Source organism: Sphingobium sp. YR768 (genome assembly GCF_900111125.1).
Classification (GTDB): Bacteria; Pseudomonadota; Alphaproteobacteria; order Sphingomonadales; family Sphingomonadaceae; genus Sphingobium.
Genome location: NZ_FOGE01000035.1, coordinates 1 through 44,498 on the forward strand (window position 1 = coordinate 1; position 44,498 = coordinate 44,498).

At 60.7% G+C, this 44,498-nt stretch carries 39 protein-coding genes; 26 read left to right on the top strand and 13 right to left on the bottom strand.

All coding sequences use genetic code 11. The annotated features are described in order from the left end of the window. The first annotated feature begins 105 nt into the window (after nt 1-105). The 3 genes from tnpB (BMX92_RS23095) (at nt 106) to BMX92_RS23105 (ending at nt 2,446) form a co-directional block, all read left to right on the top strand. Nucleotides 106-447 (top strand): IS66 family insertion sequence element accessory protein TnpB, encoded by a 342-nt coding sequence (gene tnpB, locus BMX92_RS23095; RefSeq protein WP_093020946.1) that lies wholly within the window; start codon nt 106-108, stop codon nt 445-447. Between the two features lie 71 nt (nt 448-518). Continuing rightward, nucleotides 519-2,183, top strand: coding sequence for an IS66 family transposase (locus BMX92_RS23100; protein ID WP_093020948.1), 1,665 nt, complete (start codon nt 519-521; stop codon nt 2,181-2,183). A gap of 17 nt (nt 2,184-2,200) precedes the next feature. Then, a complete protein-coding gene (locus tag BMX92_RS23105) occupies nt 2,201-2,446 on the top strand; it encodes a hypothetical protein (protein ID WP_019052496.1) in 246 nt (81 codons plus the stop codon). Nucleotides 2,447-2,910: 464 nt separating this feature from the next. Here the strand turns inward: BMX92_RS23105 and BMX92_RS23115 are convergent, their stop codons facing one another. After that, nucleotides 2,911-4,308 (bottom strand): AlbA family DNA-binding domain-containing protein, encoded by a 1,398-nt coding sequence (locus BMX92_RS23115; RefSeq protein ID WP_177185217.1) that lies wholly within the window; start codon nt 4,306-4,308, stop codon nt 2,911-2,913. Between the two features lie 301 nt (nt 4,309-4,609). Between BMX92_RS23115 and BMX92_RS23120 the strand changes: the two genes are divergently transcribed. Beyond that, entirely contained in the window at nt 4,610-6,949 is a 2,340-nt protein-coding gene (locus BMX92_RS23120; RefSeq protein ID WP_093020954.1) for an AAA family ATPase, read from the top strand. After that, entirely contained in the window at nt 6,946-8,847 is a 1,902-nt protein-coding gene (locus tag BMX92_RS23125) for a UvrD-helicase domain-containing protein (protein WP_093020956.1), read from the top strand. Before BMX92_RS23120 ends, BMX92_RS23125 begins: the two co-directional genes overlap by 4 nt. Before the next feature lie 49 nt (nt 8,848-8,896). Here BMX92_RS23125 and BMX92_RS23130 read toward each other — a convergent pair whose 3' ends face one another. The 6 genes from BMX92_RS23130 to BMX92_RS23155 all read right to left on the bottom strand — a co-directional run bounded on the left by BMX92_RS23130 (nt 8,897) and on the right by BMX92_RS23155 (nt 15,750). Further along, nucleotides 8,897-10,012: a hypothetical protein gene (locus BMX92_RS23130; protein WP_093020958.1), complete on the bottom strand. Its 1,116-nt coding sequence runs from the start codon at nt 10,010-10,012 to the stop codon at nt 8,897-8,899. After that, nucleotides 10,009-10,908 (bottom strand): hypothetical protein, encoded by a 900-nt coding sequence (locus tag BMX92_RS23135; RefSeq protein ID WP_093020960.1) that lies wholly within the window; start codon nt 10,906-10,908, stop codon nt 10,009-10,011. The genes BMX92_RS23130 and BMX92_RS23135 overlap by 4 nt, the downstream gene beginning before the upstream one ends. Next, nucleotides 10,905-11,870: an MvdC/MvdD family ATP grasp protein gene (locus BMX92_RS23140; protein ID WP_093020962.1), complete on the bottom strand. Its 966-nt coding sequence runs from the start codon at nt 11,868-11,870 to the stop codon at nt 10,905-10,907. The genes BMX92_RS23135 and BMX92_RS23140 overlap by 4 nt, the downstream gene beginning before the upstream one ends. Further along, complete coding sequence (locus BMX92_RS28165) at nt 11,867-12,124, bottom strand: hypothetical protein (RefSeq protein WP_256213571.1); 258 nt, start codon at nt 12,122-12,124, stop codon at nt 11,867-11,869. Before BMX92_RS28165 ends, BMX92_RS23140 begins: the two co-directional genes overlap by 4 nt. 405 nt (nt 12,125-12,529) lie before the next feature. Then, nucleotides 12,530-13,699, bottom strand: a complete 1,170-nt coding sequence (locus BMX92_RS23150) for a PepSY-associated TM helix domain-containing protein (protein ID WP_256213572.1) — start codon at nt 13,697-13,699, stop codon at nt 12,530-12,532. A 17-nt stretch (nt 13,700-13,716) separates the two neighbouring features. Continuing rightward, nucleotides 13,717-15,750, bottom strand: a complete 2,034-nt coding sequence (locus tag BMX92_RS23155) for a TonB-dependent siderophore receptor (RefSeq protein WP_256213573.1) — start codon at nt 15,748-15,750, stop codon at nt 13,717-13,719. A gap of 410 nt (nt 15,751-16,160) precedes the next feature. Between BMX92_RS23155 and BMX92_RS23160 the strand changes: the two genes are divergently transcribed. Genes BMX92_RS23160 through speD form a run of 8 tightly spaced genes read left to right on the top strand, consistent with a single transcriptional unit; the run spans nt 16,161 to nt 23,061 of the window. Beyond that, nucleotides 16,161-17,150, top strand: a complete 990-nt coding sequence (locus BMX92_RS23160) for an SPFH domain-containing protein (RefSeq protein WP_093020970.1) — start codon at nt 16,161-16,163, stop codon at nt 17,148-17,150. Between the two features lie 6 nt (nt 17,151-17,156). Further along, nucleotides 17,157-17,840 (top strand): DUF4178 domain-containing protein, encoded by a 684-nt coding sequence (locus BMX92_RS23165; protein ID WP_093020972.1) that lies wholly within the window; start codon nt 17,157-17,159, stop codon nt 17,838-17,840. Beyond that, a complete protein-coding gene (locus tag BMX92_RS23170; protein WP_093020974.1) occupies nt 17,833-19,173 on the top strand; it encodes a DUF4178 domain-containing protein in 1,341 nt (446 codons plus the stop codon). The genes BMX92_RS23165 and BMX92_RS23170 overlap by 8 nt, the downstream gene beginning before the upstream one ends. After that, entirely contained in the window at nt 19,170-19,316 is a 147-nt protein-coding gene (locus BMX92_RS27530; protein WP_177185218.1) for a hypothetical protein, read from the top strand. The genes BMX92_RS23170 and BMX92_RS27530 overlap by 4 nt, the downstream gene beginning before the upstream one ends. A 9-nt stretch (nt 19,317-19,325) precedes the next feature. Further along, nucleotides 19,326-19,538: a DUF350 domain-containing protein gene (locus BMX92_RS23175; RefSeq protein WP_093020976.1), complete on the top strand. Its 213-nt coding sequence runs from the start codon at nt 19,326-19,328 to the stop codon at nt 19,536-19,538. Then, complete coding sequence (locus tag BMX92_RS23180) at nt 19,531-21,066, top strand: polyamine aminopropyltransferase (RefSeq protein WP_093020978.1); 1,536 nt, start codon at nt 19,531-19,533, stop codon at nt 21,064-21,066. Before BMX92_RS23175 ends, BMX92_RS23180 begins: the two co-directional genes overlap by 8 nt. Further along, a complete protein-coding gene (locus BMX92_RS23185; RefSeq protein ID WP_093020980.1) occupies nt 21,056-22,666 on the top strand; it encodes an NAD(P)-binding protein in 1,611 nt (536 codons plus the stop codon). Before BMX92_RS23180 ends, BMX92_RS23185 begins: the two co-directional genes overlap by 11 nt. Beyond that, nucleotides 22,663-23,061 carry an adenosylmethionine decarboxylase gene (gene speD, locus BMX92_RS23190; RefSeq protein ID WP_093020982.1) on the top strand — a complete coding sequence of 133 codons (399 nt, stop codon included), beginning with the start codon at nt 22,663-22,665 and terminating at the stop codon, nt 23,059-23,061. The genes BMX92_RS23185 and speD overlap by 4 nt, the downstream gene beginning before the upstream one ends. 74 nt (nt 23,062-23,135) lie before the next feature. Here the strand turns inward: speD and BMX92_RS23195 are convergent, their stop codons facing one another. Further along, nucleotides 23,136-24,029, bottom strand: a complete 894-nt coding sequence (locus tag BMX92_RS23195) for a LysR family transcriptional regulator (protein ID WP_371262514.1) — start codon at nt 24,027-24,029, stop codon at nt 23,136-23,138. 100 nt (nt 24,030-24,129) lie between these two features. On the opposite strand from BMX92_RS23195, the gene BMX92_RS23200 reads away from it, so the two are divergent. The 3 genes from BMX92_RS23200 (at nt 24,130) to BMX92_RS23210 (ending at nt 28,643) form a co-directional block, all read left to right on the top strand. Next, nucleotides 24,130-25,164 (top strand): aldo/keto reductase, encoded by a 1,035-nt coding sequence (locus BMX92_RS23200; protein ID WP_093021015.1) that lies wholly within the window; start codon nt 24,130-24,132, stop codon nt 25,162-25,164. A gap of 13 nt (nt 25,165-25,177) precedes the next feature. Next, complete coding sequence (locus BMX92_RS23205) at nt 25,178-26,368, top strand: MFS transporter (protein ID WP_093020986.1); 1,191 nt, start codon at nt 25,178-25,180, stop codon at nt 26,366-26,368. Nucleotides 26,369-26,798: 430 nt separating this feature from the next. Beyond that, the gene (locus BMX92_RS23210; RefSeq protein ID WP_093020988.1) at nt 26,799-28,643 is read left to right on the top strand and encodes a sensor domain-containing phosphodiesterase; all 1,845 of its coding nucleotides are present in this window, start codon (nt 26,799-26,801) and stop codon (nt 28,641-28,643) included. A 186-nt stretch (nt 28,644-28,829) separates the two neighbouring features. Here the strand turns inward: BMX92_RS23210 and BMX92_RS23215 are convergent, their stop codons facing one another. Continuing rightward, nucleotides 28,830-29,237: a hypothetical protein gene (locus BMX92_RS23215; protein ID WP_143066857.1), complete on the bottom strand. Its 408-nt coding sequence runs from the start codon at nt 29,235-29,237 to the stop codon at nt 28,830-28,832. A 297-nt stretch (nt 29,238-29,534) separates the two neighbouring features. Between BMX92_RS23215 and BMX92_RS23220 the strand changes: the two genes are divergently transcribed. The 8 genes from BMX92_RS23220 (at nt 29,535) to BMX92_RS23255 (ending at nt 37,871) form a co-directional block, all read left to right on the top strand. Then, nucleotides 29,535-30,263, top strand: a complete 729-nt coding sequence (locus tag BMX92_RS23220) for an EAL domain-containing protein (RefSeq protein WP_093020992.1) — start codon at nt 29,535-29,537, stop codon at nt 30,261-30,263. A gap of 447 nt (nt 30,264-30,710) precedes the next feature. After that, on the top strand, nt 30,711-31,223 hold the full coding sequence (locus BMX92_RS23225) for a sigma-70 family RNA polymerase sigma factor (RefSeq protein ID WP_093020994.1): 513 nt from the start codon (nt 30,711-30,713) through the stop codon (nt 31,221-31,223). Between the two features lie 82 nt (nt 31,224-31,305). Next, on the top strand, nt 31,306-32,289 hold the full coding sequence (locus BMX92_RS23230; RefSeq protein WP_093020996.1) for a FecR family protein: 984 nt from the start codon (nt 31,306-31,308) through the stop codon (nt 32,287-32,289). Between the two features lie 212 nt (nt 32,290-32,501). After that, entirely contained in the window at nt 32,502-34,922 is a 2,421-nt protein-coding gene (locus BMX92_RS23235) for a TonB-dependent siderophore receptor (protein WP_218145833.1), read from the top strand. Beyond that, nucleotides 34,922-35,209 carry a hypothetical protein gene (locus BMX92_RS23240; protein WP_093021000.1) on the top strand — a complete coding sequence of 96 codons (288 nt, stop codon included), beginning with the start codon at nt 34,922-34,924 and terminating at the stop codon, nt 35,207-35,209. The genes BMX92_RS23235 and BMX92_RS23240 overlap by 1 nt, the downstream gene beginning before the upstream one ends. Then, entirely contained in the window at nt 35,206-36,816 is a 1,611-nt protein-coding gene (locus BMX92_RS23245; RefSeq protein ID WP_093021002.1) for a PepSY-associated TM helix domain-containing protein, read from the top strand. Before BMX92_RS23240 ends, BMX92_RS23245 begins: the two co-directional genes overlap by 4 nt. A gap of 3 nt (nt 36,817-36,819) precedes the next feature. Then, complete coding sequence (locus BMX92_RS23250; RefSeq protein WP_093021004.1) at nt 36,820-37,155, top strand: DUF3325 domain-containing protein; 336 nt, start codon at nt 36,820-36,822, stop codon at nt 37,153-37,155. Next, nucleotides 37,152-37,871: an energy transducer TonB family protein gene (locus tag BMX92_RS23255; RefSeq protein WP_256213574.1), complete on the top strand. Its 720-nt coding sequence runs from the start codon at nt 37,152-37,154 to the stop codon at nt 37,869-37,871. Before BMX92_RS23250 ends, BMX92_RS23255 begins: the two co-directional genes overlap by 4 nt. Before the next feature lie 413 nt (nt 37,872-38,284). Here BMX92_RS23255 and BMX92_RS23265 read toward each other — a convergent pair whose 3' ends face one another. Further along, the gene (locus BMX92_RS23265; protein WP_093021008.1) at nt 38,285-40,582 is read right to left on the bottom strand and encodes an FdhF/YdeP family oxidoreductase; all 2,298 of its coding nucleotides are present in this window, start codon (nt 40,580-40,582) and stop codon (nt 38,285-38,287) included. Nucleotides 40,583-40,700: 118 nt separating this feature from the next. On the opposite strand from BMX92_RS23265, the gene BMX92_RS23270 reads away from it, so the two are divergent. Continuing rightward, a complete protein-coding gene (locus BMX92_RS23270) occupies nt 40,701-41,786 on the top strand; it encodes a catalase family protein (protein ID WP_093021009.1) in 1,086 nt (361 codons plus the stop codon). 64 nt (nt 41,787-41,850) lie between these two features. Next, on the top strand, nt 41,851-42,033 hold the full coding sequence (locus tag BMX92_RS27070) for a hypothetical protein (RefSeq protein ID WP_371262516.1): 183 nt from the start codon (nt 41,851-41,853) through the stop codon (nt 42,031-42,033). A 10-nt stretch (nt 42,034-42,043) separates the two neighbouring features. On the opposite strand, the gene BMX92_RS23275 is transcribed toward BMX92_RS27070, so the two are convergent. The 3 genes from BMX92_RS23275 to BMX92_RS23285 form a co-directional block, all read right to left on the bottom strand. Then, a complete protein-coding gene (locus BMX92_RS23275) occupies nt 42,044-43,555 on the bottom strand; it encodes an IS66 family transposase (protein ID WP_093021019.1) in 1,512 nt (503 codons plus the stop codon). Between the two features lie 102 nt (nt 43,556-43,657). Beyond that, nucleotides 43,658-44,005, bottom strand: a complete 348-nt coding sequence (tnpB, locus tag BMX92_RS23280) for an IS66 family insertion sequence element accessory protein TnpB (RefSeq protein ID WP_093021011.1) — start codon at nt 44,003-44,005, stop codon at nt 43,658-43,660. Beyond that, nucleotides 44,002-44,385, bottom strand: coding sequence for a transposase (locus BMX92_RS23285; protein ID WP_093021013.1), 384 nt, complete (start codon nt 44,383-44,385; stop codon nt 44,002-44,004). The genes tnpB (BMX92_RS23280) and BMX92_RS23285 overlap by 4 nt, the downstream gene beginning before the upstream one ends. Nucleotides 44,386-44,498: the final 113 nt, after the last annotated feature.

Genomic DNA, 44,498 nt, shown 5'->3' on the forward strand with positions numbered 1-44,498 from the left:
GGCCGCAATGCCGGTGATCATCGTGGATCTGGGTGGCAAAGGGCGCGTGAGCATATCTGCGTCGGCACCAGCTGCCTTGGTGTCGGCAGCGCTCAAGGCCCTGCGATGATCCCAGCTGGCGCGCGGGTGTGGATTGCGATGGGCCACACAGATATGCGGCGCGGCATGCAGAGCTTGGCAGCAATGGTGCAGCAGAGCTTCTCGCGAGACCCATTTGCCGGCGATCTTTGGGTCTTTCGCGGGCGCAGCGGGGCGCTTGTGAAGATAATCTGGCACGACGGCCTGGGGATGTCGTTATATTCGAAGCGATTGGAACGAGGGAAGTTCATTTGGCCCGCCGCGAACGACGGCGTGGTGTCGCTGACGAGCTCACAGCTGGCCTGTCTGCTCGACGGAGTGGACTGGCGGAACCCGCAATATAGCTGGCGCCCACAGAGCGCAGGATAGGCGCAGATTTTCTCGGCGGAGGCTGCATTTTCCGCTTCATCCGTGAGGTTTTCTATGATTCCATCCAAGTTGTGGACGCCGCCGTTTCGCCCCTGCCTGACGATATCGAAGCGCTCAAGGCGTTGGTACGGCTCAGTGCGCAGCGCGCCGATGAAGCCGAACAGCGGGCCACGAGCGCTGAAGCCGAACTGGCCAATGCCCGTGCCCGGGAGAGCGCCACCGAGGCGTTGATCTCGCACTACAAGTTGCAGATCGCCAAGCTCAGGCGCGAGCAGTACGGCCCCAGCGCCGAACGCACCCGCCGGCTTCTTGCGCAGATGGAGTTTGAGCTCGAAGATTTGGAGGCCGACGCCGCCGAAGATGATCTGGCCGCCGAGACCGCCGCGACAAAGGCGACGAACGTCACCGCCTTTGAGCGCAAGAGGCCAGTTAAAAAACCGTTCCCCGACCATTTGCCCCGCGACCGCGTCGTCGTTCCGGCGCCCTGTTCCTGTCCGGCCTGTGGCGGCATGCGCCTGTCGAAGCTGGGCGAGGATGTAACCGAGACGCTGGAGGTAATCCCGCGTGCCTGGAAGGTCATCCAGACCGTACGCGAGAAGTTCTCCTGCCGTGACTGCGAGAAGATCACGCAGCCGCCCGCGCCATTCCATGTCGTGCCGCGCGGCTGGGCAGGGCCAAGCTTCCTCGCCATGCTGCTGTTCGAGAAGTATGGGCAGCACCAGCCGCTCAACCGCCAGGCGGAGCGCTTCGCTCGCGAAGGCGTGCCGCTGAGCGTCTCCACGCTTGCCGATCAGGTTGGTGCGGCGTCCTTCGCCTTGATGCCCATCTTTCGGCTGATCGAGGCCCATGTCTTTGCCGCCGAGCGCGTGCATGGCGACGATACCACCGTGCCGGTCATGGCCAAGGGCAAGACCGATACCGGTAGATTATGGGATTATGTCCGGGATGACCGCCCGTTCGGCGGCGCCGATCCGCCGGCGGTGGTTTTCTATTATTCGCGCGACCGGCGCGGGGAACATCCCCAGGCGCACCTCGCGTCCTGGTCCGGGATTCTGCAGGCTGATGCCTATGCGGGCTATTTTGAGCTGTACGCTCCCAACCGCCAGCCTGGTCTCATCCTGGAGGCAGGATGCTTTGCTCACGCGCGCAGGAAGTTCTTCGAACTTGCTGACGTCGAGGGTGCTGCGCGCAAGAAGAGCCGCGGCGAGCGGACTGGCCCGATCTATCCGATTGCGCTGGAGGCGGTGCAGAAGCTGGACGCCCTGTTCGACGTTGAGCGCGGTATCAACGGCAAGACACCAGCGGAGCGGCTTGCCGCCCGTCAGGAGTTGAGCGCGCCACTGATCGCCGAACTGCACGACTGGTTGAACGCCCAACTCGCCAAGCTGTCGCGTAACCATGATCTCGCCAAGGCTATCAACTATATGCTCCGGCGCTGGGACTCCTTCACCCGCTTCCTCGTCGATGGCAGGGTATGCCTCACGAACAACGCAGCGGAACGGGCGCTACGCTGTGTGCCACTCGGGCGGAAAGCATGGCTATTTTGCGGCTCCGATCGCGGCGGTCAGCGCGCCGCCATCATGTTTTCACTCATTCAAAGCTGTCGCCTCAACGACCTCGATCCCCAGGCTTGGCTCGCCGACGTCCTTGCCCGCATCGCCGGTCATCCGGCTAATCGGCTTGGCGATCTGCTCCCATGGAATTGGAAACCAACAGCGTTGAAGCTGGAGCCGTGATCTCATAGCATCACGGCATGGAATTTGACCCGCAACCCGAACTGATTGAATCCTCACTCTGCCGGTCCATCGAACAGGCGGGCGTACGGCTGACCATCAACATCGTGCGGCTCGCCACCGAACGTGGCTGGTCCCTCGAGGTCGTCAACGAGCACGGCACCTCGACGGTCTGGGACAATCTATTCCCCACCGACCGCGATGCCGATGCTGCATTCCGCGATGTGCTCGCTCAAGAAGGCGTGGAGGCCTTCCTCGGCAAGTAAGATGCCAAATCCCCCAGCAAACCGTCAGTAGCCGCGGTCCTCACCGGATGCGTACCTCGCAGCGCGCTTCGGCGACGAAATACTGTGCGCTGGCGACAGTCGATATCCGATGGAGTCGGCCCGCGCCTTCTTGGGCTGTGCGCCTGACGGACAGGCGCTGATCCGGGCGCGGCACTTGGTGGGAGCTTGATCGGCCGACTTTGGGACTTAGCCGAATGTCGGCTTCGGAGAGACTGACCTAAGAAAGCAGCCATTCACGGCCTTTAGAGAAGCCATTGAGCTCCCGGGTCGCAAAGCGTGCCGCAAGCACGGCCTCCTCTGCGCTGAGGCGGCTTGCCCGTTGGGAGACCGAGCCGGCTTCCAGAGTGACGCCTGCGATGCCCATCAAGTGATAGGCATTGCTGGTCCGGCGTCCCATCGGACAAACTGGCGATCGAGCGCGATAGAGGGGGCGCGCCATGGTGTCAGGTCTCGGCATGGAGGAACAGCTGTTCCTTGCTCTTTTCGTCCACAAGAGCGCCTTCTTTCAAGAGGGCGGGACTGAACTTGAAATGCTGCAGGACCTCACGAGCCACAGCGTCGTCGCTATGTACCACGGCGAAGGCTGGTACGCCTTTCCTCGCCCCCAGCAGTTTCTGAACAAGCTTGCTCAATTGCCCCTTATTGTGATGATTGGGATGCAGGCTAAGCCAGTTCAGTTGGGCCTTGTATATCCTTGGGTCTGCTATGGTCTGGAATGTCTCGAAAATGCTGACGCGCTCTTTCAAAGGCGTCTTCCTGATGCCAGCCGTTGCCACGACAGCATCCTTATAGGTGGAAAAGCTGATGCGGAACGCTTGTGCGACATCTTCGGCAACGCATGCGCTTGATCCGTACAACGTAGCGGCAGCGGCAATGTCTTCAATGACTTTCTGGCTGCATTTCTCCGGTAGCAGGCACTTCGCTCGATAATTTTTTAGGTCGGCGCGGTCGCGAATGATCTGGCTGGCTTCATCCAGAGCCTTTTGCCCTTCCTCGGGAGAAAGCTCCCGGGCCGACTTGCCTTTCAAATTGTAACTGAGCGGGTGGTTGGCGAGAACGGCCTCGCTAAGGTCCTCGTCGTCAGTGATCTGCGCGACCAATTCATCAATGACTTTCTTCAGTTCACGGTCATGGACAGGATCATCCCGCTTGTCCTGACGGAACATGGTGCGGAGCCGGTCAGACATGTCGATCGTCTCGTCGCTAATGATCTTCGTATAAGCGAGCACCGTGTGGATCGTATGGGAAGTGTCATCCATGTTGGATTCTGCCCAGCCGAACTGATCGCTCATATTCCCGATAGTTCGTTCAAGAGATTCTTCAAGATCGGCGATTTCCCTTGAGATGGTCGCAGCGGCAGCTTCAAATCTTTGCGCGAATTGCTGCGCTTCGGTATCAAGGAAGATGCGCAGAAGTTCAGTAGGATGAAGGGCCCGGTTGCGAGCGCCGTCCCGCCGGCAATAGACGCCCTTGGGTGAGCAATGTGGCTTTGTAGGGCTGGAAGGCACCGATATCCGCAGAATGGGCTTATCGCTCAGATTTTCGATGACAATATCGATCAGGACAGGCGGCAGGCAGCTGATCGCCTTGTTAAGAAGCTTAAGGACGGCGTTATCGCTCACGTCGCAACCAAGAATGACACCGGTCTGCGCGCCATCCACAGTGGCTTCCCCTACGCCGACCAATATCGTGCCGCCATCTGGAGCATTGGCAAACGCCGCGAGATCGTCGGCGCCAATTCCCTCCGGCACGCGCTTGAAATCAATGAGCTGGCCTTCGCCTGAAGCGAGAAATGTGCGCGTCGCGGCGCTTAATGTTTTGAGACGCTTCTGTTCACTCATCTTTGCCCCGAGCATGCACTGTGGCGGATGATATAGGCGAACTCCACCATGAACGTAGCTTATGCGTCGAGAGATGGGGTACTGTCCATGTGGCCAATCTTTGGCGTCCAGCTTGGAAATCCGCCGGTTGGCATCTGGGAACGAAAAAACGATGCAAAACGGCTGGGATGGATCGGATCGGCGGAATCTGGGGCCTTCCTTCATCGTCGATCTGTCCAGCGTGCCAATCTTCGCCCCAAACTATCCACACCGTTGCGCGGAGGCGTCGTTTGGCTATGTTCCCTTGAGAGAGGGGGGGGGTATGCGCATAGATTTTGTTGAGGTTGCCAATTTCCGGAAGCTGATTTCAACACGGATCGGACTGTCGCCTGAAAAGACAGTATTTGTTGGTGCCAACAACAGTGGAAAAACCTCCGCTATCACCGCGCTGCGCTACTTCCTTGTGGATTGGGAGCGCTCGAGCTTCTGCTTCAACGACTTCACCCTTTCGCACTGGCCGGCCATCAACGCGATGGGCGAGAGCTGGGAGGATGCGCATGTCGCGGAAGCGGCACTGCCACCACCGGTATGGGACGGGGTTCTGCCATCCCTGGATGTCTGGCTCCATGTCGAAGAGTATGAAGTCCATTACGTTCAGAAGATCCTGCCTACCTTGGATTGGGCAGGCGGACGCCTAGGCGTCAGATTGCGATATGAGCCGAAGGACGGTGAACAGCTTCAGAAAGATTACCTGAGTGCCCGCAGCGACGCGCGTAAGCTGCAAGCCGCCGGAGCGGCCCTCGCGCAGGAAAAGGGCGAAGCACCAGAAAACTTCCAGGTCGCGATCTGGCCGCAGACATTGGTCGAGTTCCTGCAGCGTCGCGTCTCAAGCTATTTCGGGGTCAGAACCTATGTTCTCGACCCAGCGGCCTGCGTCGAACCCGAGCATGGGCTAGCACGACCTCAGCAGCTTCAGGGTTCCGACCCCATCGACGGCGATCCGTTCAAGGGCCTGATCCGTATTCACGAGATCAGCGCCCAACGCGGTTTCGGTCATGCCGGCGAGCAGGTGAGCGCCGAGGGCGAGACGAGCGCGAGCGCGAGCAGCGCGACCTCGCGGCGGCTGTCTGCGCAGCTACGGCAATATTACTCACGTCATCTCGACCCGTATGAGAATCCAGATGCTCAAGACCTTCTGGCGTTGAGAGCGATCGAAGAGGCACAAAAGGCGTTCAACCTGCGGCTGACAGATGGTTTTAAGAATCCGCTCACCGAGATGGACACGCTCGGTTACCCGGGGGTCACCGATCCGAAGCTCAGCATTTCGACGCGTATCCGACCCGTCGAGGGCTTGAACCATGATGCAGCGGTGCAGTTCGTCGTTCCGATGCAGGACGGCGACAATTCGGTCGATCTGTTTTTGCCCGAGGATTCGAATGGCCTCGGCTACCAGAACCTGATCTCGATGGTCTTCAGGTTGATGGCGTTCCGCGACAGCTGGATGCGGGTCGGCAAGGCTCAGCACAAAGCCGCCGAAGACGACATCATTGCCCCGTTGCACCTTGTCCTGATCGAAGAGCCCGAGGTGCATCTGCACACGCAGGTCCAGCAGGTCTTCATCCGGCAGGCGTATAAAATCCTACGCAACCACGAGCTGCTGCGCGCGAATCCGAACTTTGTGACCCAGATGGTCGTAAGCACGCACTCGAGCCATATCGCGCATGAATGCAACTTTGAATCGCTCCGGTATTTTCGTCGGTTGCCTGGCGGGCAAAAGACGATCCCGACCTCCTGCGTCATCAATCTAGAAAATGCGTTCGGCGGCGACCAAGATACCAAGCGGTTCGTCACACGCTATCTGAAGGTAACCCACTGCGACCTATTCTTCGCGGACGCCGCGGTATTGATCGAGGGACCCGCAGAGCGCATCCTCGTACCGAGTTTCGTGAATTCCCATGCGGAGTTTGCGAAGCTGTCGGAGAGCTATATCACCTGGCTGGAAATCGGCGGTAGCCATGCGCACAAGCTGCGCAGCCTGATCGAGAAGATCGGACTCACCACGCTGGTGATCACCGACATCGATTCCAAGGATGCCGATGGTAACACGGCAGCGCCTTTGCGCGACGCTGCGCACACGTCGGGAAACTACACCCTGCGAAACTGGTGGCCGGCCATCAGCGAACTGGACGCTCTTCTCGACAAGTCCGAGGCCGAGAAGGAAAAAGCTTATGATGCCGAGCGCTTCAAGCTCCGGATCGCCTACCAGTGCCCGGTCGAGGTCGAATTCAAGGGCGCGACGACCGAGGCACTTGCATACACCCTCGAGGATGCGATCGTGGTCGGCAATCTCGATCTGTTCGCCGAGCTTCCCGGGGCCGGGCTGATTGCGAAGTTTCGTGGAGCGATCGCCGACAGCGCCGATTTTGCTGCGCTCAGCGCGGCTATGAAGAAGGCGCTGAAAAACGGGAACAAGGCCGAATTTGCGCTGGATTTGCTGGAGATCGAAAACCCAAGTGATCTGAAGCCGCCGCATTATATTCGCGAAGGCCTGCTTTGGCTCGGTACGCAGCTCGAACGAAAGAAGGCCGAACTGGGCCTCGCCCAAATCCTCGCGCTGGATCTCCCGCCGAATGAAGCGCCGGCGCCCGAGAACCCACAATGACCGATCGTCCCGCCTCGAACGTCACGCTCGATGACGATGTCGAGAGCCAGCTCGCGACCTATCTCAACCTGGATCACCCACAGAGCTTTTTTATGTTCGCTGGCGCTGGCTCAGGGAAGACGCGGTCACTGGTGAACGCGCTTCGTCATGTGGCGGACAAATATCGCGACGTCCTGCGGTTACGGGCCCGCCATGTCGCGGTGATCACCTACACCAATGCGGCTTGCGATGAGATCACCCGCCGGCTTGAGTATGATCCGCTGTTTGTGGTGCGCACGATCCATAGCTTCGCATGGATGCAGATTCAGAACTTCAATGCCGACATCCGCGTGTGGCTTCGGACCAATTTGCAGGCTGAGGTCGAAGCCCTGACAATCGAGGAGGAGAAGGGTCGCGCCGGCACGAAAGCGTCGGCCGCGCGCTTGATCCAGATTGAGTCGAAACAAAGGAGGCTCGGCCGTTTGGATGAGATCAAGGTCTTCACCTACAATCCGAGCGGCGACAATCGCGAACGGAATGCCCTGAATCATGCCGAGGTCATCAAGATTTTCTCGGCATTTTTGCTCGAGAAATCACTCATGCAACGTATGTTCGTGGAAAAATACCCGTTCCTGCTGATCGATGAGAGTCAGGATACGAACAAGGCGCTGATCGAAGCGCTGTTCGCGGTCCAGCAGGCGCATGCCGATCGCTTTTGTCTCGGGCTCATCGGCGACACCATGCAGCGCATCTACCTCGACGGGAAGGAGCAGATAGAGCGAGATATCCCGGAAGGCTGGGCGTTTCCGGAAAAGCGCCTCAATCACCGAAGCCCGCATCGTATCGTTCGCCTTATAAACGACATTCGCGATGGCGCCGATACGCACAAGCAGGAGCCGCGCGATGATGCCGATGAAGGCTGGGCTCGCTTGTTCGCCTTCACCAGCGACCTTGACGACAAGCCTGCCGCAGAGGATCAAGTCCGCGCCTATATGGCGTCGCTGACCAATGATGATGCCTGGAATGACTCTGCAAAATGCAAGGTTCTGACGCTTGAACATCACATGGCCGCCAAACGGATGGGGTTCGAGCCTCTATTCGAGGCACTCGCCTCGGTTGACGAGTTTCGTACCAGCTTTCTGGACGGCAGCTTTCCGGCCACGCGGTTTTTCACGCACTATGTGCTTCCCCTGGTTTCCGCCCACCAGCGCAACGACAAGTTCGCCATTGCGAAACTTGTACGGGAGGCCTCGCCACTGCTGAGCAAGGACAATCTCAAGGGATCGACTAAGCCACTGGATCAGCTTCGACTGGCGCAATCCGCGATCGACAGTCTTTTGGCGCTTTGGACACCCCAAGAGCCCAGCTGTGCGGCCGTGCTCAGCAATGTTGCGGGCACCGGTTTGTTCCAGGTTCCGGAAAGCCTGAAAGCCGCGCTGGCCGCGCAGCGCACAGATGAGATCGTGGACGCCGAGGATGAGGCGGCCGATCCGGTCGGCCGGAACCTCGAAGCGATACTGAACTTCCTTGACTGCCCCTTTTCGGTCATTCCGCCCTATGCTGCCTATGTCGCGAAGGAAGCGGCGTTCGACACGCATCAAGGGGTGAAAGGTCTAGAGTTCGATCGGGTCATGGTCCTGATGGACGATGGCGATGCCCGGGGGTTTCTGTTCGGGTATGAGAAGCTGCTGGGCGCGAAGGCACCCAGCGCGACCGATCTCAAAAATGCAGAAGAGGGCCGAGATTCGGCGATCGATCGAACGCGGCGGCTATTTTACGTGACCTGTAGTCGCGCAAAATCTAGTCTTGCGCTGGTCACCTATTCGGCTGATCCCGCGGCCGTAAAGGCGCATGTCGTCGCGGCCGGCTGGTTTCATGACGATGAGGTCGTTCTTGCGTTGCCTGAGAATCCGCAGTGATCGAGACCAGACGTTCACCGACGTCGGAGTCAATGACAGGCTCTGGTCGTCAGTCGACGATGGCCTCGAACACGCTGGCTCTTTTCACGGTCCCGAACAACCCACTCAGCTCGGGCTCCTTGGACTTGATCCGACGGAAGTCCTCAAGGGTGCGCCTGTCGACGAATAGGATGTCGGTGTAGGCCGCCAACACGGCTAGATGCTGGTCGTGAACGTCGCTGCCGGGCCGAGTGGGGCGTTCCTGCCCGTGGCGCTTCAGCGCATCGGCGATCCGCCAGCTCGGGAGGCTCCGCATGCTTACCCGCTTCAAGCGCTCGAAGTGGATGCCCGCCTTCTCCGAGACGAGACGCAGATGCGACCTGAATGTGCCCAGTTCTGATAGTTCCGCGATGGTGCACTCGTCCCGGATCTCGTACTCGTCGATCCCCTGCTTGGCGTAAGTGTCAACGAGGAGTTGGCGCACCGTCACGTCCTCCGCGGGCATCTCCTGCATGACGCGCAGGACAAAATCGTTCGCCATCTGGAACGCCTCGGCGTCGCTCCGGCGCGGGTCGGCCGCCTTGGCACGGAAGAAAGCGTTACGGTGGATCGCTTCCATTACCTTCTTCCGATCGCCAGGCCCGCGGATCTCTTGCTTGCACAGCTGCTCGACCGTTTGCCCCTCGTCCATCGTCCGCATGCCCGAGAGAGCCGAGACCATCCCAATGTGTTGGCGCCTCTCCCTCATGATCGGACGCGCAACGTCCCAGACCCAGCCGTCTTCCCCAACGGCGGCGGCGCCGCTTCCGGTCGTCAGCAGGCAGGATCGCACGTGATCGCGTACGTCCGCCATCGTCTGGCAACCGGAATCGTAGGCGATCGCCTCGGCCGCAAGGATGTCGACAATCCCGCCCAAACCATGCTCGCCTGGCATTCGCATCCACGCTATCATCGGAAGCGACTGGAGATACGCCACCCGCGCGCTGGCGTTCGCCGGATCGTCCACGACGAGCAATTCCTCCAGATGATGCCAGGATAGGAACGGGATGCGCCCCTGCTCGAGCAGACGCTGGTGCAGACCCCGGGCTACCTGTCCCTTGGGCGATGCGGGCTTAACGGCGGCATCGATCCAATCGGCCCAGTGCGATGTGTCGGGCGCCATGATCGCGGCCGTCAGGAGGCTCATTGGGTTATAGCTCCATTCTGAGGCGCAGGCGCGTTCTGAAGGTCCGGAGCGGTTCCGGCAGTCGTGGGTTTGGGACACGACTGCGTCCGCGACGAATCGGCAGGACTCCGATCCGTCCGTGGTTTGACCGGCCGAGGTGGCCGCGCCTCCGAGACAGTGCGAGCGGTCTGCGCGCCGGACCGCCTCACGAGCTGAGCGATCGCGCATTTCACTTCGCACGGAACGCTAGCCGTCGGCTTTTGGACCGCGACGACCTTCGGAGCGGGCGGCTCCTGCGCAGCGTTGCGAAAGCCCATCGCGTAGAACAGCGGATCGAGCAGCAGGAGCAGGATGAATATCCCGAATGCCCGGAGCAAATGCTCGTGCGTGACTAGGATACGCGTGACCTTCTCGTTGACCACGTCCCGGGAGTTGCGGGTCGCCAGCAGAGTGCCGCGGGTAAGCTTGCGAAGGGGATTTGGCGTCTGCCATGCGGCCACAATCTCGGCCTCTCCAACCTTTTGGAAACCCCGGACCTGCAGTGTTTTGAAGGCGTTGAACCCAGCTCCAGCCACGTATACCGTCGCCAGCGCCAGCACAAACAGCCGCGCCGCGTCCGGTGCCGGACCCGCCTTCTTCTCCCAATTGGCTGCCTGCAGCGTGATGATGACCGGCACTAGCGCAGCGAGCACCGCGAGGTAAGTCGTCGCCTTCCCCTCAGCCGTGCGGACCCTATCCATCTCGGCCGCCGACACTTTCTGCGCCTCGTCGAGCGCCCGTTCCTCGTTCGAGTTCCAGACTACCGCCTGGATTGCAGCCCGATCCTGCTGAAGCCGTCGTGCCTCAGCGGTCTTCTGTGCCGGAGTGAGCGGCTCGATATATGGATAGACCGCACTGGCAATCGAATGCCAGTTCATGTTGGTTCACCGGCGCAAAGGGCATCGACGATTGCGGCCGTCACCGGGGCACCCGTCCGCTGCTCGATCCAGGCCCACTGCCCGTTCGGGTTGGCCTCCAGAAACCAGAAGCGGCCATCCGGATCCTCGACGAGGTCGATCGCGGCAAACCGCAGGCCGAGGTCGCGTGTGACGGAGATGCAGGCCGAAGCCACCTCAGCCGGCAACTCCATAGCCTCGTGGTCGAGATCCCTGCGAACGCCTTTCCGCCAATCGACCTGCGTCTCGTCATAGGCCTGCGACAATATGCGGGTCGCGAACACCCGGTCGTCCACGACGAGTAATCGTATGTCAGACCGCTTCGAAATCTCACGCTGCAGAATCATCGGCGCACGCCGAAAGCCATCGGCGTCGACCGCATCAAGCGCATCCACCCGACTGGTGAAGACGACACTGCCGATCTCGCCGTCGTTGATCAGGGCATGTCGGAGTGGTTTCGCTACCATCGGCCCTTCCGCGAGGAAGGCGCGGGCTTGCACAAAAGCATTCGTGACGAGCGTTCCAGGGATCTGGAGTCCGACGCGGCGGGCGGCGGTAAGCTGCCTCGGCTTGTCCTCGGCGCGCAGGATGGAGAACGGCGAATTCAGCCACCGCCCCTCGAGTGCGTTCCAGAGGCTACGAACTATCGCCGACCATTCCGCCACGATGTACTCGGCGACGGCGGCGCTCCCACTGACCTCAATATTGCCGGGCCGACGATAGTAGGCGCCCGTTACATCCGCGAGAGAAAGTTCGCCGCACGGTCCGATCAGCGTAAGGTTCGAAGGGTCGCCATCGACCATCGCGATTTCGTGCTGCGGCAGGTCCTCAGTATTCAGGCGGATGAAGCCAAGGCCGCGTCGACGCATCTCCAAGACGACGTAGTCGGTCGTCACGTCGCGCTTATTGGTTACGAGGAGTATCAGCCCGGAACGCGCGCTCACCAGTATGGCGCCGCCGCTTCATCGTCCCGCTCCTGTTGGACGTCGGTCTTCGTCTGTAACTCGGGAAGGCACAGGGACGCGTCCTCGTCGTCCACTTCCTGCCGAACGCGCGTCCCGGTGCTCGTCTCCAGCGCCCCGAAGCGCGACGGATCGTCGTCGTCCACCTCAACTTGCGTCATGGTCTTACTCTGCGTCACGACTAGCTCGCCGCCAGCGACCTCGATGATCGGCACGACACCCTGTTCGCCGTCCACAACCCAGACCCCTAATTCGGGCGAATAGCGACCTGGCATCTCGGCTTCGGCGGACCTCGACGTGGCGAAACGGAGCAAGAATGGGTCGGCGGACGCAATGGGAGAGTGAACAGTCATCGGCAGCGATCCAGTGGCAGTGTCGTCGAATAGGAACATATAGGGAAGATTGAGTGCCAGAGGAAGTGTTCCGATGATCGTTCCGCCAAAGTAACCACCGCCTCGCAACCGGCAATATCCGTAAGTGTGGTAGCATGGGGTATCCCTCGGAAGGATCCGTCAGAAGCGGACATCCGCATCGTTTGATCTAACCGACCGAATTTGGTCGACAGCTACCGTAAAAGCGGAACGGCCGCAGCTGGCGATCCAAAATCGAGCGCTGAGTGTCTCACAAGGGTCGAACTTCCTTCAACTCGCTCCCCCAATCGCCCCCGGGGTCAGGATAAGTGTGAGGAGAATGAGGGCAACGCCGACATATCCCCAAGCGCCCATGCCCTGCCAAGCGCGTTTCAAATTGCCAGTTTCGGAGCGAGACGATTTCGCCAGCCGCATTGCATAGATCATCGTGCCGGTAACGGCCATCGCCGTCAGCAGCGCGCCGAACAGAAACCAGATGGCTTTGGTCCACAGGCCGCCGAACGTGCCGAAATGCAGCGGATCAGCCATTTCGGAAATGCGCTGATGCGCGCTCAGTGCGCGTCCATCCAGCCGCGCGACGACTCGCGACGTCGCCGGATCGACGACCACCCCATTGGCGCGATCGCGCACCAGCCAGGCGGAGGACTGACCCAGGAAGATGAGCCCATTGTCGGGCGTGAAGCGAATTTCCCGAATATCGAGCGCAGGATCGGCGCGGCGCGCTATGGCAACCAGTCGGTCCAACTCGACACCGGTCGGCATCGCACCAGCCGCCACCTCCGGCAATTTGGGCACCTTGGCGTTCCCGCCCAATGTCTCCACCAGATACCACATGCCTGTGAGCGCAATCAGCGCTACGAACCACAGGCTCCACACACCCATCAGGCGATGCAGGTCGTCCGTCATCCGCCGCCCATCGCCGCCGCGCGGCGCTCGGAAGAAGCCGCGCCACCATTTCTTGTAGGTGACGATGCCCGACACCAAAGAAGCCGCCAGCAACAGGGCGAGCGAACAGACGATCGGTATACCGATCTTCGTCGGCAGCATCAGGTGGCGATGGGCCTGTCGCAGGAAGCGGTGGACATTGGCCCAGCCATGCCTGCCCGTGACCTCCGCCGTCCACGGATTGACATAGACCCGCTCCGGCGCGCCCTTACCGCGACTGACCCAGGCCTCGACCGCGAACCAGGGGTCGATCGGCGCATAGAGGGTCTGCAGCCGGGCATCGGGTGCGGCGCGGGCCGCCGCCTGCGCCAACGCCCCCCATGACGCGACGAGTTCCGACCGGGGCGATACCCGCATGGCGGGCGTCGCCAGCCAGTCGATTTCATGCGCGAACACGGCAAAAGTGCCGGTCGCCAGGATGAAGGTCAGGAAGATCGACAGTTTGAGACCAATCCAGCTATGTACCACCCACCAGAGCGACCGGCCCTTTTTCACGCGCGCCTGATCCATGGTCAGAATTGAAAGCGCAGTTCGGCCAGGAATGTCCGCGGTTCGCCCGGAAAATGCCCGCTCTGCGCCGAAAAGCCCGATGCGGCATAGACTTTGTCGAAGATATTATCGACCCTCAGCAGCAATTCGGCAAAGCCAAGCCCCTTGGTGATCGATGCGTCGAAGATCGTATAGGGCTTCACGGTCTGCCCCGACAGGCTGATGCGCTTCGACACATGCTCACCCCCGACCGCAAAGGCCGCGTCAATCGTTGGCACCTGATAGCGGGTCCAGAAGCCGATCTTGTGCTTGGGCGCATTGGCAAAGCGGTTACCGACGGCGTTGGTGATCGCCTGACCCGCAATCGTGCCGGTGATCTTTGTGTCGTTATAACCATAATTGACCAGCGCCACCCAATTGGCGGTAATGTCGGTCGATAGATCGATCTCGAACCCCTTGCTCGTCACCTCGCCGATCGGGCGTAGCTGGTCCTGCCCGTTGACAGGCGGCAGGCTGGTATCGGCCTGCAGGATATTCTTGCGGACGATGCGATAGGCAGCCAGATTAGCCTGGAGCCTGCCGTCGAACAGGTCGGTCTTGATGCCGCCTTCGAACTGGTCGCCGGTGACGGGCGCGAAGGGACCGCCCACATCGCCATTCTGGCTGGCGGCGGTCTGCGGCTCGAAACTTTGCGACCAGCTCAGATAGACGGAGACATCCTTGCGCGGCTTGTAGATCGCGCCGGTGCGGAAGGTGATATCGTCATCCTTATAAGAAGCGGTGTTGACTACGCGATCCTCGAATTTGTCGTAGCGCACGCCACCGACGAGCTTGAAAGCATCGCTCAGGCTGATCTGGTCCTGAAGATAGGCGCCCTGGCGCTTCGTGCGCGTATCTGTGACAGTGAACGGCAGCAGCGCGGCGCGCGCCACATCGCGCGCGCTGTTGGTGTAGACGGGGTCGCTGAGGCTGAGCGGCGTCACGCCCGCGCGCAGGATGCGCGAATTAAGCACGCTCGTCTCGTCATACCAGTCCGCCCCGGTCTGGAATTTATGCTCCATGCCCAATATGTCGACGCGCGCCGTCAGGTTGGCGGAGAAGGACAGGCCATCGACATCGCGGATCTGATCGCGAAACTCGCGCGCGACCAAGTCGGTGCTACCTGCGACCAATCCGCGCGGTTCATGATATTGCTGCGTTTCGGTCGCCTTGAAATAGCGGACGCCCGCATCGAACGTGACCCGGTCCCCGATCGCGGTCGCATAGCGCGCCTGATAGGCCTGTGACTTGAGATGCAGAAAGTCGGTAGGTTCGTTGGCATTCCAGCGAATGTCGGTGAGGAAATTGCCGTCATTGTCGGTCAATATGCCGCGCAGGCGGTTCGCCTGAAGATCATTGTCATAGACCGTCGCCTGCAAAGTCAGCTTGCCGCCATCGTTGGTCTTGATGGCTAGGCCGCCATCGCCGATCAGCGACACATTTTTAGTGTTCCGCCGATAGGGATTCATCGCCTCGTAAAAGCCGCCGAGGCGGTAGGTGACGACCCCGTCCTTGTCGATCGGACCAGTTGCTTCGGCGGATATGCCACGCCGGTCATAATTGCCCGCCGTCGCGACCAGGCGCATGGCGCTGGAGTCGCTGGGCACCTTCGACACATAGTTGATGATGCCGCCGGGAGACCCCGGACCAAAGAAAAGCCCCGCCGGTCCCTTCAACACCTCTACCCGTTCGATATTGAATAGCTGAGGCACGGAAAAGCCGATGAACGGATTGCCGCGCATCCCGTCGTAGAAGGATTGGTCCTGGCGAAAGCCGCGGAAGGTGACGCCTGCATAGCTGAAGAAGCTGACACCCGAAATATTGCGATAAATGTCGGTCGCGTCGCGTGCGCCCTGGTCGGCAAAGAGATCCTTGTTGATCACCTGCAACGCCTGCGGAATGTCGAGCGGGTCCTCGGCGCTTTTGCCGACCGTCGTGGTTTCGGTGCGGTACAAGCGCTGGGCGCGGCCCGTTACGATGATCTGATCGCTATCGGCTACGGCCGCATCCGGTGCCAACGCAGGGGGTTCCTGGGCAACGGCTACCGAGGCCCAGAAGGAGGCAGACGCAAACAGCGTCGCGCGTAATATGGACAAAACAACCCCCGTGTTAGTTTCGCTAATGATAGTGAGTCGCGATACGGGGTCTCGATGGGCGGCGCAAGCCACCAATTCCATTCTCGCAGCTTATTACCGGCCGAAGGTGGATCTGACCTCCAATATGGGGCGAAGCTTGCGACTCGCTTACGAGCGGACCTTCCGCACCCGGGATCGTCCATTTAGAAGCCGAATGGCAAAGAAGGGTCGCAAGCCGAAACAAATCGAGAACACGGATAAGATCAGAAAAATGTCGTAAACCTCGGATGCCGTAATTTCGCTTGTCCCGCGAACCTACCATTCTAAACTGGCGGCCAGCGCAGGGGAGCGACATGGGCATATTGGATTTTCTGTCGAAGCAGTTCGTCGATGTCATCGACTGGGTGGAAGAGCCGGGACAATTGGGCTGGCGCGTGCCGCTGGCCGATCGGGAAATCCAGAATGGCGCGCAACTGACGGTGCGGGAGGGGCAGATCGCCGCCTTCTTCAACGAAGGCCGGATCGCTGACATGTTTGGTCCCGGCCTCTACACGCTCGATACATCGACCCTGCCGCTGACGACGGCTATCATGAACTGGGACAAGGGCTTCAAGTCGCCCTTCAAGTCCGACGTCTATTTCTTCTCCGAAAAGGAGCAGATCGGCCTGAAATGGGGAACGGTGCAGCCGGTGACGCTGCGCGATCCCGAACTGGGACCGCTGCGCGTCCGCGCCTTTGGCAGCTACAGCTTCCGCGTCAAGGAGGTCGCGCCCTTCGCGTCGCGCATCATGGGCACGCTGGGCGAGGTGAAGGTCGCGGATATCGAACCGCAGTTGCGCGCCGCGATCCAGACCGCGCTTGCGACCGGGGTGGCTGGCGGCGGCACTGCTTTCCTGGACCTGGCGGCCAGCCAGACCGCTTTGTCCGAGGCGCTGAAGGCAGCGGTCGCGCCGGCCTTCTCGCAATGGGGGCTGTCGGTCGAAAGCTTCTTCGTCGAAAGCCTGTCCTTGCCTGAAGAGGTGCAGAAGCATTTGGACAAGGCCAGTTCGATGCGCGTGCTGGGCGACCTCGACCGCTACGCCAAATTCCAGGCGGCCGAAGCGATCGAGACGGCGGCGGCGCAGTCCGGTGGCGTGGCCGGCATCGGTGCGGGCGCGGCGGCTGGGCTTGCCATTGGGCAGGCGATGGCTGGCGCGTTGGGCGGCGCAGCCAGCGCGCCCCCGGCCCCGGCCGAAGACCCGTTTGCGCTGATCGAAAAGCTGCACAAGCTGCTAGATATGGGGGCGCTGACCCAAGCCGAATTCGATGCGAAGAAGGCAGAATTGCTGGGTCGTATCCGTTAACTTCACATGCAGTCGGTTGCTTGTCCCACTTGCGGCGCGGAGGTCGTCTTCCGCTCGCCGGCGCTGCCCGTCCGGGTGTGCGACTATTGTCGCACGCTCGTCGTCCGTTACAATCAGGATGCGCAGGGCCAAGTCACAGAAAATGGGGGCGAGGCAGCCGTGTTGCCCTTCGACATCAGCCCGATCCAGATCGGTACGGAAGGCAATTGCTTCGACCAGGATTTCCAGATCATCGGCCGGGTGCGCTGGGCCTGGGACGATGGCGCCTGGAACGAATGGCTGATGCTGCTTGCTGACGGCAGCCACGCGTGGCTGGGCGAGGCGATGGGCCAGTTCATGGCGCTGCGCGAGGTGGAACTGACGGGATCTTTGGCGCAAGTCATCCGCCGCCTCATGAACGATACGCCGGTCAAGCCGGGCGAAAGCGGCAATATCGCTGGGCAATCCTATGAGGTCGCCGATATCCGCACCGTCCGCTGCATCGGCTGCGAAGGGGAACTGCCCTTCACCGCGCCCGTCGGCTGGGACGCGCTGAGCGTCGATTTCCGCAACCGCGACGGGCGCTGCGCCTCCTTCCAGAAGGATCGGCACGGTCCGTCCCTTTATGTCGGCCATCATATGAACCTGGCCTCGCTCCAACCGCGCCATCTGCGCCAACTCCCCGGCTGGAGCCTGCCCGCTTATGGCTGAGGAGGGCAGCGTCCGTTCCCTGTCCTGCCCGGCCTGCGGCGGGACGATCGCGATGCGCGCGGCGGGTTATACAGTCACGCTAGCCTGCGAATATTGCGGCACGCTGATCGATGCGACCGACCCGGCGGCGCGGATCATCACCCGCTACAATGAAATACAGGCGTCGCTCGCCATCCCGCTTGGCACGCGCGGCACGTTGCGCGGCGTGGAATGGGAAGTGATCGGCTGGCTGCAACGGTCGGACGGCTGGGTGATCTGGGACGAGTATCTGCTGTTCAATCCCTATGCAGGCTATCGCTGGCTGATCGCGCAAAATGGCCAGTGGAGCCTGGGCACGATGCTGACTAGCGCGCCCCAGCGCGACGGGCCGGACCAGATCGTCGGCAGTCGACGCTTCACGCCCTTTTACGGCGGCAACACCGCTCGGGTGATGCGGGTCGCGGGCGAATTCTACTGGAGGGTGAAGCCGGGCGAGGAAGTCCGCGCGAGCGACTTTGTGCGCCCGGGCTTCATGCTCAGCCTGGAACAGGATGATCGGGAAAAAAGCTGGACGATCAGCGAGCTGTTGACCGGGCGGGAGATACGGGCCGCCTTCGACGTCGACCCACCGCCAGTCTGGATACCCGGCATGACGCCACTGGCGCACCAGCCTTCGCCCTATGTCCGGCGGATCAAGGGCTGGTGGCCGATCGCCGCCCTGTCCTTCGTAGTGCTGCTAGTCCTGCTGAGCCTGTTCGGACGGACCATGCAGCCGCAAACCTTCAGCCTGTCGGCAACACCCGATGGCCCAACGGTCACGCAGACCTTCGGCCCGATCGTGCTTCCGCTCGGGAAGCAGGCGATGACCGTCGAAGCGTTTACGCCCAGTGTGGAGCAGGGATGGGTAGATATCGACATATCCTTCGTGAATCGCAAGACGCAGGACAGCTATGATGCCTATGCGTTGAACGAACGTTATTCGGGGCGGGATTCGGACGGCTATTGGTCCGAAGGCGCGCGATCGCAGACCTTGAAGGTCGCGAGCCTGCCTGCTGGAACCTACGATCTGGTAGTCGATGCACAGGCGCATCATTGGGGCAGTTCGGGCAACTGGGCCTTTGATGCGTCAAGCGCCACCTATAAAGCCGAAGGCTTGCTCCCGATCGAGGTTAATCTGATGGTGGCGAGGGGCGCGCGCTTTGCCACCAATTTCTGGCTGGCCTTGCTGATGATATTGGTCCCCCCATTGTTGATGCTGATCTTGCACATCATGTTCGAAAATGCCCGGCTCGCGCAGAAGGATGGTTCGTCAGCTGACGCCGATGACTGGTTGCAGGGGATGCAATCGCCATGACCCGCAGTAGCTTCCTTTATGCCCTCTGGTGCATGGGGGTATTGGGCCTTTATCTGGCCGCCGCGTCGCAGGGCTATTCCCCTTTCGCCGATGGCGGGCGTACCGCCGGCGCCGCCCGCGCTTATGGTCCTACGCATAAATAGGAGACGTCGATGATCATCTCTCTGCCGACATTACTCAATTCGTTGGTCTATGCCGGGATCGGCATCGTCGTTTTCGTCGTCGGCTTCGTCATCCTTGACCTGCTGACGCCAGGCAAATTGTGGGAAGAAATACGCGATAAGCAGAATGTCGCCGTCGCGCAGTTTGCAGGCGCCATTGCTATCGCGCTCGGTATCATCGTCGCTGCTGCCATTCATGGCTGACACGTCGCCGCCGAGCGAGCGCAGGCGCACCGCGCTGGTCGGACTGCTGCTGGCCAGCGTGTTCGCTGTCGCGACCTGCGGCCTTATCTACGAGTTGCTGGCAGGGACGATCGCCAGCTATCTGCTGGGCGACAGCGTCACGCAATTTTCGATCATCATCGGCACTTATCTCTTCGCCATGGGCGTTGGCAGCTGGTGCTCGCGCTATGTGAAGCGGGACGAACTGCGCTTGTTTATCCGTGTCGAGATACTGGTCGCGCTGCTGGGCGGATGGTCGGCGGCCGGCCTATTTCTGCTCTTTCCGCTGGTGGAGCAGTTTCGGCCGATCCTCTATGGCCTCGTCTTCGTCATCGGTTTCCTCGTCGGCCTGGAAATCCCGCTGCTGATGCGCATCTTGCGTGACCGGTTCGATTTCAACGAGACGGTGTCGAACGTACTCACCTTCGACTATGTCGGGGCTCTGGCAGCGTCGCTACTGTTTCCGCTACTGCTGGTGCCGCACCTGGGACTGATCCGCACTGGCCTGATGTTCGGCCTGCTCAATGTAGGGGTCGCACTGCTTCTGCTGTTGCTGGTCCCGGCGCGCGCCAGCCTGATGTGGGAGCGAGTCCTGGCGATTGTCGTGATGGCCAGCCTGATCGGGGGCTTCCTGGCGGCCGAGCGCATCCAGCGCTGGTCGGAAATCGCCGCTTACGGGGAACGCGTAATCTATGCGACGTCCAGCCCCTATCAGCGGCTGGTGTTGACCCGCCATGACGACGATATCCGCCTGTACCTCAATGGCAATCTGCAATTCTCCTCACGCGACGAATATCGCTATCATGAGGCGCTGGTGCACCCGGCGATGGGCCGCGTTGCACGCCCGGCCCATGTGTTGATCCTGGGCGGGGGAGACGGCCTGGCCGCGCGCGAAGTGTTCCGTCATCCCGGCGTGCGCAGCGTTACATTGGTCGACCTTGATCCCGCCATGACCCGCCTGTTCAGCCAGACCGGTTTGCTGCGCGCGCTGAATGGCGATGCACTGACCGACAAGCGTATGCGTGTCGTCAACGCTGATGCCTTCCGCTGGGTACGTGAGACGAAGGCACGCTTCGACGTCATCATCGTCGATTTCCCCGATCCGGTCGATTTCTCTGTCGGCAAGCTCTATACCGAGACATTCTACCGCATGCTGCGCCCGCATCTGGCGCCCGGCGGCATGGCGGTGATCCAGAGTACATCGCCGCTGGTCGCGCCTGCGGCCTTCTGGACGGTGGCGCAAACGCTGGAAGCGGCAGGTTTCCAGACCCGCCCCTATCATGTCTATGTGCCCAGTTTCGGCGAATGGGGCTTCATCCTTGCCGGACTGACCGATCCTGGCACGACGACGCGCCTGCTGCCGGGCAACCGCTTCCTATCGGACGCGACTGCCCGGCAGGCGTTGTTCTTTCCGCCCGACATGGCGCGCCGCCCGGTGCCGGTGAACCGGCTCGACAATCAGGCGCTGGTGCGTAGTTTCGCCGAGGAATGGGCGCGCTATGAAGGTTGACGCCGACGCTCCTAGCAGACGCGCTATCCTGAAGGGCGGCGTGGCGGCAGCGACCGTGCTGGCCCTGCCGGGCTGCGAAACGCCGACTTCGGGCAGCAGCGGCGGCGCAGATATGGCGCTTGGCCACCGCCTGCGCGACGGCGCCTTTCCTAAACCCGTGCGCGAGGAGCGCGTGCCGGTCCTGATCGCCGGGGGCGGCGTGGCGGGTCTGACGGCAGGCTGGCGATTGCGTGAAGCGGGCTTCGACGATTTCCGCCTGATCGAACTGGAAAGTCAGCCCGGCGGTAATGCCCGTAGCAGCCGCAATGCCGTCACGGCCTATCCGCTGGGCGCGCATTACCTCCCCATCCCCAATGAAGAAGCGCGCGGGCTGCGTAACATGCTGCGGCAACTTGGCATGATCGTGGGCGATCGGGATGGCAAGCCCGTCTATGATCCACTGCAACTCTGCGCCGATTTGCAGGAACGGCTGCTCTGGCAGGGGAAATGGCAGGAGGGGCTGGTGCCCAAGACCGGCTTGTCGCTCAAGGACAAGGCTGAGATTGCCGCCTTCGACCGGGCCATGGCCGATTTTTCTCACCGCCGCGATGCGCAGGGGCGGCCCGCCTTCGCCATTCCCATCGCCTATAGCGCTCAGGACGCCGATCTCCTGGCGCTCGACCGAATCAGCTTCGCGCAATGGCTCGACCAACAGGGATGGAATTCGCCGATACTGCGCGCCCATGTCCGCTATGCCTGCCGCGACGATTATGGCACCGAACCAGCCGACGTCTCCGCCTGGGCCGGCATTCATTATTTCGCCAGCCGACGCGGCTTCACCGCTGAGGGTTCGGGCGACAATGAACTGACCTGGCCCGAGGGGAATGGTCACCTCACCCGGCTGATGGCCGATCGATTGGGGGATCGCATCGCGACGGGGCGTGTCGCTTTCCGCGCTGCGCGCGACGGTGCCGGCGCAAGGGTTGATGTCTTCGACGCGGCGCGGGGGACCAGCATCCGCTATCGCGCCGGCGCGGTGATCCTCGCCATGCCCCAATTCATCGCCAGTCGCTTGCTGGGCGAGAAACCCGATGCGGCCTACAGCTATGCCCCTTGGTTGATCGCCAATGTCACGGTTGATCGGGCACCGGAGGGTAAGGGCAGCGGGCTTGCATGGGACAATGTATCGGCCAGCAGCGCTTCGCTCGGCTATGTCGTCGCCACCCACCAGAGCGCCTCACGCGCGGGGCCTACGGTGCTGACATGGTATATGGCCCTGTCCGACATGCCGCCCGCCGCCGCTCGCCGCCTGCTGATTGAACGGTCCGATGCGGACTGGCGGCGGCTGGTGCGTGACGACCTGCTAGGCATGAACCCCGATCTCAAGGGCGCAATCCGCTCGATAGACCTCTGGAAATGGGGCCATGCGATGATCCGGCCAACACCAGGGTTCCTATGGCAGGTCGCACCACAACAACGCGCGATGATGCAGCCGCCCTTCTTCCGCGCCCATTCGGACCTAAGCGGGCTGTCGCTGTTCGAGGAAGCCCATTATCGAGGCATGGCCGCGGCGGAAGCTGCCCTAACCTCGATCGGCCATCCGCATGAGACTCTGCTATGATCCTGCCCATGACCTATGATGGCCGACACTTGCTAGCGGACCTTTACGGATGTCCCGTGCTGGACGATGTCGCGCTGATCGAAACAGCCCTGCGTGCCGCAACACAGAGCGCCGGAGCGACGGTGATCGGCCTTCATCTCCATCATTTCGGTGAAGGACAGGGCGTCACCGGCGTCGCCCTGCTCGCAGAATCCCACATGTCGATCCACACATGGCCCGAGCATGGTTATGCTGCGGTGGATATCTTCCTGTGCGGTGCGCGCCATGATCCGGCGGCCGCACTTGACGTGCTATGCCTATATTTGTCGCCTGCGCGTATAAATCAAAATGTAATGCGCCGGGGTGACCTTTCTGAGCTGGGGCGGGAAGCGGACGGTCAGCAACTGGAACGTTGAAATTGATTGTCGAGCGGCAACTATGGGTCGTCTGTGGTAGGGCGGCAGTTCAAGGGGCCGGGTCCGACGTGGCGTCAGATCAGCCGCTCTGCGAGGAAGTCGACAAACACGCGTACACGGGCTGGCATGTTTGCTCCGCCTAGGAAGACTGCATGGATCGTCTCGATATCGCCCGGATTGTAATCTTCCAGTAAAGCCACCAGTTGCCCCGACGCCAGTTCGGGCTGGACACTGAACCGACCCACGCGCGTGATGCCGACCCCGGCCGCCGCAAGCTGGCCAAGCGTTTCGCCATTATTCGCTTCGATCGTGCCGCGAACGCTCAACGCGTAGTCGCACCCATCCTTTCGGAACGGCCAGACCGGTTCTGCCCGGCGGAAATTGAAATTAAGGCAATTATGGTCGTGCAGATCTTCGGGCGCCGCAGGCATGCCATGGCGGCTTAGATAGTCCGGAGAAGCGACGATGACACGGCCATTCACGCCCAGCTTGCGCGCGGTCAGCGGGCTGTCGGCGAGCGGCCCAAAGCGGATCGCGACGTCGGCCTGGCCTGCTGCGATATCGACCAGCCGATCGCTAAGGCTGATATCGACCATGATGTGAGGATAAAGCTGCGTAAATTCTCCAACAAGCGGTACGATGCACAGTCGGCCATGGGAATGGGCCGCACTGACCCGCAGCCGACCACGCGGCGCGCCACAATCGGCTATCGATTGCTCCGCTTCGTCCAGATCAGCCAGGATGCGCCGCGCGCTGCCGAGATACGCTTGCCCCTCGGCCGTCAGCGTCAGGGCACGGGTCGAGCGCAGCAATAGCCTTACACCAAGTCGATCCTCGATCCGGTCGATTGCCCGGCTGACCGCAGAGGGAGTGAGGCCAAGCAACCGACCGGCTGCCGAGAAACTGCCTTCGGCGACGACCGCTGCGAATGTTTCCAGTGCTCGTGCCCGATCGGCGTTAGCAGACATCTTTTCATCCAATGCAAAGATCCTTCGCCTTGAACCCCTCTAAACGCAGAGAGGGATTCATTCCATCTATGCGCAAATCACGCAATGGAAAGGGATGCAGATGGAATATCGGCAATTGGGGGCATCAGGTCTGCGCGTGCCGGCGCTGAGCTTCGGCACGGGGACGTTCGGCGGCTCAGGCCCCCTGTTCGGCGCTTGGGGCAGTAGCGACGCGCAGGAAGCGCGGCGTCTGGTCGACATTTGCCTCGACGCTGGCATTACCCTGTTCGACACCGCCGACGTCTATTCAAATGGCGCATCGGAGGAGGTTCTGGGCGCGGCGATCAAGGGACGGCGTGACGCAGTGATGATCTCGACCAAGACCGGCCTGCCCATGGGCGATGGCCCCAATGACTGGGGTGTCTCGCGCAATCGCCTGATCCGCGCGGTCGAAGCTGCACTTCGGCGCCTTGGCACCGACCATATCGACCTTTTGCAATTGCACGCTTTCGATACCTCGACGCCGGCGGAGGAGTTGCTGGCGACGCTCGACCAACTCGTCCGTGCGGGCAAGGTGCGTCATGTCGGCGTCTCCAACTATCCCGGCTGGCAACTCATGAAGGCTCTGGGCACGGCGGACCGCCATGGCTGGCCGCGCTTCGTTGCGCATCAGGTTTACTACTCGCTGATCGGTCGGGCCTATGAGGCCGACCTGATGCCGCTCGCCAGCGATCAAGCTGTGGGCGCGATGGTGTGGAGTCCGCTGGGCTGGGGACGGTTGACCGGGAAGGTTCGGCGTAGCAGCCCGATTCCGGCAGGCAGTCGCCTGCATCAGACGGCCGCTTTCGCGCCGCCGGTCGCAGATGAGCATCTCTATCGCGTCATCGACATGCTGGACGAGATCGCAGCCGAAACGGGCAGGACAGTACCGCAGATCGCGCTCAACTGGCTGTTGCAGCGACCGACAGTATCATCGGTCATCATCGGTGCGCGCAATGAAGAACAGCTACGCCAGAATCTCGGCGCGGTCGGCTGGTCGCTGACCGTCGAACAGATCGCCCAGCTCGATCAGGCCAGCCATGTGATGCCGGCCTATCCGCACACACCCTATCATCAGCAGGAGGGTTTTGCTCGCCTGAACCCGCCGCTCGTCTGACCGGTGGAATATCATGAAGATCAATCCACCGCTTTTGGCTCTGGCGGCTGGTGCCTTCGGCATCGGCGTCACAGAATTCGCGCCGATGGGCTTGTTGCCGGTCATCGCAGCAGATCTTGGCGTTTCCATCCCCGCCGCCGGACTGTTGATCAGCGCCTATGCGATCGGTGTCATGCTGGGCGCGCCGCTGATGACGCTGACCACCGGCCGATTGCCACGCCGCACCTTGCTGATCGGCCTTGCCGCCATCTTCACGATGGGCAACCTGATCGCGGCCCTGTCAAACAATTATGCCATGCTGCTGTTTGCGCGGATCATCACATCCCTCAACCATGGTGCCTTTTTCGGCGTCGGATCGATCGTCGCGGCCAGCCTTGTCCCGGTCCAGCGTCAGGCCGGCGCGGTCGCGGCCATGTTCATGGGGCTGACGATCGCCAATGTCGTCGGCGTACCACTCGCGACATGGGCTGGCGAAGTCATGGGGTGGCGCGCTGCCTTCTGGGGCATCGCGGGATTGGGTGTTCTGACCATCGTGGCGCTGCGCATGACGTTGCCGGACATAGCGCCGCCGCGTGACGGCGATGCCCGATCGGAACTGCGCGTATTGATGCGCGGGCCGGTGCTGGCGGCGCTCGGCCTGACCGTCGTCGGTGCCAGCGCGATGTTCACTGTCTTCACCTATATCACGCCGATCCTGCGCGAGCAGACCCATGGCTCGATCGCTTTCGTGACTGCGATGCTGGTAACCTATGGCGTGGGACTGACCATCGGCAACTGGCTTGGTGGGCGTTTTGCCGATTATTCCGTCGACAATACCCTGATCGTGACGCTAGCCGCGTTGACGGCCATCTTGATCGCATTCGCCTTTGCCATGCCGTTCGCCGGGCCTACCGCAATCCTGATTCTGCTGTGGGGCATCGCCAGCTTCGCCCTTGTGCCGCCGCTACAGGTGCGGGTGATGAGCGCTGCCGCAGATGCACCGAACCTTGCATCCTCGATGAATATCGGTGCCTTCAACCTTGGCAACGCGATCGGTGCTGCGTTGGGCGGCGGAGTGATCGCTGCGGGTCTGAGTCTGCCCTTTGTCTCGCTTGCCGGGGCTGCTGCGTCGGGTGTCGGCCTGCTTGCCGTTCTTATGAGCGTCCGGAAAGCTTCTTCCGATCGCGCCTGCATTGCTAAAGGGCTATGCGGTGAGGTGAACTGAACCGAGGTCTCCGGTGACTGCGCGGACAATGATGCAAAGCAGTCCGACTGCTTTTGGGGATCGGCGAAATGCGCCCTGACGGCCGATTTGGGTCGAAATTGACTTGCGGTGACCTACCGGGCCTCACGTCAAGCGGTTCCCCATCATTTCGCCGAGCTTAACAGGCCGTTCGGGTATGCACTCTTCGTTAAAGGCAATGCCGTCTTGCCTAAAGAGCATCACGATGTTCGAGACGAGCATGAAACAGCCCATTTCATCACGCACTTGGTGCGAGCCATGGGCGAGTCACTTCTAGACTGCATTGGTTCTCAACAAATTATCGGCTTGTTTATAATATTACTCCACACCGTTTTTACAAGAAAGGCCGAACTCTAAATTATCGCACCGATAGGATAATAAATTGTTACGTATACAGAACGTAATATTGGAGATGATTGCCAAGGGTGAGAATTTGTCGGCGACGGCGGAGAGGCTGTGCCTGGAGGTAGAGGCCATTGTGCCAGACGCGGCGTGTTCGATCCTCACAGTTGATGCTGCGGGGCTTCTGCATCCGCTCGCAGCACCCTCCCTGCCACCCGATTATTCGCGAGCACTAGATGGTTTGTCGATTGGTCCTTCGGTAGGTTCCTGCGGCACGGCGGCCTTCCTCCGAACTGACGTTGCGGTCCAAGACATTATGACCGATCCGTTATGGAGCGACTATCGCGATTTGGTCGCCCAGCTCGACTATCGCGCCTGCTGGTCGACGCCAATCCGTAACGGCAAAGGGGAGGCTATCGGGACTTTCGCTTTCTATTATCGAGGACATAGGGGGCCGACAAAATTAGAACGAGATATCGTCGAAGCTTGCGTCAACCTATGCGTCATCGCTTTCGAGCGCCGCGATCGTGTGGAAGAACGTGAAAAGTTGGCGCGGATCGACGGGCTGACAGGTCTTCCCAACCGCAATGGATTCAACTCGGCCCTCGACGCCTTGGACTGTTCGCAGCCGGGCGCTTGGGCGCTATTGGCAATTGATCTTGATAATCTCAAAATGGTGAACGACACATTCGGACATCATGCCGGCGATATTTTGCTGCAGGAAGTTGCGCACCGAATGGCAGACGCAGCAGCTCCTGACCGCACATTCAGAATCGGCGGCGACGAATTTGCCGTAATCGTACAGTCGCCTGCAGCACTGCAGGATTTGGACGCTATGGCGTACGAGCTCCTCGACCGGCTGTTGCTTCCCGTCAGAAGTCTCGGCCATAGCCTTTACCCACGCGCCACGATTGGCGGTGCTATCGTATCTGATGGCGATCCTTTGCCACAAAGTGTACGGCTAAATGCGGATCATGCCCTCTATCATGCCAAGGAGACAGGGCGAGGGGGATTTGTCCGTTATTGGCGCGGTCTCGGCACGGCGATCACGCAGAGGCTCTCCACTATTCAGGAAGTTGGCGTTGCCCTCCGGGAGGGCAGGATCAAACCTTATTATCAACCTGTTGTTCGTCTCGACACCGCAGAAATCGTTGGGGTCGAAGCGTTATGTCGCATGATCACTCCCGAAGGCAAAGTGCGGACCGCAGGCGAATTCCATGAGGCGATGTCAGACATGGACATCGCCCAGGCCATTACCGACGTCATGTTGGAAAATGTTGCAAATGACGTGCGCCACTGGCTCGACGAAGGCGTGGCTTTTCAACATGTGGGGCTGAATATATCTTCAGCCGACCTGCGCAGGAACATACCGGTCCATGAATATCTCAGCGCCGGGTTTGCAAAGGCAAATGTGCCTCTTAAACATCTGATCGTTGAAGTTACAGAAGGGGTTTATCTCGATGATCGCGACGACGATGTCGGTGCCAAAATTGCACAAATGCGACATCATGGTCTCAAGGTTGCGCTCGACGACTTTGGTACGGGCTTTGCGTCGCTGACCCATCTTCTAACGGTACCGGTCGACATAATAAAGATTGACCGTTCGTTCGTTGCGGGCCTCAAAAGTGGTAGCCCCAGTGCGGCAATCGTCGAAGGGCTTTCGTCCATCGGCCAGAAACTGGATATTCGCCTTTTGGCAGAAGGCATCGAGACGGAGAGCCAGGCGCGTCATCTACTGGCTTTGGGGTGTCGCATTGGACAGGGGTTCCTCTATTCGCCAGCTGTTTCCCGCTCAGAGATGACTAAACTCCTTCATCTTTACGCGCAGTGGTCGGGTGCATGCCGTACCATCGAAGCCCTTTGGCGGCGTTCGCCTGACGAAATGTCGGAAGGACGGGCAGCGGGAACCGAGTGATAAGCCATCCGAGCTACGACGAAAGCAGTCGCGTGATGTTTCAAAGGGGGCTGGAAATACGGATTGCCACCTGGAAAGAACGAAAACCTGTTGGGGAGGACGCGCAGAAAGCTGTGAGCCGGCCTCTGGCGATCAAACATCCGCAGTTGGATGGCGACGTGTCTAATCATTACTCTGCTTGTTGGATTAGCCACCCAAAAATTCGATCGATTTTCCTACTAAGGTGTAAGTTTGGCCCTGCCCGTCTGAATATCGCCCCGCAATCAACGGGCCTGCTGGCGGCATGGGAAACGCAAGTGGTGCGATTGCCGCGCCGCGATAGCCCTCAGTGCTCACGGCGTAAAGCTTGAGGCCGAACGCGCTATGCGCCATCAAAGTCACAGAGACCTGCGTAAGGATGAGGGTCGCGGTGCCCCACCACATCGCCGGGTGGACGTGGCCTCGACGGCGACGATCCGCGTCGATCGCAATCAACGGCCACATCACCACTGCGGCGAAAACGCCCCATTTTGCATAGGGAACAAGCAGCGGCATTGGCAAAAGGCCAGTCCGGTTAGGATCGCCATGGCGCAAAACATGAAACGCCTTTGCCATTCGGTCCGCTTGCGCATCGATATGCCACCATATCCGACTATGCCAACCTGCTCGATTTCACGCGAATGTCCCTCTTTCTGATCAGCCGCGAATCTGGCCGGATTTTATCCGCCATTTCACCAGAGACCCGCCAATCAACAACCGTCTTGCTGAAATGACACCTTTTAATCGCACTGTAGGAAAGCTTTGCTTCACAGGCTGTTAGCATCTCGGCGGTAGCCTCAAAGTTCAGGAGGCATATACGTGCAGACAAGTTGTGAAGGTTGCAAGCAGGACGGGCATCCTTTCGATATCGCAATGGCTTATCAGCCGATTGTCGATATCGAGTCGGGACGACCATTTGCGTTTGAAGCCCTTGTGCGCGGTATCAACGGCGAAGGCGCGGGGGAAGTCCTTGCGCGGGTCACGCCTCAGAACCGCTATGCCTTCGATCAGCAGTGTCGCGTCGCTGCGATCGAAGGGGCGGTCGCCGCCGGCATCCTCGACACAAACGCCCGGCTGTCGATCAATTTCTTACCTAACGCGGTCTATTCGCCCGTTGCGTGCATCCAGCTGACCTTGAAGACTGCTAAGAGAACCGGCTTTCCCACCGATCGGCTAATTTTCGAATTTACGGAGAACGAGCAGATAGCCGACACAGACCATGTGCAGACCATCGTTGATTCCTATCGCAAAATGGGGTTCGGCACGGCCATCGACGATTTTGGCGCAGGCCATGCCGGGTTGGGCCTCCTTGCCAAGTTCCAGACTGATTATATCAAGCTCGACATGGACCTGGTGCGTGGTCTGGACACAAGCATGCCCCGCCGACTGATCGTTGAGGGTGTCCTTCGGATCGCGCGCTCCCTGGGCATCACCGTAATCGCCGAGGGTATCGAAACGGTAGGGGAATATGAAGCGCTTCGCACCCTCGGTGTTCGCTATATTCAGGGCTATCTGCTCGCGCGTCCCGGATTCAAGGTCTTGCCAGAAGCCGCCCTGCCCGAAGAATCCAAAACTCCTGTTGCGCAAGCTTCGAGCCGGTGAAGGCTTCAATGATCGAAATCGGATGTTAACTTTGGCCGTTTACGGTCGTGGAATCTACATTCAGCACCCCGCTAGTTTGATCGCACGGACCCGGGAAGCCGACATTCCGCACCCGGGATGGGAAAAGTCGGTGGTAAATCACAACAATGGGTCGGCTCTCCCATCCACGCGCGATATTCCCTGCATTGCATGATGTCACCCGAGGGGCAGCTTTATTAAAACCATGCGAATTGTTGCTGGCCTTCGGCAACCACTGCCGTCCTGACCGTACGGGAAGGGAAAGCGGCTGTTCCGCTCTTGGGAAGTGAAATCCGGCGGCTGAACGACCACAAAGGGTCGAGGCCGGAAGCGGCCGACCATGTTGCCTTGGCGGCCTATGTGGCGCCGCGGAAGAAATCCACCTCTCCATTATTGCGAGTCGGTCGCATAAACTCTAAGCGCGGGCTCATGTCCTCGAACGCGACAGCACTGACACGCCTGCTGCTGGCAGAACGTCCGTCGCTATTACGATTAGCGAAACGTATCGTCGGCAGTGAGCCTGCGGCCGAGGATGTGGCGCAGAGCCTGTGGTTTCGGGTGCAGAAGGTCGAAGATGATCCACCTATTCTGAATAAGCGGGCCTATCTGTTCCGACTGACAGCCAATCTCGCGCGGGATCATCGCAAGAATGAGGCCCGGCGGCTTGCCTTGCATGCTGAGGCACATTCGACATTGTGGGATGAGGACAACGAGCCTTCGCTAGAGGATGCCCTGGTGTCGGTGGATGCGCTTCGCCGTGTTGCAGACGCAGCTGAGCGGCTGCCTGAGCCTACGCGCCGGATATTCAGGATGAACCGGTTCGAGGCTATTCCCCAGAGGGCAATCGCTGATCGGCTGGGGATCAGTAGCACGACTGTCGAAAATCACATCAAGAGGGCCCTCAACATATTGGCCGCTGCCCGCGACGGTCGGGTCGAATGACGTTTTTTTTACGGACAACTTGGGCAATGGGCGCCGCGATCAGTCATACTGTCGATCCGCATGAGATGGCTCTGGAGACCCGATGACCGATCCGCAAACTCCCATGCTTCCTGATGAGGCTGGCGCGCAGGCGCATCACTGGATCGCACGACTGGCATCGGGAGAGATCACCGAGACGGAAATGGCGGACTTCCGGCAGTGGCGGAGCTTATCAGACAATGAGCAGATATTCCGTCGCGAGCGTGCCCTCTGGCGACGGCTTGAGGGCGTCGAAGGTGCGTTCTCCGCACGTGCAATGCCACGTAGGCGGAGCGGAAGAACTTTGCGCCGGCTACCCTCCAGAAAGAGTCGCATGCTCGCCGGCGCGGTTGCTGCATCGCTGATCGCGCTCATGGCGGGGCCGCAACTGGCTCTCATGATGCGCGCCGATCATCGTACCAGCACTGGCCAAGTACGCCGCGTAGCATTGGCAGATGGGTCGGAAGCGGTACTGGATAGCGGCTCTGCCATTGCGGTTGATTTCAAGGCATCGGGGCGTGATGTCACGCTTTTGGCAGGGCGGGCATGGTTTAACGTGCGTCATGATGATGCAAGGCCGTTTCGCGTGGCTGCCCTGGGCGGGGTTACACAGGATATCGGCACAGCGTTCGAGGTCGAACGGGTCGGTGACGGCGTCAATGTTGGTGTGACCGATGGTTCGGTCAAGCTGACCTCATCGATCCAGGGAGCGCCGCTGGTTCTGAAGGCGGGCCAGCACGCCCACTATGATAGTGGAATGGCCGTTCAGCGGACCGCAGGCTTGCCAACGGACGACATAGCTGCCTGGCGCACAGGAGAGTTGTTGATACGCGACATGGAGGTATCTGCGGCAATTCGAGCAATTGCTCGCTATCGCAAGGCTCCAGTCTTCATTTGGGGCACCATGGGCCGACTGGAGCCGGTCAGTGGCACATTCACCACCGATCAACCTGACGATGCACTTGCGACCCTCGCCCAAATGCGCGGACTGGAAATTACGCGCCTCCCTGGCGGAGTGTTGTTTGTGCGGGGCGCATCGGCCGACTGAATTTTTTTCAGGCATCGCTGGGGCAAGCTGCTCCGAGAAAAGTCATACCCGCGACCATGTGATGCAAATGCGTCGCAAGGGCATGTACGGGCAGCCGCGGGGGCAGCCCATTTTGACTGTCTCGGGGGAATCCCATGTCGCTTACGCCATCCGTCGCTCGCTCTTTCCGCGCGATTGCGCATTCAATTCTTCTGGCCGGGACGACGCTGGGCGTGACCCTGGTCCCAGGCGCAGCGCAGGCGCAATCCGAAGGTCGCAGTTTTCAGATCACGGCGGGGCCGCTGGAAGACGCGCTTCGCCAATTTACCCGCCAGTCTGGTGTGCAGGTTGGCTACGATTCTGCCGACGTGCGCGGCCGCACCGCCACTGCGGTCTCCGGCGGGATGAGTGCCCCCGAAGCCTTGTCGAAGCTTCTGACCGGTACAGGCCTTACCTTCCGCTTTACCGCGGCGACATCCGTGCGTCTGGAATCCGCCCCACAATCGGCCGATGGCGCAATCGCGCTTGGTCCGGTGCGCGTCGCGGGCGAAGGATCAGGGCGCGACGGTATGCCAGTCAGCCTGACGAGCGATCCCGGAGCAACCGAAGGTACCCGTTCCTATGCGATGAAGGGGCCGAGCAACACCGCAACCCGCCTCAACCTGACTACACGTGAAACGCCCCAGACCATCAGTGTGCTTACCCGTCAGCAGATCGAGGATCAGCAACTCACCAGTGTTGCAGAAATGCTGGAGCAGACGCCGGGCATTTCCGTCCAGCCTTTGGGCAGTGAGCGGTTCACCATCTACGCGCGCGGTTACACTGTCGAAAACTACCAGTATGATGGCATCCCCACGACGCTCGACATTGTCAGCCAGGTGTCCCCGCAGGGGCTGGGCGACGCTGTCACCTATGACCGGATCGAGGTGCTGCGCGGCGCGGTCGGCCTGATGACTGGGGCGGGTGATCCTTCTGCTACCGTCAATCTGGTCCGCAAGCGGCCGACGTCCGAATTCCAGGGGCATGTAGCGCTGAGCGGCGGGTCGTGGGAGAGGCTGCGTGGCGAGGTGGACATTTCTTCGCCCCTGAATTCTGCCGGGACGATCCGCGCTCGCGCCGTCCTGGCGCATGATCAGGGCGAGAGCTTCACCGACTATTACAAGCACAAGAAGCAGGTCGCATATGGCGTCATAGAGGCGGATGTCACGCCGTCGACACTGGTCACGATCGGCGCCGATTTTCAGCGTAATGACCCGACCGCATTTTCCGCAACGGGCCTGCCGCTCTGGAACAGTGACGGATCGCGCACCGATTTTGCCCGTTCCGCCAATTCCGCCGCCAAGTGGAGCTACAACAAGCAGGATGTGCTCAATGCTTTCGGTTCAATCCGGCAGGAACTGGGCGGTGACTGGGTCATGCGTCTTGCCGGTAATTATCTCCATACCGACCGCAACTATATGGCGGCCTATGCCAGCTGGGGTTTCCCCGACAAGACTACCGGCGAAGGCGTTCGCCTCTATGGCGGGTCGGGACAGACCCGGCAGCGGCAGCTTGGCCTCGACCTTATGGTGCAGGGTTCCTTCGAACTTCTCGGCGGCCAGCATGAGATGGTCGCGGGCCTGAGCTATTCGGACTACCGTAACTATCATCAGCCCAATCGCGGTACAGGCATCGAGGGGCGCTACGTCAATGTCTTTACGTGGGACAATTATACGGCGGAACCAACATCGCCTGGTACGCTCTATGACGGCGATACCGTCATCAAGCAGAAGGCTGGCTACGCAACCTTCCGTTTCAAGCCATTGGATGGGCTGTCGTTGTTGGCTGGCGCGCGCCTGAGCAATTATGATTACAGCTATGACCTGCAATATACGCTGCCCGCGTCGCAGGGAAACAACCGCCTCACCACCTACAAGGAAAGCGCAATCCTGACACCCTATGCCGGGATCGTCTATGATGTGGCGCGGGACCACTCCGTCTATGCCAGCATCACCTCCATCTATCGTGCGCAGAGCACCCGGGACCGCAATGGCGAAACGCTGAAGCCGCGCGAAGGGATGCAATATGAGGTGGGCTTCAAGAGCGCCTTGTTCGACGGGGCGCTGAATACCAGCATCGCCTTGTTCGCCATCGATCAGGATAATTTTGCGGTTGTCGATACCGGTTACACCGTGCCTGGTACGACTACAGCCGCCTATCAGGCTGTCCAGGGAGCGCGCACGCGAGGCTTTGACCTTGAGGCGACAGGCGAGATCACATCTGGGTGGAATGTCAGCACCAGCTTCAGCCACAGCGTGACACGCCGGGATGGTGCACGGCTGACCACGACCGCACCCAAGGACATGTTCAAGCTGTGGACCAGCTATCGCTTCGCCGACGATAGAATGACAGTGGGCGGGGGCGTGAACTGGCAGAGCGCATTCTATCTGACCACTACGCCCTCTACCGCTCTGGGGCAGGTTACGGCGCGCCAGGGCAGTTATGCGCTCGTCAATCTGATGGGACGCTATGCCTTCACGAATGATTTGTCCTTGTCGGTCAACGTCAACAATCTGTTCGACAAGGATTATCTCAGCGCGATCGACCAGACCTTCTACGGCTATTATCGCGGCGACCCGCGAAATTTCCTCGCTACCTTGCGCTATAATTTCTGATGGCCGGGCTGCGTCATGAGGCGATCGGCAAAGCTGGCCGGCTCATGGCCGCTCTGCTGGGCGGTTATCTCTTCGCTTGCGCCTGGGCGGTGTTCGTGGCGGCGGTTCTTCCGCTGCCGCGACCACAGGCCGTGCTGATGGCGACCTTGACCAGTTTCGCCGCCTTCCTGGCGATCATCATCCTATCGTTCGCCTTCGGCAGCATTGGGCGCTGGTTGATGATCCTTTCGGTAATGACCCTCGCACTTGCCGGGAGCGGACTGGCTTTGTCCGAGGTTGGCGCATGAAAAACCAGATGCTCGACCGTCCTCACTCACTGCGACAGTCTATGGCATGGCTACACACATGGGGCGGCCTGATGGCCTGCTGGGCGCTCTTCGCAATCTTTCTGACCGGTACGATCTGCCTGTTTGAGGGGCCGATCACCCAATGGATGAAACCCGAGCGGACCGAACGGATGATCGGCCATGACGGGGATTATAGCAGCGGCCGAGCGGTGGCCTTTGCCCAGAACGAGTTAGCGAAGGTCGCGCGCGGCGCCCATTATTGGACGATTGGCCTTCCCAATGAGGATGATCCCGACGTCCGCATTTACTGGCTGGCCAATAGCCGTCGCGAAGGGCTCCGGCTCGATCCTGTCAATGGAGCGCGCATTCCGCCGGGGGCTGACCGGCGGACCGAAGGCGGCTATCATTTCATCACCTTTCACCATGAATTTCATTCTGGCGTTGTGGGCAGTTGGATCGTCGGCTTCCTCGCTATGGCGATGCTCACGGCACTGGTCAGCGGGATCATCATCCACAAGCGGATCTTCAAAGACTTCTTCACGTTCCGGCCGAGTAAGGGAAAACGCTCGTGGCTCGACGCACATAATGTCGCTGGCGTTCTGACACTGCCCTTTCAGGTGATGATCGCCTACACCGGCCTGACACTGGTCTATTCGCTTTACATGCCTGCTGCGATCCTGACCAATTATCCAAGCAAGGACGCGTATAGCGCCGACCTACTGCAAAAGCCGGCCCATCGTGAGGAAAGTGGCATTGCGGCTCCGGTCATGCCACTCGATCGTTTACTGCCGGTCGCGGAGGCCCGCCTCAAGCAGGAGATCAGTCTTATCCATGTCGAACATCCCGGCGACAGCATGGCGTCGGCCTTCGTATATGGTCCCGAACCGTCGGCCCTGAAGCAACTGGCGCCCGGGCGCGGCCTGATACATTTCGATGCCGTCACCGGCGCGATGCTGGATGTGCGCCTGCCAGAAATGCCGCGCGGCGGCTTAGCTCAACTCACGCAGGAAGTGCTGAGTGCGTTGCATGAGGCGACCTTTGGCGGCATCATCATCAAATGGCTTTACTTCGTGGCAGGCATTGCCGGCACGGTCATGATTGGGAGCGGTGCGATCTTGTTCGAGGTCAAGCGCTGCCAGAGGGCATTGGGTGAGTTTGGCGGTGCCACGCCGCGCGTTTATCGACTTATCGAGATACTGAATATTGCAGCCATCACTGGCCTTGCAATCGCCTGTATTGGCTATTTTTGGGCTAATCGTCTCATCGAGGCGGATATTGCCGGCCGAGCAGATCTGGAAGTGCGCGCATTCTTCATGCTCTGGATCCTTGGCCTGGTTCATGCTGCCGCTCGCCCCCGCCGCAAGGCATGGATCGAGCAATTGGCCGGTATAGCCATGCTTTGCCTTTTACTACCTGTCCTGAATGCTGTGACGACAGGCGACCATGTCATTGCGCAGATTGGCCGGGGAGATTGGCGCAATGCCGGCGTCGAGCTGGTCGCGATCGCGTTCGGTCTGACGGCAATCGGGATGATCGGTAAGATCCGGACAAAGAAGACATTGTCGCCGTCAGAGCTTCGGCCGGTGCGCATGCAAGCCGTGAAATAGCTTATGATACTGCTCGCATTCTTTCTGGCTCATGCTGGTTTCATGGCATTTGGCCTGTCGATGGCGCGTCATCGGCGAGATCTGCATTTGAAGCCGATTGGAGCGCGACGCGCCACCGGACTGCGCATCTGCGGTTATGGCCTGCTCGGAATTGCTATCTGGCCGTGCTGGATTCTGTTCGCGCTTTCGGTCGGGATTATCGTCTGGATAGGCATATTATCGGCAGCAGCGATATCGCTGACCGTCCTTTTGGCTTGGCCGCCCTTTCTGGCGATGTGGAGCAAGGCGTTTCGCCTGACCGCTTCGATGGCCGAGCGGTTACGCGAGGCGGTAAGGTGAACAGTGATATGGATAATTCCGGTCTGCACGGACGCTATCGATCCAGCGGCAGCAGCCATTTGATCGGCGTTGGCGGCACATGTGCGCTATATGCCATATGTGCCGTCGTGTTTTTCGTCGCACTTTCCACTCAATATGCGAAGCCTGCGCAGCAAGCGGCGCTGACTGTCCTGTCCCTGAGCGCCCCAGCTTCGCCTCCCGAAATTGAGCCTCGAAAAAGGAAAGCGCCCACGCCGACCGAACAGAAGGAGGCCCAGCGCGAACCGCCACGAGTGCAACGGATCGAGCCGAGCAAGATTGCGATTTCGCCGGTATCGACGCCGATCCCCATCGCGGGGCCCAGGTCCGCCGATCCCCGTCCTGTAGAACCGGAACCGGCTGCGCCGAAAACCGCACCTGCGCCCCCCGCGTCGCAGGTGTCCAGCAATGCCCACGACACGTGGGAAGGTCGGGTACTGGCTGCGCTCAACAAGCATCGGCGCTATCCGAGATTGGCAATGGTACGACGTCAACAGGGCGTACCTTATATCCGCTTCATCATGGATCGCGAGGGCAAGGTGCTGTCCTCGCACCTCGAACGCTCATCCGGGGTGTCTGAACTCGATCGCGAAGCGATATCACTGCCTAAGCGGGCCTCTCCGCTTCCAAAGCCGCCCCAAGACAAGTCTGGTGATACGCTCGAACTGGTCGTGCCCGTGGAGTATTTCCTCAAATAGCCGCTTTCCGTCACCGATCGACCGGAACCTGCCATTCTCCTTAAGACCAATCAGGAGTAAGCGGACCGTCCGATCCTGGGAACGAAGAATCGGCGCCCGAAGGTCTGAAATGGGTCGATTGCGGCCCTCCTATCTACATTATGATATTGCCGCTCAGAACTACCGCTTGCACACAGGTTAATCAATCTGGGTGATAGCGGGGTGGCGCCGCGAACTTGCAAAACATTGAAATCCTCCACGGTCGCGCCATCGCCGCGCCCAAACCCGATGGCAAGGGCATTTTTGCTGGTCGCCTCCAACATCTGGCGGTTGGACGGCGCTCGATCGTGGAGGCCGATCCCGTCCGCGTCCCGGATCCGCGTCGCATAATCAACGTCAACCGGCGCGAGGATCTACCTTGAAGCAACAATGGCCTAACGCTTTGTCGCCACCAGCCGAACCGGGACCGACTTGGCAGCGGGAACGTGGCTTTCCTGCGCATGATGCTCGACCGAGATCAGCATGTTGCATTCGGGATAATAGGCACCCAAGCACCCGCGCGGGATGGAATAAGGCGTCACGATGAGGCCCTCGCGCCGACGGTGTTGGCCATCGTCTGCGTCGCTTTCCAGCGCGACGATCTGCCCCTCCGCCAGCCCATGCGCGGCGATGTCGTCGGCATGCATGAACAGGACGTCGCGTGTCCCCTTCACCCCGCGAAAGCGGTCATGATAGCCATAGATCGTCGTATTGAACTGGTCGTTGGAGCGCAGCGTCATCAGGCGGAAGCGTCCTTCAGCGCCTGCAAAGCCGGTCGCCGAAAGCCCGCTGGGCGTTAGGAATTCTGCCTTGCCGCTGGGCGTCAGCCAGACACGGTCCGAGGCCTTGTTGCCTTTCCAAAAGCCGCCTGGCGTGAACATGCGGGCGTTGAAATCCTTGAACACTTCCGGATAAGTTTCCTCGATCGCGTCGCGAATCAGGCTGTAGTCGCCAACCCAGGCGTCCCAATCGACCTTGGGATTGGCGGGCAAGATGGCCTTGGCGATCCCTGCAACGATCGCTGGTTCGGACAAAAGATGCGGGCTGGCAGGTTTGGCCTTGCCGACCGATCCGTGGATGCAACTGGTGGAATCCTCGACCGAGACGGCTTGAGGGCCGGTCGCCTGTAAGTCCCGCTCGATACGGCCCAGACAGGGGAGAAGATAGGTCATTTTCGCGGCGAACAGATGGTTGCGGTTGAGCTTGGTCGCAATCTGGACCGACAGGTCGAGGTTCGTCCAGGCAGCTTCCATCGCGATTGTTTCCGGCACGGCCCGCAGGAAATTGCCGCCCAGCGCCACAAAGGCCTTAACCGTCCCGTTTATGATGCCCCGACAGCTGGCAACGGTATCTAGCCCCTTCTCGCGAGGCGGCGAGAAGCCATACTGCGCCGCCAGCTTGTCGAGCGGGGCGAGCTCTGGCTTTTCGGTGATGCCGACGGTGCGCTGGCCCTGCACATTGCTATGGCCGCGCACGGGTGTGGGACCAGCGCCAGGCTTGCCGACATTGCCGCGCAACAGGAGCAGGTTGACGACCATGCGGACATTCTCGACACCCTTCACATGCTGGGTGAGGCCCATGCCATATATCGCCATCACCGCTTTTGACCGGGCATAGACGCTGGCGGCCTGTTTCAGGTCGTGACGCGGCAGGCCGCATTCCGCCTCGATTGCGTCCCAATCTACTTTGCGGATGGCGGCGAGGAGGTCGTCGACACCCTGTGTATGCGCCGCGATGAAGGCGTGGTCGAGCACAGGCATTTCGCCGCGACCGGTCGCGGCGTCGTCCCATTCCACCAGAAATTTCATGATGCCCATCATCGCTGCGATATCGCCGCTGGCCTTCACCTGATGGTATTGGGTCGAGATGCCAGTTTCGCGCAGCGTTGCCATCTCGATCGGGTTCTGTGGATCAGTGAATCGTTCAAGGCCGCGTTCCTTGAGCGGATTGAAGGTGACGATCTTTACCCCGCGCTTGCGCGCCGCACGCAGATCATGCAGCATCCGCGGCGCGTTGGACCCGACATTCTGGCCGAAGAAGAAGATCGCGTCGCACGCTTCGAAATCCTGGAGCCGAGTGGTGCCGACAGGCACGCCGATAGCGGCCTTGAGGCCGACCGAGGTCGATTCATGGCACATGTTGGAACTGTCGGGCAGGTTCTGGCTCCCATACATCCGTGCCATCAGGCTGTACATATAAGAAGTCTCAAGGCTGGCGCGGCCCGAGGCATAAAAGACCGCCGCCTTGGGATCTAGCAATTTGAGCGCCGCGCCGATATCCGCAAAAGCTTCGGCCCAGGACACGGCAACATATTTATCGGTGGCAGGATCATAGCGTAGTGGGTGGGTGAGCCGCCCGTGCTGCTCCAGATTATAGTCGCGCCAAGTCCGCAGTTCAGTGAGCGTGTGTTGAGCAAAGAAGTCGGGCGTGGTGCGCAAGCTGGTCAGTTCCCACGCGGTCGCCTTGGCGCCTTCCTCACAGAATTCAGCGGGGTGATGATCGGCGGGCTTGGGCCATGCACAACTGACACAGGCGAAGCCATCTGGCTTGTTCTGCCGGGCAAGCTCGCGCAAGGCCTCCGCGCCGACTTTTTCGCGCGGCAGGATTTCGGCGAGCGAACGGACCGACCCCCAGCCGCCTGCCGGCCCCTTAAAGGGCTTGACCTGGGGCTTGTCGGCATCCTGCTTGCTCATGCGCGCTTATCCTTGACTTCAATCAACTCGCCCGGAAATCCGACGAAATCGCGGCGTGGCAGGGGAACGGGCGGCACGATGAATGGTTCATCGACAAACCGTACCGAAAGGATCGTCCATGACGCAGCCCGTGCCGTTCACCCCCTCTGTCGAGACCATCGCGCCGGATGAGCAGGAGACGATTGCCGCACTCGAGGAGCAGTTCAAGATCATCCTCGATACTACGTCCAAGGATTATGGCCATGCCGTCCGATCTGTCCATGCCAAGGGCCATGGCATCGCGCGCGGCCGGTTGGACGTCGCGACGGGATTGCCGCCCGAACTGGCGCAAGGCCTGTTCGCGGCGCCAGGAAGCTATGAGGCGGTGTTTCGGCTGTCCACCAATGCCGGCGACATATTGGACGATTCGATCATGCTGCCGCGCGGCCTGGCGCTCAAGATCATCGGCGTGGAAGGCGAACGTCTGCCCGGATCGGAAGGCGACCATACGCAGGATTTCGTCATGGTGAACGGCCCCGCCTTCGCTGCGCCCGACCCCAAGAAATTCCTTGGCAACCTGAAGCTGCTGGCGAAGACGACGGACAAGGCCGAAGGGGCCAAGAAAGCCTTATCGGCGGTCTTCCGCACGGCGGAAGCGGCGCTGGAGGCTGTGGGCGGCGAATCCTCCTTTCTCCAAACCCTGGGCGGCGCGAAGCCGGTGCATCCCCTGGGTGCGACCTATTACACGCAGACGCCGTTCCGTTACGGCGCCTATATCGCCAAATTTTCGCTCGTGCCTGTCTCGGGCATCAAAGACTATGCGGATGAGACGATCAACGCGACCGGCCGCCCGGACGCCATTCGCACGGCAGTGAACGAACTGCTGATCGAACAGGGCGGAGTTTGGGAATTGCAGGTCCAGCTGTGCACCGATCTTAATGCGATGCCGATCGAAGATGCGTCGGTGGTGTGGGACGAGGAACTAAGCCCCTTCCGCACCGTCGCGACGCTGACTGTCGATCCGCAGCCCGGCTGGCAACTGGGCGTGACCGAGAAGACGGAAGATGCCCTGTCGTTCAGTCCGTGGCATGGCCTGGCAGCCCACCAGCCGCTGGGCGGTGTCAATCGTGCGCGCCAGAGCCCATATCACATGTCAGCCGACTATCGCGGCACGTTCAACGGTTGTCCCATGCATGAACCAGAGCGGATCAGCGAACTGTCCTGACATGGCACCCTTCATGAAGAGCTAGGGTGAACCGGGCAACTGCTCGGCAAACGAGCCGTGGGGCTTGCGCACTTTGACCACCGACGGCGAGCTGAGGCCGAGCGGGGGGGCGGTCGCGAACGAGACGCCAGTCGCGGTCGAATATAATGGCTTGGGCTACGCCGTGTTGATGGCGAGCGGCAACAATCTTGTCGATCTCGGCTATGGCTTTGCCCAAGCCGAGCGCCTGATCGTAAGCGTGGCCTGAGGACCGCGGTTCAGGCGGCTTCGGCGATTACCTGATTATCTGGCTGCCAGTTCCACGGCATGAGTTCATCCCAGCGGGCAGCAGGCCAGTCGCCAGCGATCTTGGCGATGACATCAGCGATATAGGTCTGCGGTTCGAGACCGTTGAGTTTGGCGCTCTCGATGACGGAATAGATGGCAGCGGCCCGGTCACCTCCAGTCTTTGATCCGGCGAACAACCAATTCTTCCTGCCCAGGGCCACGCAACGCATGGCGCGCTCGGCAATGTTGTTATCGATCTCCAGGCGGCCATCGTCGAGGAAGCGTGTCAGCGCGACCCAACGCTTGCGGCCATAGGCAATGGCCTTGGCCATCTCGGACTTGGGCGAGAGACGGCGCAGGGCATCGTCGAGTGCCTGATGCAGCTCGTTGATCAGCGGCTTGGTGCGGTCCTGTCGGCTTCGTCGTCGGATATCGGGCTGATGGCCGCGAACCTCTGCCTCGATCTCATAGAGCTGACCGATACGCTCCAGCAGATAGCAAGTGAGCGGGGTCGGCTTGGTCGCATGAATGTCGAATATCTTGCGCCGGAAATGCGCCCAGCAGGCGACTTCGGTGACGCGGTTGGTATCGTAGAGCTTGTCATAGCCAGCATAGCCATCGGCCTGCAGATAGCCGGTGAAGTTGGCTAGCTGCCGCTGGGGATGTGCACCGGTCCGATCGGTGGTGAACTCGTACCAGACCAGCGGCGGGGTCGTGGCGCCGCAGCCGCGATCGTCTACCACATAGGCCCAGAGCCTGCCGGTTGCCGTCTTACCCCGACCCGGATCAAGCATGGGGACCGGCGTATCGTCGGTATGGATCTTCGAGGCGGTCAGGCCGACCTCGCGGATACGACTGATGATCGGGTCGAGCAGCACGGATGCCTGGCCGACCCAGCCTGCCAGCGTCGAGCGATCGATCTCGATGCCCTGCGCCGCCATTATCTCAGCCTGACGGTAGAGCGGCAGATGATGGTCGAACTTGGAGACAACGACGTGGGCCAGCGTGCCGAAGGTCGCCTTGCCCCGCGCTATCGCCTTTACCGGTGTGGGTGCCTGCACGACCTTCTCGCAGGACCGGCAGCTATACTTGGGGCGGATGGTCCGAACGACGCGCCACTGGACCGGCACGGCATCGAGCATCTCATCGCTATCCTGCCCCAGCGGCCGCAGCGCGCCGCCGCAGTCCGGACAGGTGCAGTTGCCCTGCTCGGGCTCGATCCGCTGCTCCTCACGCGGCAGATGGGCGGGCAGTGCCCGAACCGGTGATGGCCGATCTGCCTGAACTGGATCGGCCCGCCGCGCGGCGGCGACGATGGCCTCGCCTTCGAGCTCTTCCAGCGCCAGCTCAAGCTGCGCGATCTGGGTGTCCAGCTTCTCCGACGACTTGCCGAACTGCATCCGCTTGAGGCGTGCAATCTGCACGCGCAGCGTATCAATCAGGATGTCACGGGCGGAAATATCGGCGCGGGCAGCCGCCAATGCGGCTTCAAGCTCGGCGATCCGAGCATCTTTATCAGGGGTGGAAAAGCCTGCATCCGACACCGCGATCGTATAGCGGATCGGCCGTCTTCATGCCAGAAAAAGCGCCATAATCCAAGCATTTTATCCTGCCAGTGACGGGGTAAATGTACGCTCCGGGCGCCGCCAGTCGATGCCTTCCAATAGCATCGAAAGCTGCGCCGCCGTCATCACCACCGACCCCGTCTTGGTCGAGGGCCACACGAACCGGCCACGGTCCATCCGCTTGGAAAACAGGCACATGCCCTGGCCATCATACCAGAGCAGCTTGACCAGATCGCCCCGCTTGCCCCGGAAGGCGAACAGCGCACCGGAATGCGGGCTCTCCTCCAGAACCTGCTGCGTCATCACCGCCAGGCCGTCGAAGCCCTTGCGCATGTCCGTCGCGCCGCAGGCCAGGAATATCCGCGTCGATGGCGGCAGCGGGATCATCGCGCCAGAACGCCGATCACCCGCGACAGCGCATCGGCATCGACCGTGGCGTCCACACTCACTTTGATGCCCGATGGCAGCTCGATCCCGATCATGCCGTTGCTGCGCGCCGCAACCGTTGGGACGGGCAAGGCCAGCTGCTCGCTGATCTGCACCTCTGCAAATGCAGGCTCGATCGGCTTGCGCACCCCGGTCAGCTCGCCAGACATCGCCTGTCGCCGCCATGTGTAGATCGAGCCGCTGCCAACCTCATGGCGTTCACAGGCCGTGCGCACGCAACCTTCTGGACCAAATGCATCCCGCAGCGCGGCCAGCTTCTGCTCCACCGTCCAACGGCGACGGCCCGACACTCGGCTAACGACCTCAATCCGACTACTCATACGACCACTCATATGAGTGTAAGCGCCGACGGAACCCGGCCTTGTGCGGATTGGGGTGGGCGTGAATTTCGCGGGGCAGATGGAGGCCTTGCGAGTGGATATCGAGCAGTCAA

What these genes read in the sequence shown, in the direction of transcription:
- BMX92_RS23185 (WP_093020980.1), top strand. Translation starts at nt 21,056, where the DNA reads ATGAAGGTTGACGCCGACGCTCCTAGCAGACGCGCTATCCTGAAGGGC.
- tnpB (WP_093021011.1), bottom strand. Translation starts at nt 44,005, where the DNA reads ATGATCCCGCTGCCGCCATCGACGCGGATATTCCTGGCCTGCGGCGCG.
- BMX92_RS23230 (WP_093020996.1), top strand. Translation starts at nt 31,306, where the DNA reads ATGACCGATCCGCAAACTCCCATGCTTCCTGATGAGGCTGGCGCGCAG.
- BMX92_RS23195 (WP_371262514.1), bottom strand. Translation starts at nt 24,029, where the DNA reads ATGTCTGCTAACGCCGATCGGGCACGAGCACTGGAAACATTCGCAGCG.
- BMX92_RS23165 (WP_093020972.1), top strand. Translation starts at nt 17,157, where the DNA reads ATGCAGTCGGTTGCTTGTCCCACTTGCGGCGCGGAGGTCGTCTTCCGC.
- BMX92_RS23170 (WP_093020974.1), top strand. Translation starts at nt 17,833, where the DNA reads ATGGCTGAGGAGGGCAGCGTCCGTTCCCTGTCCTGCCCGGCCTGCGGC.
- BMX92_RS23265 (WP_093021008.1), bottom strand. Translation starts at nt 40,582, where the DNA reads ATGAGCAAGCAGGATGCCGACAAGCCCCAGGTCAAGCCCTTTAAGGGG.
- BMX92_RS23270 (WP_093021009.1), top strand. Translation starts at nt 40,701, where the DNA reads ATGACGCAGCCCGTGCCGTTCACCCCCTCTGTCGAGACCATCGCGCCG.
- BMX92_RS27530 (WP_177185218.1), top strand. Translation starts at nt 19,170, where the DNA reads ATGACCCGCAGTAGCTTCCTTTATGCCCTCTGGTGCATGGGGGTATTG.
- BMX92_RS23120 (WP_093020954.1), top strand. Translation starts at nt 4,610, where the DNA reads ATGCGCATAGATTTTGTTGAGGTTGCCAATTTCCGGAAGCTGATTTCA.
- BMX92_RS23245 (WP_093021002.1), top strand. Translation starts at nt 35,206, where the DNA reads ATGAAAAACCAGATGCTCGACCGTCCTCACTCACTGCGACAGTCTATG.
- BMX92_RS23225 (WP_093020994.1), top strand. Translation starts at nt 30,711, where the DNA reads ATGTCCTCGAACGCGACAGCACTGACACGCCTGCTGCTGGCAGAACGT.
- BMX92_RS23210 (WP_093020988.1), top strand. Translation starts at nt 26,799, where the DNA reads ATGATTGCCAAGGGTGAGAATTTGTCGGCGACGGCGGAGAGGCTGTGC.
- BMX92_RS23125 (WP_093020956.1), top strand. Translation starts at nt 6,946, where the DNA reads ATGACCGATCGTCCCGCCTCGAACGTCACGCTCGATGACGATGTCGAG.
- BMX92_RS23220 (WP_093020992.1), top strand. Translation starts at nt 29,535, where the DNA reads ATGGCTTATCAGCCGATTGTCGATATCGAGTCGGGACGACCATTTGCG.
- BMX92_RS23180 (WP_093020978.1), top strand. Translation starts at nt 19,531, where the DNA reads ATGGCTGACACGTCGCCGCCGAGCGAGCGCAGGCGCACCGCGCTGGTC.
- BMX92_RS23160 (WP_093020970.1), top strand. Translation starts at nt 16,161, where the DNA reads ATGGGCATATTGGATTTTCTGTCGAAGCAGTTCGTCGATGTCATCGAC.
- BMX92_RS23285 (WP_093021013.1), bottom strand. Translation starts at nt 44,385, where the DNA reads ATGAGTAGTCGGATTGAGGTCGTTAGCCGAGTGTCGGGCCGTCGCCGT.
- BMX92_RS23175 (WP_093020976.1), top strand. Translation starts at nt 19,326, where the DNA reads ATGATCATCTCTCTGCCGACATTACTCAATTCGTTGGTCTATGCCGGG.
- BMX92_RS23205 (WP_093020986.1), top strand. Translation starts at nt 25,178, where the DNA reads ATGAAGATCAATCCACCGCTTTTGGCTCTGGCGGCTGGTGCCTTCGGC.
- BMX92_RS23200 (WP_093021015.1), top strand. Translation starts at nt 24,130, where the DNA reads ATGGAATATCGGCAATTGGGGGCATCAGGTCTGCGCGTGCCGGCGCTG.
- speD (WP_093020982.1), top strand. Translation starts at nt 22,663, where the DNA reads ATGATCCTGCCCATGACCTATGATGGCCGACACTTGCTAGCGGACCTT.
- BMX92_RS23250 (WP_093021004.1), top strand. Translation starts at nt 36,820, where the DNA reads ATGATACTGCTCGCATTCTTTCTGGCTCATGCTGGTTTCATGGCATTT.
- BMX92_RS23215 (WP_143066857.1), bottom strand. Translation starts at nt 29,237, where the DNA reads ATGGCAAAGGCGTTTCATGTTTTGCGCCATGGCGATCCTAACCGGACT.
- BMX92_RS23115 (WP_177185217.1), bottom strand. Translation starts at nt 4,308, where the DNA reads ATGAGTGAACAGAAGCGTCTCAAAACATTAAGCGCCGCGACGCGCACA.
- BMX92_RS23135 (WP_093020960.1), bottom strand. Translation starts at nt 10,908, where the DNA reads ATGAACTGGCATTCGATTGCCAGTGCGGTCTATCCATATATCGAGCCG.
- BMX92_RS23240 (WP_093021000.1), top strand. Translation starts at nt 34,922, where the DNA reads ATGGCCGGGCTGCGTCATGAGGCGATCGGCAAAGCTGGCCGGCTCATG.
- tnpB (WP_093020946.1), top strand. Translation starts at nt 106, where the DNA reads ATGATCCCAGCTGGCGCGCGGGTGTGGATTGCGATGGGCCACACAGAT.
- BMX92_RS23105 (WP_019052496.1), top strand. Translation starts at nt 2,201, where the DNA reads ATGGAATTTGACCCGCAACCCGAACTGATTGAATCCTCACTCTGCCGG.
- BMX92_RS23130 (WP_093020958.1), bottom strand. Translation starts at nt 10,012, where the DNA reads ATGAGCCTCCTGACGGCCGCGATCATGGCGCCCGACACATCGCACTGG.